The organism is Pseudolysinimonas kribbensis, assembly GCF_030161895.1.
Taxonomy (GTDB): Bacteria; Actinomycetota; Actinomycetes; order Actinomycetales; family Microbacteriaceae; genus Pseudolysinimonas; species Pseudolysinimonas kribbensis.
This window is the reverse complement of record NZ_BSVB01000001.1, coordinates 1,622,484-1,679,376: the sequence shown is the minus strand read 5'-3', so window position 1 is coordinate 1,679,376 and position 56,893 is coordinate 1,622,484. Positions and strand designations below refer to the sequence as shown.

Annotated in this window: 49 protein-coding genes and 9 pseudogenes (1 of these 58 running past the window's edge); 40 read left to right on the top strand and 18 right to left on the bottom strand. The window is 73.2% G+C overall.

Features of this window, described 5'->3' with window-relative positions; genetic code table 11:
- Positions 1-23 precede the first annotated feature (23 nt).
- From QQK35_RS09380 to QQK35_RS09355, 6 genes are all read left to right on the top strand, one after another.
- Complete coding sequence (locus QQK35_RS09380; RefSeq protein WP_284253939.1) at positions 24-1,196, top strand: hypothetical protein; 1,173 nt, start codon at positions 24-26, stop codon at positions 1,194-1,196.
- A complete protein-coding gene (locus QQK35_RS09375) occupies positions 1,157-2,074 on the top strand; it encodes a hypothetical protein (RefSeq protein ID WP_284253938.1) in 918 nt (305 codons plus the stop codon). The genes QQK35_RS09380 and QQK35_RS09375 overlap by 40 nt, the downstream gene beginning before the upstream one ends.
- Positions 2,071-2,295, top strand: coding sequence for a hypothetical protein (locus tag QQK35_RS09370; protein WP_284253937.1), 225 nt, complete (start codon positions 2,071-2,073; stop codon positions 2,293-2,295). Before QQK35_RS09375 ends, QQK35_RS09370 begins: the two co-directional genes overlap by 4 nt.
- 322 nt (positions 2,296-2,617) lie before the next feature.
- On the top strand, positions 2,618-5,296 hold the full coding sequence (locus QQK35_RS09365) for a hypothetical protein (RefSeq protein ID WP_284253936.1): 2,679 nt from the start codon (positions 2,618-2,620) through the stop codon (positions 5,294-5,296).
- Complete coding sequence (locus QQK35_RS09360; RefSeq protein ID WP_284253935.1) at positions 5,293-5,589, top strand: hypothetical protein; 297 nt, start codon at positions 5,293-5,295, stop codon at positions 5,587-5,589. The genes QQK35_RS09365 and QQK35_RS09360 overlap by 4 nt, the downstream gene beginning before the upstream one ends.
- Positions 5,590-6,655: 1,066 nt before the next feature.
- Entirely contained in the window at positions 6,656-8,116 is a 1,461-nt protein-coding gene (locus QQK35_RS09355; protein WP_284253934.1) for a hypothetical protein, read from the top strand.
- Here the strand turns inward: QQK35_RS09355 and QQK35_RS09350 are convergent.
- From QQK35_RS09350 to QQK35_RS09340, 3 genes and pseudogenes are all read right to left on the bottom strand, one after another.
- Positions 8,058-9,000 (bottom strand): annotated as a pseudogene (locus tag QQK35_RS09350) (IS481 family transposase). The gene QQK35_RS09355 and the pseudogene QQK35_RS09350 overlap by 59 nt on opposite strands.
- Positions 9,001-9,096: 96 nt before the next feature.
- The gene (locus QQK35_RS09345; RefSeq protein ID WP_284253933.1) at positions 9,097-9,480 is read right to left on the bottom strand and encodes a hypothetical protein; all 384 of its coding nucleotides are present in this window, start codon (positions 9,478-9,480) and stop codon (positions 9,097-9,099) included.
- Positions 9,481-9,925: 445 nt separating this feature from the next.
- A pseudogene (locus tag QQK35_RS09340) lies at positions 9,926-10,486 on the bottom strand (hypothetical protein); the annotation flags it as partial.
- Between QQK35_RS09340 and hemE the strand changes: the two are divergent.
- The 12 genes and pseudogenes from hemE (at position 10,380) to QQK35_RS09285 (ending at position 19,739) form a co-directional block, all read left to right on the top strand.
- A complete protein-coding gene (hemE, locus tag QQK35_RS09335) occupies positions 10,380-11,438 on the top strand; it encodes a uroporphyrinogen decarboxylase (protein WP_284253932.1) in 1,059 nt (352 codons plus the stop codon). The pseudogene QQK35_RS09340 and the gene hemE sit on opposite strands and share 107 nt — an antisense overlap.
- A 2-nt stretch (positions 11,439-11,440) precedes the next feature.
- A complete protein-coding gene (locus QQK35_RS09330) occupies positions 11,441-12,508 on the top strand; it encodes a protoporphyrinogen/coproporphyrinogen oxidase (RefSeq protein ID WP_348534920.1) in 1,068 nt (355 codons plus the stop codon).
- Entirely contained in the window at positions 12,505-12,705 is a 201-nt protein-coding gene (locus QQK35_RS19765; protein WP_348534919.1) for a hypothetical protein, read from the top strand. Before QQK35_RS09330 ends, QQK35_RS19765 begins: the two co-directional genes overlap by 4 nt.
- A 47-nt stretch (positions 12,706-12,752) precedes the next feature.
- The gene (locus tag QQK35_RS09325) at positions 12,753-13,103 is read left to right on the top strand and encodes a YtxH domain-containing protein (protein ID WP_284253931.1); all 351 of its coding nucleotides are present in this window, start codon (positions 12,753-12,755) and stop codon (positions 13,101-13,103) included.
- Between the two features lie 16 nt (positions 13,104-13,119).
- On the top strand, positions 13,120-13,551 hold the full coding sequence (locus tag QQK35_RS09320; RefSeq protein WP_284253930.1) for a phage holin family protein: 432 nt from the start codon (positions 13,120-13,122) through the stop codon (positions 13,549-13,551).
- Entirely contained in the window at positions 13,548-13,754 is a 207-nt protein-coding gene (locus QQK35_RS09315) for a hypothetical protein (protein ID WP_284253929.1), read from the top strand. The genes QQK35_RS09320 and QQK35_RS09315 overlap by 4 nt, the downstream gene beginning before the upstream one ends.
- Positions 13,755-13,923: 169 nt before the next feature.
- Positions 13,924-14,579: pseudogene (gene hemQ / locus QQK35_RS09310) on the top strand (hydrogen peroxide-dependent heme synthase).
- Positions 14,580-14,673: 94 nt separating this feature from the next.
- Positions 14,674-15,747: a ferrochelatase gene (locus tag QQK35_RS09305; protein WP_284255660.1), complete on the top strand. Its 1,074-nt coding sequence runs from the start codon at positions 14,674-14,676 to the stop codon at positions 15,745-15,747.
- Complete coding sequence (gene hemC / locus QQK35_RS09300) at positions 15,690-16,700, top strand: hydroxymethylbilane synthase (protein WP_425564930.1); 1,011 nt, start codon at positions 15,690-15,692, stop codon at positions 16,698-16,700. The genes QQK35_RS09305 and hemC overlap by 58 nt, the downstream gene beginning before the upstream one ends.
- Positions 16,697-17,458, top strand: a complete 762-nt coding sequence (locus QQK35_RS09295) for a uroporphyrinogen-III synthase (protein ID WP_284253927.1) — start codon at positions 16,697-16,699, stop codon at positions 17,456-17,458. Before hemC ends, QQK35_RS09295 begins: the two co-directional genes overlap by 4 nt.
- Positions 17,455-18,437, top strand: a pseudogene (hemB, locus tag QQK35_RS09290) (porphobilinogen synthase). Before QQK35_RS09295 ends, hemB begins: the two are co-directional and overlap by 4 nt.
- A pseudogene (locus tag QQK35_RS09285) lies at positions 18,434-19,739 on the top strand (glutamate-1-semialdehyde 2,1-aminomutase). The pseudogenes hemB and QQK35_RS09285 overlap by 4 nt, the downstream one beginning before the upstream one ends.
- Before the next feature lie 52 nt (positions 19,740-19,791).
- Here the strand turns inward: QQK35_RS09285 and QQK35_RS09280 are convergent.
- The 3 genes and pseudogenes from QQK35_RS09280 to QQK35_RS09270 all read right to left on the bottom strand — a co-directional run.
- Entirely contained in the window at positions 19,792-20,193 is a 402-nt protein-coding gene (locus QQK35_RS09280; protein ID WP_284253926.1) for a DUF1304 domain-containing protein, read from the bottom strand.
- A 35-nt stretch (positions 20,194-20,228) separates the two neighbouring features.
- A complete protein-coding gene (locus tag QQK35_RS09275; RefSeq protein WP_284253925.1) occupies positions 20,229-21,251 on the bottom strand; it encodes a 6-phosphofructokinase in 1,023 nt (340 codons plus the stop codon).
- 181 nt (positions 21,252-21,432) lie between these two features.
- Positions 21,433-21,768: pseudogene (locus QQK35_RS09270) on the bottom strand (GNAT family N-acetyltransferase); the annotation flags it as partial.
- Between the two features lie 148 nt (positions 21,769-21,916).
- Between QQK35_RS09270 and QQK35_RS09265 the strand changes: the two are divergent.
- From QQK35_RS09265 to QQK35_RS09255, 3 genes are all read left to right on the top strand, one after another.
- Positions 21,917-22,240 (top strand): hypothetical protein, encoded by a 324-nt coding sequence (locus QQK35_RS09265; protein WP_284253923.1) that lies wholly within the window; start codon positions 21,917-21,919, stop codon positions 22,238-22,240.
- On the top strand, positions 22,177-22,857 hold the full coding sequence (locus QQK35_RS09260) for a DNA-3-methyladenine glycosylase family protein (protein WP_284253922.1): 681 nt from the start codon (positions 22,177-22,179) through the stop codon (positions 22,855-22,857). The genes QQK35_RS09265 and QQK35_RS09260 overlap by 64 nt, the downstream gene beginning before the upstream one ends.
- Positions 22,858-22,919: 62 nt before the next feature.
- On the top strand, positions 22,920-23,951 hold the full coding sequence (locus QQK35_RS09255) for an NAD-dependent epimerase/dehydratase family protein (RefSeq protein ID WP_284253921.1): 1,032 nt from the start codon (positions 22,920-22,922) through the stop codon (positions 23,949-23,951).
- Here the strand turns inward: QQK35_RS09255 and QQK35_RS09250 are convergent.
- Entirely contained in the window at positions 23,843-25,282 is a 1,440-nt protein-coding gene (locus tag QQK35_RS09250) for an FAD-binding oxidoreductase (RefSeq protein WP_284253920.1), read from the bottom strand. The genes QQK35_RS09255 and QQK35_RS09250 overlap by 109 nt on opposite strands.
- Before the next feature lie 184 nt (positions 25,283-25,466).
- Here QQK35_RS09250 and QQK35_RS20770 point away from each other — a divergent pair, with 184 nt between their 5' ends.
- Positions 25,467-26,609: an SDR family NAD(P)-dependent oxidoreductase gene (locus tag QQK35_RS20770; RefSeq protein WP_284253919.1), complete on the top strand. Its 1,143-nt coding sequence runs from the start codon at positions 25,467-25,469 to the stop codon at positions 26,607-26,609.
- Here the strand turns inward: QQK35_RS20770 and QQK35_RS09240 are convergent.
- Positions 26,551-26,751 carry a hypothetical protein gene (locus QQK35_RS09240; protein ID WP_284253918.1) on the bottom strand — a complete coding sequence of 67 codons (201 nt, stop codon included), beginning with the start codon at positions 26,749-26,751 and terminating at the stop codon, positions 26,551-26,553. The two genes, QQK35_RS20770 and QQK35_RS09240, sit on opposite strands and share 59 nt — an antisense overlap.
- A gap of 147 nt (positions 26,752-26,898) precedes the next feature.
- Here QQK35_RS09240 and QQK35_RS09235 point away from each other — a divergent pair.
- Positions 26,899-30,315: pseudogene (locus QQK35_RS09235) on the top strand (bifunctional proline dehydrogenase/L-glutamate gamma-semialdehyde dehydrogenase); the annotation flags it as partial.
- Between the two features lie 164 nt (positions 30,316-30,479).
- The gene (locus QQK35_RS09230; protein ID WP_284253917.1) at positions 30,480-32,786 is read left to right on the top strand and encodes an FdhF/YdeP family oxidoreductase; all 2,307 of its coding nucleotides are present in this window, start codon (positions 30,480-30,482) and stop codon (positions 32,784-32,786) included.
- Between the two features lie 19 nt (positions 32,787-32,805).
- Here the strand turns inward: QQK35_RS09230 and QQK35_RS09225 are convergent, their stop codons facing one another.
- From QQK35_RS09225 to QQK35_RS09215, 3 genes are read right to left on the bottom strand one after another with little or no spacing between them, the layout of a single operon-like run.
- Positions 32,806-33,009 carry a DUF6457 domain-containing protein gene (locus tag QQK35_RS09225; protein ID WP_284255659.1) on the bottom strand — a complete coding sequence of 68 codons (204 nt, stop codon included), beginning with the start codon at positions 33,007-33,009 and terminating at the stop codon, positions 32,806-32,808.
- Positions 32,922-33,698, bottom strand: a complete 777-nt coding sequence (gene mobA, locus QQK35_RS09220) for a molybdenum cofactor guanylyltransferase (protein WP_284253916.1) — start codon at positions 33,696-33,698, stop codon at positions 32,922-32,924. The genes QQK35_RS09225 and mobA overlap by 88 nt, the downstream gene beginning before the upstream one ends.
- Complete coding sequence (locus QQK35_RS09215) at positions 33,695-34,945, bottom strand: molybdopterin molybdotransferase MoeA (protein WP_284253915.1); 1,251 nt, start codon at positions 34,943-34,945, stop codon at positions 33,695-33,697. Before QQK35_RS09215 ends, mobA begins: the two co-directional genes overlap by 4 nt.
- A gap of 59 nt (positions 34,946-35,004) precedes the next feature.
- Here QQK35_RS09215 and fdhD point away from each other — a divergent pair, with 59 nt between their 5' ends.
- The 9 genes and pseudogenes from fdhD to QQK35_RS09175 all read left to right on the top strand — a co-directional run bounded on the left by fdhD (position 35,005) and on the right by QQK35_RS09175 (position 43,353).
- Entirely contained in the window at positions 35,005-35,949 is a 945-nt protein-coding gene (gene fdhD, locus QQK35_RS09210; RefSeq protein WP_284253914.1) for a formate dehydrogenase accessory sulfurtransferase FdhD, read from the top strand.
- Positions 35,946-37,001, top strand: coding sequence for a GTP 3',8-cyclase MoaA (gene moaA, locus QQK35_RS09205; RefSeq protein WP_284253913.1), 1,056 nt, complete (start codon positions 35,946-35,948; stop codon positions 36,999-37,001). Before fdhD ends, moaA begins: the two co-directional genes overlap by 4 nt.
- Complete coding sequence (locus tag QQK35_RS09200) at positions 36,994-37,251, top strand: MoaD/ThiS family protein (protein ID WP_284253912.1); 258 nt, start codon at positions 36,994-36,996, stop codon at positions 37,249-37,251. Before moaA ends, QQK35_RS09200 begins: the two co-directional genes overlap by 8 nt.
- Positions 37,252-37,432: 181 nt before the next feature.
- The gene (locus QQK35_RS09195) at positions 37,433-38,248 is read left to right on the top strand and encodes an Ig-like domain-containing protein (RefSeq protein ID WP_284253911.1); all 816 of its coding nucleotides are present in this window, start codon (positions 37,433-37,435) and stop codon (positions 38,246-38,248) included.
- 134 nt (positions 38,249-38,382) lie between these two features.
- The gene (locus QQK35_RS09190) at positions 38,383-39,375 is read left to right on the top strand and encodes an SdrD B-like domain-containing protein (protein ID WP_348535008.1); all 993 of its coding nucleotides are present in this window, start codon (positions 38,383-38,385) and stop codon (positions 39,373-39,375) included.
- A 407-nt stretch (positions 39,376-39,782) separates the two neighbouring features.
- A complete protein-coding gene (locus tag QQK35_RS09185; RefSeq protein ID WP_284253910.1) occupies positions 39,783-40,130 on the top strand; it encodes an RNA polymerase sigma factor in 348 nt (115 codons plus the stop codon).
- A pseudogene (locus tag QQK35_RS20420) lies at positions 40,103-40,966 on the top strand (Ig-like domain-containing protein); the annotation flags it as partial. The gene QQK35_RS09185 and the pseudogene QQK35_RS20420, both read left to right, overlap by 28 nt.
- A gap of 71 nt (positions 40,967-41,037) precedes the next feature.
- Entirely contained in the window at positions 41,038-41,523 is a 486-nt protein-coding gene (locus QQK35_RS09180) for an Ig-like domain-containing protein (protein ID WP_284253909.1), read from the top strand.
- Between the two features lie 177 nt (positions 41,524-41,700).
- A complete protein-coding gene (locus tag QQK35_RS09175) occupies positions 41,701-43,353 on the top strand; it encodes a molybdopterin-dependent oxidoreductase (RefSeq protein ID WP_284253908.1) in 1,653 nt (550 codons plus the stop codon).
- 17 nt (positions 43,354-43,370) lie between these two features.
- Here QQK35_RS09175 and QQK35_RS09170 read toward each other — a convergent pair whose 3' ends face one another.
- The 3 genes from QQK35_RS09170 to QQK35_RS09160 form a co-directional block, all read right to left on the bottom strand.
- A complete protein-coding gene (locus QQK35_RS09170) occupies positions 43,371-43,730 on the bottom strand; it encodes a cupin domain-containing protein (RefSeq protein WP_284253907.1) in 360 nt (119 codons plus the stop codon).
- 256 nt (positions 43,731-43,986) lie between these two features.
- Positions 43,987-44,712, bottom strand: a complete 726-nt coding sequence (locus QQK35_RS09165; RefSeq protein ID WP_284253906.1) for a M56 family metallopeptidase — start codon at positions 44,710-44,712, stop codon at positions 43,987-43,989.
- Entirely contained in the window at positions 44,709-45,068 is a 360-nt protein-coding gene (locus QQK35_RS09160) for a BlaI/MecI/CopY family transcriptional regulator (RefSeq protein WP_284253904.1), read from the bottom strand. The genes QQK35_RS09165 and QQK35_RS09160 overlap by 4 nt, the downstream gene beginning before the upstream one ends.
- A gap of 87 nt (positions 45,069-45,155) precedes the next feature.
- Between QQK35_RS09160 and QQK35_RS09155 the strand changes: the two genes are divergently transcribed.
- Genes QQK35_RS09155 through QQK35_RS09140 form a run of 4 tightly spaced genes read left to right on the top strand, consistent with a single transcriptional unit; the run spans position 45,156 to position 51,072 of the window.
- Positions 45,156-46,748 carry a cytochrome ubiquinol oxidase subunit I gene (locus QQK35_RS09155; protein ID WP_284253903.1) on the top strand — a complete coding sequence of 531 codons (1,593 nt, stop codon included), beginning with the start codon at positions 45,156-45,158 and terminating at the stop codon, positions 46,746-46,748.
- An 18-nt stretch (positions 46,749-46,766) separates the two neighbouring features.
- Positions 46,767-47,795 (top strand): cytochrome d ubiquinol oxidase subunit II, encoded by a 1,029-nt coding sequence (gene cydB, locus QQK35_RS09150; protein ID WP_284253902.1) that lies wholly within the window; start codon positions 46,767-46,769, stop codon positions 47,793-47,795.
- Positions 47,796-47,806: 11 nt separating this feature from the next.
- Positions 47,807-49,858, top strand: a complete 2,052-nt coding sequence (locus QQK35_RS09145) for an ATP-binding cassette domain-containing protein (protein WP_284253900.1) — start codon at positions 47,807-47,809, stop codon at positions 49,856-49,858.
- On the top strand, positions 49,855-51,072 hold the full coding sequence (locus QQK35_RS09140) for an ATP-binding cassette domain-containing protein (RefSeq protein WP_284253899.1): 1,218 nt from the start codon (positions 49,855-49,857) through the stop codon (positions 51,070-51,072). Before QQK35_RS09145 ends, QQK35_RS09140 begins: the two co-directional genes overlap by 4 nt.
- 7 nt (positions 51,073-51,079) lie before the next feature.
- Here the strand turns inward: QQK35_RS09140 and QQK35_RS09135 are convergent, their stop codons facing one another.
- From QQK35_RS09135 to QQK35_RS09120, 4 genes are read right to left on the bottom strand one after another with little or no spacing between them, the layout of a single operon-like run.
- The gene (locus tag QQK35_RS09135) at positions 51,080-51,493 is read right to left on the bottom strand and encodes a molybdenum cofactor biosynthesis protein MoaE (protein ID WP_284253898.1); all 414 of its coding nucleotides are present in this window, start codon (positions 51,491-51,493) and stop codon (positions 51,080-51,082) included.
- On the bottom strand, positions 51,486-52,424 hold the full coding sequence (moaCB, locus tag QQK35_RS09130) for a bifunctional molybdenum cofactor biosynthesis protein MoaC/MoaB (protein WP_284253897.1): 939 nt from the start codon (positions 52,422-52,424) through the stop codon (positions 51,486-51,488). Before moaCB ends, QQK35_RS09135 begins: the two co-directional genes overlap by 8 nt.
- Positions 52,421-53,599, bottom strand: a complete 1,179-nt coding sequence (locus tag QQK35_RS09125) for a molybdopterin molybdotransferase MoeA (protein ID WP_284253896.1) — start codon at positions 53,597-53,599, stop codon at positions 52,421-52,423. The genes moaCB and QQK35_RS09125 overlap by 4 nt, the downstream gene beginning before the upstream one ends.
- A gap of 15 nt (positions 53,600-53,614) precedes the next feature.
- A complete protein-coding gene (locus tag QQK35_RS09120; RefSeq protein WP_284253895.1) occupies positions 53,615-54,691 on the bottom strand; it encodes a ThiF family adenylyltransferase in 1,077 nt (358 codons plus the stop codon).
- 238 nt (positions 54,692-54,929) lie between these two features.
- Between QQK35_RS09120 and QQK35_RS09115 the strand changes: the two genes are divergently transcribed.
- The 3 genes and pseudogenes from QQK35_RS09115 to QQK35_RS09105 all read left to right on the top strand — a co-directional run.
- On the top strand, positions 54,930-55,337 hold the full coding sequence (locus QQK35_RS09115) for a TOBE domain-containing protein (RefSeq protein ID WP_284253894.1): 408 nt from the start codon (positions 54,930-54,932) through the stop codon (positions 55,335-55,337).
- Positions 55,338-56,129 carry a molybdate ABC transporter substrate-binding protein gene (modA, locus tag QQK35_RS09110; RefSeq protein WP_284253893.1) on the top strand — a complete coding sequence of 264 codons (792 nt, stop codon included), beginning with the start codon at positions 55,338-55,340 and terminating at the stop codon, positions 56,127-56,129. It begins immediately after the preceding gene.
- Positions 56,101-56,893: pseudogene (locus tag QQK35_RS09105) on the top strand (ABC transporter permease) (it continues 49 nt past the right edge of the window). The gene modA and the pseudogene QQK35_RS09105 overlap by 29 nt, the downstream one beginning before the upstream one ends.

Genomic DNA, 56,893 nt, shown 5'->3' with positions numbered 1-56,893 from the left:
CTCCGCTAGGACATCCCCTGCCCATGTTGAAGAAGATCCTTGCCGGGATCGCCGCGGTCGCCCTGGGCGCCGGCATCTCGGTCGCCGCGGCCGCCACCGCGGCCCACGCCACCGAGCCCACGCAGTGCGTGGTCGGCACGACGCACGTCGACGAGGTGTCGCACCAGGAGTACCGGTACGACCAGGTCGTTCCGGCGAAGGCCGAGACGTTCCACACCGAGTACCGGTTCCACACCCGGGTGCACCGACCCGACAACACGGTGGAGCGCAAGTTCGTCAAGGGGTACGACTTCGTCGACGGCGGCACGGTGACCTTCCGCGACCAGAACAACCACTCGCAGACCGTCTCCGGGCACTGGGTGAAGTCGGACGGCTGGCACCAGATCCCCGACAGCGTGATCAACGCGTACTGGGGCGCCGGCGGCATCACGCAGAGCCTCCTGGGAGGCTCGGAGGATCACCCGAAGGGCATGGTGCCCTTGAGCGTGTACGGCGGCCCGAACGTCTCGGTGTCGTACTACGCGAGCGAGGAGACGATCACCGGCGGATACACCGACTACGGTCCGTGGTCCGACTGGTCGACGACCAACCCCGGGGCGTCGACCGACACCATGGAGGTCCAGTCCGAGCAGGTCTCGAACCACGACGGCACGACCGAGTACACGCTCTACTACGTGCACGGCCACTCGCCGAGCACCGACGTCGACGCGGCCACCTGGGAGACGGCCGCACCCGGCGCGCCGTGGGCCCAGTTCGACGAGCGCAAGGTCGTCGACACCGCCGCGCACGACACCGACAAGTACGCCGACTGCGTGCAGCCCTGCTCCGCGTTCGGCACCATCACAACGATGGCGAACCCGGATGGCACCCTCCCGTCGACGTGGAACACGTCCGACACCCGCAGCAAGGGCAGCAACACCGTGACGGGCGGCGTGCTGAACGTCGCGACGCAGGACAGCTCCGGGGAGTCGAAGGCCGCCGCGTACTACGCGGTCGACATCCCGCTCGCGAGCATCGGCAGCCCGCACCTGAACTACGCGTCGACGCCGGCCGGCGTGCTGCCGGGCTTCCAGCTCGTGCTCGACGACGGCCGCATCCTGGTCGGCGAGCCGGGGCCTACGGCGACCGCTGGTGGTCGAAGCCCGCGATCTCGGGCGTGCCCGCCGCCGACGGCTATCCGGCCAGCGCGAACCTGAACGTCTGGCTCGCCGCCCTGCCGACCGCGCACGTGAAGTCCATCGGATACAGCCTCGGCTCGGGCGTGCAGGGCACGGCTGCGATCTCCTCGCTCTCGCTGACCAGCGACAACTCGGCGTGCGTCCTCGACTTCAAGGACTACGTCACCGCCCTGTGCGTCTCGCAGGGGAACACCTGGTCCCAGGAGGCCGGTGACATCGCCCCGACGGCGATCCCCGCCGGCATGCTGTTCGCCGGTCCGAACACCGCGGCGGTGGACTACTACCACCCGGTGAGCGGCAATCTCGAGGGCGTCGTCGGCTCGTCGTACACGATCGCCGAAGCCAGCGGCTATCAGGCCGCACTGGTCTACGAGGTGAACCCCGATGCGGTGCTCAACACGGGCGGCCCCGTGGTCCACTATGCGACCATCTCGATCGAGCCCTACATGAACGGCTGGGCCCAGGGACAGACCGGCACCTTCACGGTGACGCACTCGACGCTCGTCTGGACCAGCAAGATCACCAGCGGGCCCGGATCGCAGTCGCAGCCGGTCTCGATCGACGCGATGACCGCGCTCATGCCCGGCAACACCCTGCTCTCGCAGGGCCTGCACCTGGGCACGAACTCGACCGCGGAGCAGAGCACCGTCGTGAGTGCGGTCACCGGCTGCGGCTCGTTCCCGCTCACCGATCTCGGCACCCTGGCCGACTTCCCGACGAACCTCACGTGGAGCGACCCGGTGTGCACGCAGGGCACGGTGACGGGCGGTTCCTTCACCGTGGGCATGGTGGACGGCGTCTCGTTCTTCACCGGCCAGGTGGATTACTTCCTGGACGGTTCGACGACCCCCTCACGCAGCAGACGGTCACGGTCGCACCCGGTCACCACACGGTGACCGCGGCGCCGCACGACCCGAGGGACGGTCTGGATGGTGAGTCGTCCTGGTCGTTCGACATCGCGCCGCCCGGGCTGTGCCCGACCGACCTGAAGACGCTCGCCATCACCGGCACGACGTCGCCGGCGCCGTGGATCGCGGCGGGCGTGCTCCTCTTCGGCGCCGGGATGGCGCTCACCGTGGCGCCCGCGCTGCGCCGGCGGACGCGAGGTCGGCACTAGAGCCACAGCACCAGCGGGAAACAAGGCGTCTACCCCCCTTCCTGGGGTAGACGCCTTGTCCGCAGAAAGGGGGACACGCTAGCTTTCGATCGACTGCCAGAACGTTCCGTCCCCCGCGGAACGCTCGCCCCCGACCCGGCAGTCACGAGGTGATACCCACATCAGCTGATCCGCCCCCACGAGATCGGCTCGAGCGCCACCCCCGAAGAGCGCGCTCGAGGCCTGCTTGCCCCTTCACCGGCCACCCCTGTGCCGGCATGACAGTTCCGCCTGTTCCCCCTTGCGCACGCCTGCGTGCGCCCTCTCAGCAAAGGGATCCCCCATGTTGAAGAAATTCCTGGCTGGTGCGACGACAGCGTTGCTCGCACTCGGCCTGGTGTCGCTGGTGGCCGCTCCGGCCTCCGCGCACACCGGTGACCTCGACGTCACCGCCGTCTGTAACACCCAGACCCACCAGTACGACTTCACCGCGAAGCTCAAGATCGCGCAGACGTCGCTGAACGGCTCGACCCACTACAAGGTCGGCACCTCGACGTTCGACCACACGCCGAAGCAGTCGGACCCGACGTTCTCGGGTGCCGCGATCGTCTCGACGAACAACCCGAGCACGATCACGCTGACGACCTTCTCCCTGCCGGGAAGCACCACCGGATACGGCCCCTGGGTCTACGCGCAGACGACCTTCACCGACAACTACTTCGTCGGTTCGGACGGTCAGCTGCTGCAGCCGCTCGACGGCACCTGCGGCGACGACACGACCAAGAAGATCACCATCTGCCATGCCACGGCGAGCGGGAGCAACCCGTGGGTCAAGCAGACCCCGAACGTGAGCTCGATCATCCAGGGGCTGGGTGGCCACGGGTCGTCCGGCGTGAACGTGGACGACATCATCCCGCCCTTCGACTACACCCAGAACGGCGTCGTGAAGCACTACGACGGCAACAACTGGAGCGCGGGTGGCCAGCAGATCTGGAACAACGACTGCACGCAGCCCGGCGCGCCCCGGGGCCCGACCTACACCGAAGCCGTGTGCACGGCGACCGGTCAGACCGGTGACGCCACCGTGACGATCCCCTCGGGCGTCACGGGCGCGCAGTACTGGATCAAGTCGAGCAACACCGGCAACACCTACGCGACCATCGCGCAAGGAACCACGGCCTCCTTCCCGGCCGGTACCACCGTGCGCGTCAAGGTGACGCCGCTTTCCGGCTACGAACTGTCGATCAAGCCGGTCGAGTTCGCTTCGCACCCCTTCACGAATGTGGCCAGCAAGTGCGTTCAGCCGGTGCAGCCCACGGTCGTTCAGTCGACGTGCACCGCCCCCGGTGAGCACGGTGTTCCGAGCTACACGATCATCGCGACCGACCACGTCACCTACAAGGTGGGGAACTCGACCGTCTCCGGCACCAAGCTCGTCTACGGCGCACTGCCGAAGACGGTGACCGTCACCGCGGTGGTCTCCTACGGCTACATCCTCGTCGGACCGTCGTCGTTCACCCTCACCTTCGCCGACCCCGGCGACTGCCTCCAGGACGTCTCGGTGACCGTGGGCTTCGAGAACGCGATCTGCACGGCTCCGAGCACCTCGACCGACGCGACCTACACGCTGCCGGATGTCAAGGGCGTCTCGTACTCCGTGACGATCAACGGCGTCGCGGCTGACAGCTCGGTGGGCACGCATGTGGTGGTCCCGAAGAACGCCTCGATCGTCGTGGACGTGACCGCCGACCCGGGCTACCGCCTGACGTCGCCGGGCCACAACACGTGGAGCTACACCGATCCGGGTGCCTGCCTCGTGGATGCCGGCGTGAGCACCGTGCCGACCTTCTCGCAGACGGCCTGCAACGTGTACGTGCCCGGCGGCATCACCCCCGCGGCCTACACGCTCTACGCCGCCGACCACATCTCGTATGAGGTCAGCACCGACAACGTGACGTTCGCGCCGAAGGCCGTCGGCACCTGGAACCTCGACCCGGGCCAGCACGTCTGGATCCACGCCCTGGCGGATCCCGGCTACATCCTGGTCGGGCCCGGAGAGTGGGACTTCACGTCCGCCGATCTCGGTGTCACGTGCGACTACGACGCGACTCCGGCGACCCCCGCCTGGGTCGACGCCGTCTGCCACGATGCGCGTCCCGGTCACACCCACGCGACCTACACGGTCATCGCGGCGGAGGGCGTTCACTACAAGGTGAGCACCGACCTCGGCGCGACCTGGACGGACGCCACTCCCGGCGTCGTCGTGAAGGTCGCTCCGGATGCGGTGGTGTGGGTCCAGCCGATCGCCGACCCCGGCTACCAGTTGACCGACTCGAGCATCCTGAAGCACGAGTTCGTCGACCCCGGCAACTGCGAGCTGACGATCGACTACGTGCAGCCCACCGCCACCGACGCGACCTGCACCGAGGGTGACGTGACGCCGGGCAGCTACACGCTGGCCGACGTCGAGCACGTCACCTACAACGTGCGCGTCAACGGCGTGCTCACGAAGAACGTCGCTCCCGGCACCTACACCGCGGACAACGGCGACCACGTCGTCGTGACCACGGTGGCCGACAAGGGCTGGAACTTCGGCGACGCCGGACGCACCGTGAAGTGGATCTTCGACTTCGTGTCCGACGGTCTGTGCGCGGTGAGCCCTGTCGAGGCGACGGTCACCGATCAGATCTGCACGGTGGGTGAGTTCAAGCAGGGCGTCTACACCGACGGCGTCGTCACCATCCCGAGCACGACGGGCGTGCAGTACACGCTCGACGGGGAGGACGTCGACGCCGGCCCGCACTCGGTCACGCCCGGCGATCACATCGTCGCCGCGATCGCGCTGGAGAACTACAAGCTGGCGGACTACACCGGCCCGTGGACCCTCACGAGCAAGCTGGCGCCGGTGTGCGGCGACCTCCCGTCGCACCCGATCGTGCTGCCGGAGATCGGTGACCCGCAGGGTGCGCCGCGACCGCCACCTTCACCCTCGGCAACAACCTGGACGTCGCGGACGCCGTGATCTGGACGATCGACGGCCAGCCCGCGAACGCCGGGTCGCACTCCATCGCGGTCGGCACCTCGGTGCACGTCCACGCGGAGCCGAACGGGCCGGTCTTCGGGTTCACCGAAGACCAGCAGAAGGACTGGACCGTGGCCTTCACCAACGCCGCCACCTGCGGTGACCTGAAGACCCTCGCCCTCACGGGAGGTTCTCTGCCCACCGGCCTGATCGGCGGCGGGGCCCTCCTGCTGGTGGCCGGGCTGTCGTTGCTCTCGGTGCAGATGCTGCGCCGGCGCCGCGACCAGGTGTAGTCACCGAAAAGCCGGATGCCCCGTCCCGGGCGCTGAGAACCGGGGCGGGGCATCCATCTGTCCGCGCGCGAGCGCCGGATGAATCACCCGGCGTTAACCCCCGCGCGAGTTGTCCCCCTTTGAGGGACCTGCTACGTTCGTGAGTGCTGCTCGTACCATGTCCTCCGCATGGTGGGAGCCATCCCCCGTATCCCCGTCCCCCTCGGCCGTCCCCCTGTGCCGTGAACCCCTGTGCGCCGACGCGCGCGGGCAGGCCCTTCCCGGGCCGCTCACCTCTCTCCCTCTCAGCAAGGAACCACCCCTCGATGTTCAAGAAGCTCATCGCTGCGGGCGCGACCCTCGCGGTCGCCCTCGGAATCGTCGCCCTCGCGACGGTCCCGGCGCAGGCGCACGATCACTCCGTCAACGCCACCTGTTCCGGCCTCACGGTCAATCTGACGAACTACGCCGACGACAGCCAGCCCGGTCATAAGAACTCCGTCGTCGTGACCATCAACGACGCGCCGGTCGCCAGCAACCCCGACTTCGGCTCGAGCTTCCACCTCTCGAAGACGTGGGACGACACGCGGGACAACACCTACCGCGTCGTCGTGAAGGCCTGGGACAGCGATGCGTACTCGTTCGACACGGGAACGCTGACCCAGAAGGCCTGCGAGAAGCCGAGCGCGACGCTCGGAGCGGTCACGCCGCACCAGGCCGCGTGCGACGCGCAGCACCCCGGAGCGACGACGAGCGCATCGTTCGTCATCATCGGCGGCGACCACGTGACCTACAGCTACACGCTCAACGGCGGCTCCGCGCAGGCTGCGACCGTCGGCAGCTCCGTGCCGGTGGATGTGAGCGGCGGCTCCGTCGCGGTCGTCATCACCCCGACGGCCACGAGCGGATACAAGCTCCCGTCGTACGACGCGACCGCATGGTCGTTCACCCTCGCCGCGGTCGCCGGTGACTGCCTGAGCCACATCACCGTGAGCGGCACCCCGACCGTCACGGAGGCCGTCTGCGACGCGGTCGGCACCGCCGGCACGGGCGCCGTGAGCTTCCCCGCCCTTCCGGCGGGAGCCAAGTGGCAATACAGCACCGACTCGTCGACCGGCCCCTGGAACGACGCATCGAGCACGCTCAGGGCCTCGCGGCCGGCAGCACCGTCTGGGCGCGGATCACCGTCACCGGCTCCGGGTACGTCATCACCAACCCGGGCGCGACCGGGCCCTTCACGCTGACCCTGAAGGTGCTGCACGGCTCCGACTGCGTGACCCCGCCGGCGCACCTCACCCAGACGCAGGCCGTCTGCGACGCGCAGAACCCGGGCCAGGTCCCGGAGGCCTCGTACACCGTCCCCGCGACGACCGGCGTCGTCTACAAGGACGCCTCGGGCAGCGTGCTCACGGGTAAGCAGGTCGCCCAGCCGGGAACGACCGTGAAGGTCTTCGCCACACCGGATGCCGCGAAGGGCTACCAGTTCCCGACCGGCACGAGCAATCCGACGGTCTACACCCTGCACTTCGACACGCTCTCGAGCGATGGCTGCGTGCTGAGCGCCGTGCACGGCGTGCCCACCTTCGAGGACTCGCGATGCGAACTGCCGACCCATCCGGGTCAGATCTTCAGCGGCGACTACATCCTCCCGGCGGCGACCGGCGTGGTCTACCAGGTGTCCCTGAACGGTGCGAAGCCCATCACGACCGACGCGGGCACCTATTCGACCGAGCCGGGTGACGTCGTGGTGGTGACCGAGACCGCGCAGCAGGGCTTCTCGCTCGACGCGGGCTACCCGGCTGAGGGCTACGCGCACACGTTCGGACCGGATGCGGGCTCCTGCCTGCTGGCCGTGGCCGCGGTGGCGCAGGGCGACCCGCAGACCTGCACCACCGACGCGGACGGCTTCGCGGTCGTCAGGGACGGTGCCATCGTCGTCACGGTGGAGCCGCACGTGGTCGGCTACACGATCAACGGCACGCCGGTCGACATGACGAAGGCGGTCAACGGCACGGTCACCGTGCCCGAGCAGCCCGGCAGCTACCTCGTGGCGGTGCAGACGGAGACCGGGTACGCGGTGGTCGACTTCCCGATCACGGTCGTGGTCGACGCGGTCGACGCCGACGCCCTGAAGGTGTGCGGGCCCCTGCCGTCGCATGCGCTCGTGACGCCGACGTTCCGCGACCAGCAGGCCGGCTGCTTCACCTCGGCGAGCTTCACGCTCGGTGAGCTGAACGGCGACACCGAGGACGTCATCTGGACCGTGAACGGCTCGACCGTCGCCGCGGGCACGTACCCGGCGAAGGTGGGCACCACCTACACCGCGGTCGCTGCGGCGACGAAGGGCAACGGCATCGACCCGAGCGTGACGACGACGACGTTCACCTTCACGCCGACGGCGAGCTCCAGCCCGTGCGACCTCAAGACGCTCGCGCTGACCGGGACGGGCAACCCGACCGGGTGGATCGGCCTCGGTTACCTCCTGCTGATCATCGGACTCGCGCTCGCCGCCGTGCCGCTGATCCGCCGTCGCCGCACGGCGGAGTGATAACCGACTGAACGGCGGCGCCCCGCCGGCCCTGTGTGCTGAGACACAGGCCGGCGGGGCGTCGCCTCGTGCGGACTCCGCATCGAGACCGGTGGTCCGGCCCGTTGGTTTGCGGTCGATAAGGGCGTGTCCGGCGATGTTTGATGCCGCCGAGCGCGGCAGCGAAGGCTCTGGACCGGTAGCAAGAGCCGTTGTCGGTCATCACTGCCTGGACGCGGATGCCGGCGGCGGCGAAGAAAGCGGCGGCTCGGATCCAGAAGCCGGCCGCTGTTTCTTTGCGTTCGTCGGTGTGGATCTCGGAGTAGGCCAGCCGGGAGTGGTCATCGACCGCGTGATGCAAGAACGAATAGCCGCGACCCCCTCGACCGTGCCCGTCGTTGTGTCGTCTGCCCTGCTGTCGACCGACGACTCGATGGCCGCCGCCGTCGGGGATGCGGCCGAGCTTCTTGATATCGACATGGACCAGCTCGCCGGGTGCGACCTTCTCATAGCGAATCAGACGCGGCCTGCGGACCGGGAGCCCTGTCGCCTGGTCGAGGTGCTGCAGCAGCGGCATCCGATAGCGCTCGAGCACCCGCCCGACCGTCGACCGGGGAAACACCGAGGTGATAGCCGATCCGGTGCGGACCCCACCGGCGCGTGAACCGCAACGCGATGATCCTGCGCTCTAAACGCATCGGACAGCGACCAGGCGACCGCAGCGGACGGGAACTGCGGTCCGTCATCGGCAACTGCCGTCGATAGCGACCCGCCCATTTCGACGCGGTCGCCGGCGAGCATTGGAACCGCTCCGCAGCACGCCGAGCCGACCATCCCTGCTCGACGATCAACCGAGCAAGCCGCAGCCTGCCCTCCGGCGTGAACGGCGCATTAGCGTGAGTCACGAAGGCCTCCGTTGTGGGACGTGAGTGTGGTAACCCACATCCTCCGCGGAGGCCTTCGCTCACGTCACGCGATCACAACGTCCCGAGGAACTACACCTAGGCGGTCGCGTCGCGCTGGTCGCCGAGGCGGTCTTCGGCCTCCACCCGGATGTCGAAGATCGCCTCGAGACCGGCCTCGAACTCGGCCGCGCGGCCGGATGCTGCGAGCTCCCGGGCGCGCACCGAGGGGCCGTGCACGAGCACACCGGTCAGGTGGCGCATCGCCGTCAGGGTCGCCTCGTCGGCACCGTGCGCCCGGGCGCGCTCGAGCTCGGCGCCGAGCACGCCGAGCACGTGCCGGCGGAACGCGACGATGCCGGGCGCCGCGGCGCGCTCGGCCGCGTATTCGGCGACCGCGTCGTCGACGATGCGGTGGGCGTCGCCACCCAGCTCGGGCAGCGGGGCGTGCAGGGCCAGCAGCTCGAGATCGAGCAGCTCCACCCCGGCACCCGCGCAACGGCCGGGTCGACATTGCGCGGCAGGCCCAGGTCGATGATGAGGCGCTCGCGTTCGTCGGGCACGTGCTCCGGCAGCACGGTGTAGCGCGCGGTGCAGGTGATGACGAGATCCGCACCGCCGATCGCGGTCGGCAGGTCGTGCTCGGCGCGCACGCCGAAGCGGGTCGCGAAACCGTCGGCGCGGCCCGTCGCCGAGAACACCCGGATGTCGGTCGCCCCCGGGCGCGCAGCCCGGCGATCGTCGTCGCCGCGTACTGGCCGGTGCCCACGACGAGCACCGCGGCGGCAGACCAGTCCGCGATCCGGCTCGACGCGAGGTCGAGGGCGAGGCGGGCGATGGAGCGGCCGGCGCCGCCGAGATCGACGGCCGAGCGCACGGTGCGCGACGTGCGGGCGGCGCGCTGGAAGGCGGCATCCAGGTGCGCGCTCACGGTGCCGTCGGCGCGCGCGGCGGCGAGGGCGCGCTGCACCTGGCCGCTGATCTCGTCCTCGCCGACGACCATCGACTCGAGACCCGCGGCGACCGCGAAGAGGTGCTGCAGGGCGGCGTCGCCCTCGAGAACGCGCGCGGTCGCACGGACGGCCCGCGCGTCGTCGCCCGTCGCGTCGCCGAGCGCGTCGAACACCGCGTCGGCCGCCGACGGCACGGCATCCGGCTCCACCTCGAGGTAGGCCTCGAAGCGATTGCAGGTGGCGAGCACGATCGCCCCCGGATCCCGGGGCGGCCGGTCAGCTCTCGCGCGGTGCGCTCGGTGCGCCGAGACACCCGGTCGAGCACGTCGAACTCGGTGTCGCGGTGACTCGCGGTCACGCAGAACAACACGTCCCCCAGGGTAAACCTGCGAGCCTGAATGCTCAGCCGCGCGACCGTACGCTGGGAGGGTGACCCTGCCCGCCGGCCATCCCCTCGTCGACGGGCGCACGAGCGCCTCCCTGCTCGTGCGCGCGATGCGCGGCGACCGACCGGCGACGCGCCCGGTCTGGTTCATGCGGCAGGCGGGCCGCTCGCTGCCCGAGTACCGCGCGGCACGCGAGGGCACCGAGATGCTCGAGGCCTGTCTGACGCCGGATCTCGCGGCCGAGATCACGCTGCAACCCGTGCGGCGGCTCGGCGTGGACGCCGCCGTGTACTTCAGCGACATCGTCGTGCCGGTGCTGCTCGCCGGCGTGGGGGTGCGGATCGTCTCCGGTCGCGGGCCGGTCGTCGACGAGCCCGTGCGATCGGCATCCGACGTGCTGAGGCTTCGCCCGCTCGACCCGGATGCCCTCGCCCCGATCCGCGAGGCGGTCGGCATCGTCGTCGACGGGCTCGGGTCGACGCCGCTGATCGCATTCGGCGGCGCTCCATATACTCTGGCGTCCTATCTGGTCGAGGGCGGACCGTCGAAGGACCAGCTGCGCACCCGGGCGCTCATGGTCTCCGATCCGCACACCTGGGCCGCCCTGCTCAACTGGTGCGCCGACGTGACGGGCGCGTTCCTGCGCGCGCAGGTCGAGGCGGGAGCGAGCGCGGCCCAGCTGTTCGACTCGTGGATGGGCACCCTGTCACGCGGCGACTACCAGAAGCGGGTCGCGCCGCACTCCCGTCGCGCGTTCGACGCGCTCCGGGGCACCGAGGTGCCGCGCGTGCACTTCGGGCTGGGGGCGGGCGAGGTGCTCGACCTGCTGCCCGCGATCGGCGCCGAGGTGATCGGCATCGACTGGCGCCTGCCGCTGGAGGCCGCGGCCGAGCGCATCGGCGCGCCGTTGCCCCTGCAGGGCAACATCGACCCGGCCTACCTCGGGGCTCCGTGGGATCTGCTCGCGGCCCACGCGCGCGACGTCATGCGCCGCGGCGACGCACTTCCCGGGCACATCGTCAACCTCGGTCACGGGGTGCCGCCCGAGACGGACCCCGACGTGCTCGCCCGGCTCGTCGAACTCGTGCACGCGGAGCCGTAGCCATGTCCCGCGTCGACGAGGTCGTGGTCGGCGGCGGGATCGCGGGCCTGGTGCTCGCCCGCCGCCTCGCGATGGCGGGCCGCAAGGTCGCGCTCCTCGAGGCGTCGGATCGGCTGGGCGGGCAGCTGCTGCGCATCGAGGTCGCCGGCATCACGGTGGATGCCGGGGCCGAGTCGTTCGCGACGCGCGGCGGCGTCGTCGCGCAGCTCGCGACCGAGATCGGCCTGGGCGCCGACCTCGTGAGCCCGCTCGACGCGCCCGCATGGCTGTACCGCGACGACGGCTCGGCGATCGCGCTGCCGGCGACGAGTCTGCTCGGCATCCCGGGGGTGCCGCTCGCGGCCGACGTGATCGCGGCGATCGGCACCCGCGCCGCGATGCGCGCGGAGCTCGACGTCGCCATGCCGCCGACCGTCGGCGCGAAGGCGGCGACCCTCGGTGAGCTGGTCCGCCGCCGGATGGGCTCGGCGGTGCTGCGCGGACTCGTCGACCCCGTCGTGCGCGGCGTCCACTCGACGAGCGCCGATCAGCTGCCGCTGGAGCGCGCGCACCCGGGACTGCGCACCGCCCTGCTGCGGGAGGGATCGCTCTCGCACGGCGTCCTGAGCCTGCGCGCGGGGGCCGCGGCCGGATCGCAGGTGGGCGGCATCCGGGGCGGGATGGCGCGGCTCGCTGACGAGCTCATCGCCGATCTCGAACTGTTCGGCGTCGACGTGCGGCTCGGCGCGCGGATCGCGTTCGACGAGCTCACCCGGCAGCGCGCGGGCGATGTCGAGGGCCGTGTCGTCCTCGCCGCGGCGCCGCCGACGGCGGGCGAGCACCGGGTCACGATCGTGCTCCTCGCGGTCGACCAGCCCGCGCTCGACGCCGCGCCGCGCGGCACGGGGATGCTCGTCGCGACGGACGCGCCGGGGTGCGCGCGCGGGCGCTCACCCACCTCACCGCCAAGTGGGCGTGGGTGGGCGAACAGGCTGCGGGGCGCCACGTTCTGCGCCTCTCGTACGACGGGCACGGCATCCCGGACCTGGCCGATGTCGCGCGCCGCGACGCCGCGACACTGCTCGGCGTGACCCTCGACGCGCCGCTCGACGTCGCGATCGTCCCCTGGGTGCGGGCTGCGCCGGCAACACATGCCGTTGACGGAATGCGTCGGATCGGGGAGGCTGAGAGCGGGACGGGCCTGGCCGCGGTGGTCGCCGCCGCCGAGCGCGAAGCCGGGAGGCTCCTGGACGAGCGCGCGGAGGAGGACGGGGTCGCGACAGACTGATCCGGTCCTCCGCCCCGGACTTCCCCTCGAGAAACAGGGAGCACGCCATGAAAGGCAAGATCCTCTTCGTCGCCGGCCTCGGCATCGGCTACGTGCTCGGCACCCGTGCCGGCCGCGAGCAGTACGAGCGGCTCAAGGCGCAGGCCGCCCGGCTGTGGAACGACCCGCGCGTGCAGAAGCAGGTCGACGCGGTCGAGGAGTTCGTGAAGGACAAGGCACCGGATGTCGCCGAGTTCGTGACCGACGGCGCCAAGAAGGTCGTCAGCCAGGTCTCGAACCGCAAGGCGCCGACGCGGTCGCGCTCGGCCGGCACCCGGTCGAGCACCACGCGCTCCGGAGGCACCCGATCGACGGGCTCGGGTTCGCGCGGCGGATCGACCTCCACCGCGAACGACTGACCGGAGGGCCGATCGCATGGCCACCGCATCCCCGCAGCAGCCGCGCCCGCGGCAGCGCACACCCTCGCTCGTCGAGCTCCTGACCGATCTGCCCAACCGGGTCACCGCGCTCGTCCACGCTGAGCTCGATCTCATCAAGACCGAGGTCATCGGCAAGGCGAAGGCGCTCGGGATCGGCGCAGGGCTGCTGCTGGCCGCCGTGATCATCCTGGGCTTCATGGTCGGGGTGCTGCTCACCGCGGCGGTGCTCGCACTCTCCCTCGTGCTGCCGGGCTGGCTCGCGGCGCTCATCGTCGCGGCGTTCCTGCTGATCGTCGCGGTCGTCGTGGGGCTCATCGGCTGGCGGGTGCTGAAGAAGGGTCTGCCGCCGGTGCCGCAGGAGTCGCTGCGCAGCCTGCGGAGCGATCTGCGCACCGTTCGCGGACTCGGAAAGCGAGGAGCAGCATGACGACGTTGGATGAGGCCCGCGACAACGCGGCCCGGGCCCGGGCTGCGCTCGAGGCGAATCTCAACGGGCTGGAAGACAAGCTGAACGTTCCGAAGCGCGTGGCGAACGCGTACCGGCGCAACCCGTTGATGGTGATCGGGGTCGGCATCGGCGTCGCGGCCGCGATCGCGGGCGTCATCGCGTGGCGCGTCGTGCGCGACTGACTCCGCGCCGTGGTGGCGCGGCCCGGTGCGCCACAACCGATCCACGGTTTGCCATCGGTCGCAGACCGCGCGGACTGAATCGGATGGCGAACACCGGATCGGATCGCGGGCCGCGAGCCTGAGTACGCGCTGATTAACCCCGGGCGCCGACCGGGGCTAGGATGGTCGGGTGACCGGCCCGACACCCGAGCCCGCCGCGTACGCGCTGTGGGCGGTCTTCCGGCGCGATCCGTCGTGGCGCGCCGAGCCCCAGCACGACCTCGCGGACGCCGTCGGCGACACCGTCGAGGTGCGCGGCTTCTACGACGTCTCCGGCCTGCGAGCCGACGCCGACGTGCTCGTCTGGCTCGTCGGGCGGCAGGCGGCCGACCTGCAGCAGGCGCTGCGGCGGCTGCGGCGCGCGGCGCCGTTCACGTCGATGGCGCCGGTGTGGAACGTCATGGGCGTGCACCGCGACGCCGAGTTCAGCCCGAACCACTCCCCGCCTACGCGCGCGGTCTCGCACCCAAGGACTGGATCACCGTCTACCCCTTCGTGCGCAGCTACGAGTGGTACCTGCTGCCCGACGAGCAGCGCCGCGCGATGCTCGCCGAGCACGGCGGCATGGGTGCCGAGCACCGCGCCGTGCAGGCCAACACCGTCGCGGCGTTCGCCCTGAACGACTACGAGTGGATCCTCGCGCTCGAGGCCGACGATCCGATCGAGCTCGTCGACCTCATGCGGCACCTGCGGCAGGCCGAGGCCCGTCGCCACGTGCGCGAGGAGGTGCCGTTCTTCACCGGCCGCCGGGTGGAGGCGGCCGAGCTCGCGGAGCTCATCGCGTGAGCAGCATCACGAACAACGGCGTCGTCGTGCCCGCGGCGACGCCGGGGCCGAGCGCGGTCCGGAGCACGTCGAGACGCCCGTCGCCTACGACGCGATCGTGCTCGCCGGCTTCGGCGGCCCGGAGGGGCAGGACGACGTCATCCCCTTCCTGCGGAACGTGACGCGCGGCCGCGGCATCCCCGACGAGCGGCTCGAGGAGGTCGCGCACCACTACCGGCACTTCGGCGGGGTGAGCCCGATCAACGAGCAGAACCGCCGGCTGAAGGCGGCGGTCGAGGCCGAGCTGGCATCCCGCGGCATCGACCTGCCGGTCGTCTGGGGCAACCGCAACTGGGGTCCCTATGTGGCCGACGCGCTGCGTGAGGCGAGCGAGCGCGGTCTCTCGACGCTCCTCGGCCTGGCCACCAGCGCCTACAGCTCCTACTCGAGCTGCCGGCAGTACCGCGAGGACTTCGCGGGCGCGCTCGCCGAGACCGGCCTGGGCGACGCGCTGCGCATCGACAAGGTGCGCCAGTACTTCGACCATCCGGGCTTCGTCGAGCCGTTCGTCGAGGGCCTGCGCGCCGCGCTCGCCGACCTCGCGGAGCGCGGGATCGCCGAGAGCGCGATCCGGGTGCTGTTCGCGACCCACAGCATCCCCACCGCCGACGCCGAGCGCTCCGGCCCGCGGGACCGCGACTTCGGCGACGGCGGCGCCTACGCCGCCCAGCACCGCGCGGTCGCCGAGGTCGTCATGCGCGACGCCGGCGCCGACGCCGCGTGGCAGCTCGTGTACCAGAGCCGCTCCGGGCCGGCGACCCAGCCGTGGCTCGAGCCCGACGTCAACGACGTGATCGCCGGATTGCCGGCGCAGGGCGTCGAGGCCGTCGTGATCGTGCCGCTCGGCTTCGTGAGCGACCACATGGAGGTGCTCTGGGACCTCGACACCGAGGCCACCGCGACGGCGGCGGAGCACGGTCTCGTGGTCATCCGGACCCCGACCCCCGGCACGCACCCGGCGTACGTGAGCGGGCTGGTCGACCTCGTCCTCGAACGGGTGAACGGCACGCCGACCGCCGAGCGCCCGGCCCTCACCGAGCTGGGGCCCTGGTACGACGTGTGCCGCCCGGGATGCTGCGAGAACGCGCGCCTGGGCTTCAAGCCCGCGATCGCGGGGGTGGCGCCGTGACCGCGGCGAGCGGGTCGGCGCTGCGCATCGGCACGCGCGGGTCCGCGCTGGCGCTGGCGCAGGCGACACCCGTCGCCGAGAAGCTCGGGGCCGAGCTCGTCGTGATCCAGTCCGGTGGCGACCGCGATCGCAGCACGCCGCTCGCCGACTTCGGCGGCACGGGCGTGTTCGTGACGGCCCTGCGCGAGGCGCTGCTGGCCGGCGAGGTGGATGCGCTCATCCACTCGTACAAGGACCTCCCGACCGCGCCCGCCGACGGCCTCGAGATCGCCGCGGTGCCCCGGCGCGCCGACGCCCGCGATGCTCTCGCCGCCCGCGACGGACTGACGCTCGAGCACCTGCCCCAGGGCGCGCGGATCGGCACCGGCTCGCCACGCCGCCGCGCGCAGCTGCTGGCCCGTCGCGCGGATCTCGACGTCGTCGGCCTGCGCGGCAACATCGACACCCGCCTCGGCCGCGTCGGCGGCGCGGATGCCGGGATCGATCCCGAACGCCGGCTCGACGCGATCGTGCTCGCGGCCGCGGGGCTCGACCGGCTCGGCCGCTCCGCCGAGGCGACCGAGCTCTTCCCGCTCGACCCGTGGCCGACCGCGCCGGCGCAGGGCGCGCTCGCCGTCGAGGCGCGCACCGGCGCCGTGCCGCGTGCGCTGCGCTCGGTCGACCACCAGCCGTCGCGCCTCACCGCCGAGGCCGAGCGCGCGGTGCTCGCGCGGCTCGAGGCGGGATGTGCCGCCCCGCTCGGCGTGCACGCACTGCTCGACGACGGCCTGCTGTTCGTGAGCGCCCGGGTCTACGCGCTCGACGGCAGTGCGCACCTCACGAGCTCCCACGCGATGTATGCGGCCGACGTGCGCGATCCGGCCGGTGAGCTGGCGGCCCGAGTCGCGGGCGAGCTGCTCGACCAGGGCGCCGCGGAGCTCGCGCCGCTCGGTCCCGGCGGAGCTGCGTCGTGACCGCGCCCAAGCCCCTCGCCGGGTGGCGCGTGCTCGTGCCGCGCGGTGGTAAGTGGGGCGACAACGTGTCGGCGTCGCTGCGCGGCTACGGCGCCGTGCCGGTGGTCGCGCCCCTCATCAACTTCGCGTCGCCGGAGGACCCGACCCGCCTCGGGCACGCCCTGCAGGAGCTGGGCGCCGGCGCCTACGACTGGCTCGTCGTCACGAGCGCCACGACGGTCGACGTGCTCGTGAGCCAGGGGACGACCGTGCCGGATGCGACCCGCATCGCCGCCGTCGGCGAGACCACCGGGGCGGCGCTCTCGCTCGCCGGCTACCGCGTCGACTACATGCCGAGCCGCGACAACTCGGCGCGCGGGCTCATCAAGGAGTGGCCGGCCAGCGACATCCGGGGCCGCGTGCTGATCCCGCAGTCCGACATCGCGGAGCCCACGCTCGTCGCCGGGCTCGAGGAGCTCGGCTTCGCGGTGGAGTACGTGACCGCATACCGCACCGTGGGCCTGCCGGTCGCGGACGACATCCGGAGCGATGTCGCCTCGGGCCGGATCGGCGCCGTGCTCGTGACCTCGGGCAGCGTCGCGCGCCAGATCGCGGCGCAGCTCGCGCCGCTGCCGGAGGCCACCGTCGTCGCCTGCATCGGGCCGCGCACCGCCGTCGATGCACGCGCGGCCGGGCTCACCGTGCACGTCATCCCGGAGGAGCGCACGGCCGAGGCGCTCGTCGCCGCGCTCGCCGAGCACGTGGAGGCGCTCGGATGAGCGGATTCCCGACCGTGCGACCGCGGCGGCTGCGGGCGACCCCGCGCTGCGGCGACTCGTGGCCGAGACGCGTCTGCATCCCGCGCAGCTGATCCTGCCGATGTTCGTGCGCGAGGGCGCGGCCGAGTCCGTGCCGATCGGGTCGATGCCCGGCGTCGTGCAGCACACCCTCGACTCGCTGCGGGCCGAGGTCGCGCGCGCGGCCGCGGCCGGCATCGGGGGCGTCATGCTCTTCGGCGTGCCGGAGCACAAGGACGCGATCGGATCGGGGGCGACCGATCCGGATGGCATCCTCAACGTCGCGACGCGGGTCGCGGTCGCCGAGGCGGGCGACGCGCTCGTCGTGCAGACCGACCTGTGCCTCGACGAATTCACCGACCACGGGCACTGCGGCGTGCTCGATGCGCGCGGTCGCGTCGACAACGACGCCTCGCTCGCGCGCTACCGCGACATGGGACTCGCCCAGGCCGAGGCCGGGTCGGCGGTGCTAGGACTCAGCGGGATGATGGACGGGCAGGTCGGCGCGGTACGGTCCGCGCTCGACTCGGCCGGGCATCCCGACACCGTCCTGCTCGGTTACGCCGCCAAATATGCCAGTACGTTCTACGGGCCGTTCCGCGAGGCGGTGCAGTCGTCGCTGCAGGGCGACCGGCGCAGCTACCAGCTCGACCCGGCGAACCGGCGCGAGGGCTTGCGCGAGGTGCTGCTCGACGTCGACGAGGGCGCCGACGTCGTCATGGTCAAACCGGCGATGTCGTATCTCGATGTGCTCGCCGACGCGGCGGCGGCGTCGCCCGTGCCGGTGTGGGCGTACCAGGTGAGCGGCGAGTACGCGATGGTCGAGGCCGCGGCGGCGCACGGCTGGATCGAGCGTGAGCGCGCGATCGACGAGTCGCTCGTCTCGATCGCGCGCGCGGGCGCCGAGGCGATCCTCACCTACTGGGCGATCGAGGCGGCCGAGCGCTGGGCGCGTTCGTGAGTCGCAACGACGACGTCGTCGCCCGCTCGCGAGCGGTGCTGCCGGGGAGTCAACTCGCCGGTGCGCGCGTTCGGCTCGGTCGGCGGGCTGCCCCGCACGATCGCGTCGGCGCGCGGCGCGTACGTGACCGACGTCGACGGGATCGAGTACGTGGACCTCGTCGGGTCGTGGGGTCCTGCGCTGCTCGGGCACGCCCATCCGGAGGTCGTCGAGGCGGTGCGGGAGGCCGCATCGCGCGGGCTGTCGTTCGGCGCCCCGACCGAGGGCGAGGCCGAGCTCGCCGAGCTGGTGATCGACCGGATGACGGTGGGCGCCACCCGCGCGGTCGAGAAGGTGCGCCTCGTGTCGACCGGCACCGAGGCGACCATGACGGCGATCCGGCTGGCCCGCGGCGCGACGGGGCGCGATCTGCTCATCAAGTTCGCGGGGCACTACCACGGGCACTCCGACGGCCTGCTCGCCGAGTCGGGCTCCGGCGTCGCGACGCTCGGGCTGCCGGGGTCGGCCGGCGTGCCGGAGCCGATCGCCGGGCTCACCCTCGTGCTGCCCTACAACGATCTCGACGCGGTGCGGGCGGCGTTCGCGGCGCATCCGGGGCGGATCGCCGCGATCATCGCGGAGGCCGCGGGCGCCAACGCCGGCGTTCTCGTGCCGGACTCCGGGTTCAACGCGGCGCTCGTCGACCTCGCCCACGCCGCGGGCGCGCTCGTGATCCTCGACGAGGTGCTCACCGGGTTCCGGGTCGGCCCGGCCGGCTGGTGGGGCCTCGACCCGAGCTACCTCCCCGACCTCGTCACCTGGGGCAAGGTGCTCGGCGGCGGCCTCCCGCTCGCCGGCCTCGGCGGTTGCGCCGAGCTCATGGATCGGCTCGCGCCGCTCGGCCCGGTGTACCAGGCGGGCACCCTCAGCGGGAACCCGCTCGCGGTCGCCGCCGGCATCGCCACGCTGCGCCTCGCCGACGCCGACGTGTACGCCCGGGTCGACGCGGCCGCCGCCCGCGTCTCCGGCGCGGTGGATGCCGCCCTCACCGCCGCCGGCATCCCGCATGTCATCTCCCGGGCCGGCTCGCTGTTCTCGATCGCGTTCCGCTCCGAGCCCGTGCGCGACTACACCGACGCCCGCGCGCAGGACGCGTTCCGGTATGCGGCCTTCTTCCACGCCCTCCTTGACGCGGGCGTCGCGCCTCCGCCGAGCGTCTTCGAGGCGTGGTTCCTCTCCGCCGCCCACGACGACGAATCCCTCGAGCGCATCGAAGCCGCGCTCCCCGCTGCCGCCGCCGCTGCCGCCGCATCCCGTCCCTAGCCGAAAACGCCCACTCGCGGCGCGCGACACTGGGCGTTTTTGGCCACGGGGGCTAGAGCACGACCCAGAGGACGCCGAAGATCAGCGCGATCAGCGGGGAGGCCCTGCGTGAGCGCCGCGCGGGCGAGCTTCGGGTTCGACGTGATGAGCACGATCGACGCGAGCAGCATGCTCGCGAGCGCGACCCCGCGATGCCGACGCCGACGTTGTGCACGGGCGCCGCGGCGATCAGCACGATGCCGAGGCCCGTCGCGATCGCGAGGAAGAGGTTGTAGAAGCCCTGGTTGTAGGCCATCGGCTGCAGCACGGCGGCGTCGTCCCGCGACGCGACACCGAACCGGCGCCAGATCGTCGGCTTCGACCAGAGCACGCTCTCGAGGAAGAAGATCACGACGTGGATGAGCGCGGCCAGCACGGCGAAGATCAGCGCGATGACGAGGAACGCGGTGTCCATCCCCTCAGTGTCGCACCGCGCGCTGGGGCTACGGCTCAGCCGAAGAGCACCGACGCCTCCTCGTACCGGCTCTCCGGCACGGTCTTGAGGCGCCCGAGCGCGTCCTCGAACGGCACGTGCACGATCTGCGTGCCGCGAAGGGCGACCATGCGACCCCAATGCCCCTCGAGGATCGAGGTGACCGACGCCATCCCGTAGCGCGTCGCCAGCACGCGGTCGTAGGCCGACGGCGTGCCGCCGCGCTGGATGTGGCCGAGCGTCGTCGCGCGGGTCTCGATGCCGGTGCGGTGCTCGATCTCGGGCGCCAGCTGGTCGCCGATGCCGCCGAGCCGCGGGCGCCCGAACGCGTCGAGGCCGCGCTCGGAGTGCGCGTCGTCCATGGTGTCGAGCTGGAATCCCTCGGCCACGCAGATGAGCGGCGCGCGGCCGCGATCCCGGGCCGACTCCACCCACTCGATGATCTGGTCCATGCTCGTCTTGCGTTCGGGGATCAGGATCGCGTGGGCGCCGGCCGCCATGCCCGAGTGCAGCGCGATCCACCCCACGTGCCGGCCCATGACCTCCGCCACCATGCAGCGGCCGTGCGAGTCGCCGGTGGTGCGCAGCCGGTCCATCGACTCGGTCGCGATCTGCACCGCGGTGTCGAAGCCGAACGTGTAATCGGTCGCCGAGAGGTCGTTGTCGATGGTCTTCGGCACCCCGACGATCCGGATGCCCTCATCGGTCAGCCGCTTCGCCGCGGCGAGCGTGCCCTCCCCGCCGATCGCGATGATCGAGTCGATCCCGTTCTCGTCCATGACCTGAGCGACCCGCGCCGCGCCGCCGCCGTCGAACGGGTTGGTGCGCGAGCTGCCGAGGATCGTGCCGCCCTGCTTCGAGATGCCCATGACCTCGGGCCGGCCGAGCGGCATGAGGTCGGCCTCGACGACGCCCCTCCACCCGTTGCGGAAGCCGACGAACTCCATGTCGTGCAGCTTCGAGCCGGTGAGGACGGCGGCGCGGATGACCGCGTTGAGGCCGGGGCAGTCGCCCCCGGAGGTCAGGATGCCGATGCTCATCGTCCTCCATCATGCCGCGCCGCGACACCGGCCTCCGACCGGCCGGGCTAGGGGCCGCCGGGCGGTCGATGCCGAAGAGTTCGCAGGTCGCGTTGTAGTACGCGTCGGTCGTGCCCAGGTGCGTCATCCCGATCCGCAGCGCGACCACCTGCGACGCGCGGTTGCCGGGGTTCGTCACGGCGAGCACGCGGGGCAGTCCGCCGGCGAACGCGTGGTCGAGCACGGCGCGCGCGGCCTCCGAGGCGTAGCCGTGGCCCCACGCGTCGGGATGCAGGTGCCATCCGATCTCGACGTCCCCCGACGGCAGGAGCGGGCTCTCGGGGCCGGAGGCCGGCAGCGGCTTGAGGAGCGCGACGCCGAGTCGCCCGCCCGTGACCCGGTCGGTGATCGCCCAGATGCCGTGGACGGGATGCTCGAGCGCGGCGTAGCGCTCGACCCGCTCGACGGCCTCGGCGCGATCGGTCATCACCCGGGGCACGAGGCCGATGAAGCGCTGGACCTCCCAGCGCGAGTACATGTCGAAGACGAAGTCGACGTCGTCGGGACCGAAGGAGCGGAGGCTGAGCCGCTCGGTCGTCAGATCGGCCATCCGTCGACCCTACGTCCGACGGCGACGGAACCTCGCGCTAGAGTCCGCGCATGAGCACGGCCACGTCGACCACCGGATGCGGCGCCTCGCCGGGTGCCGCTCCGGCCGGCTCGTGATGCTCACCGGGATCTACCGGCCCGCCCAGCGGGTCGCGGTGGACGCCACCCTCGCCCCGCTGGTCTTCGGCCCGCGCGACCCGGCCGCGCGCCGGGACGCGCGCGGCTGGTGGCTCGCGTTCCGCACGCCCGAGGGCGACGCGACGCTGCGGCTGACCGAGAGCGCCCACGGCATCGCCGGGAGCGCCTGGGGCCCGGGGCCGGCGCCGCCCTCGACGCGATGCCGCGGCTGCTCGGCGCCGATGACGACCCGACCGGATTCGACCCCTCGCGGCATCCGGTGATCCGCGACCTGCATCACCGGATGCCGGGGCTGCGGCTGGCGCGCACCGGCCGGCTCCTGCCGCACCTGGTGCCGACGATCATGGGGCAGAAGGTGACCTCCGTCGAGGCGATGCGCGCCTGGCGGGTGCTCGTGCACCGGCACGGCACGCCGGCGCCCGGACCCGCGCCGGAGGGCATGCGCATCCCGCCGGATGCGGCGACCTGGCGGCGTGTCCCGTCGTGGGAGTGGCACCGTGCCGGCGTCACGCCGCAGCGCGCCGACACGCTCATGCGGGTCATGGCCGTGGGCGACACGCTCGAGCGCTCCGCCGCGCTGCCGGCGGCGGCGGCGGTGCGCCGGATGCGGACGGTCACCGGCATCGGCGTCTGGACCGCGCACGAGACGGTGCAGCGCTCGCACGGCGACCCGGACTCGGTGAGCATCGGCGACCTGCACCTCGCGAAGCAGGTCGGCATGGCGCTCGCGGGGCAGCGCGTCGACGACGACGGGATGCTCGAACTGCTCGAGCCGTGGCGCGGCCACCGGCACCGGGTGGTGCGCTACCTCGAGGTGTCCGGGGTCGGGTACGAGCGGCGGGCGCCGCGGATGGCGATCCCCGCGCACCGCACCCGGTAGCCGGCTTCGCTCTCGGCAGAGCCGCGTTGACCTGCGCAGCGGATCCGTCGTTGCATGGGGCCATGCGGATCCTGGTGCTCGGTGGCACGGCGTGGGTGGGACGCGAGGTCGTCGGCGAGGCGCTGCGCCGCGGCCACGACGTGACCGCGCTGGCTCGGGGCGAGGCGGGTGCGCCGCCGGACGGCGCGAGGTTCGTGCGCGCCGACCGCGATGCGCCGGACGCCTACGCCGCGGTGACCGGCGAGGACTGGGATGCCGTCGTCGACCTCGCGACGCATCCCGGCCACGTGCGGGCAGCGGCGTCCGTGCTCGCCGGACGCGCGCGGCACGTCGTGTACGTCTCGACCTGCTCGGTCTACCTGCGCGCGAACGAGGGAGGCACGGGAGATCTGGGCGCCGACGAGTCGGCGCCGGTGCACCCCGCGCTCGCCGCCGACACGATGGCCTCGCTCGAGGAGTACGGAGCCGCGAAGGTCGCGTGCGAGGAGGCGGTGCGCTCCGCGTTCGGCGAGGCGCGCTCGTTCATCGCGCGGCCGAGCCTCATCGGCGGACCCGGCGATCCCTCGCAGCGCACGACCTACTGGCCGGCCCGCTTCGCGCATCCGTCGAATCCGGAGCGGCAGGTGCTCGTGCCCGACACCCCCGACCGGCCGACACAGGTCACCGACGTGCGCGACCTCGCCGCCTTCCTGGTGGAGGCCGCGGAGCGACGCTTCACCGGGATCGCGAACGTGACCGGCGAGACGCTGCCGTTCTCCGAGCACCTCTCGATCGCGCAGCGCGCGGTCGGCTGGAGCGGCACCCTGGTCGCGGCGGACGAGGCGTGGATCGCCGAGCGCGAGGTCGGGTACTGGGCCGGGCCGCGATCCCTGCCGCTGTGGCTGCCGACCGAGCTGGTCGCGCTCGCGGCGCACGACAGCTCGCGCGCGGTCGCCCTCGGGCTGCGCCGTCGCCCGCTCGAGCAGACCCTGCGCGATGGCGCAGATCAGGCCGCCGCGGATGCCGTCGCCGGCCCCACCACGGGAGAACGGCGCGCCGGGCTCACCGACGACGCCGAACGCGCGCTGCTCGCCGAACTCGCGGCCGACGCCTGAGCCTCACGCCTCCGTCGGCCCGAACGTGAACACCCCGAGGGGTCGTAACGCCGGCGCACCTCGGCCAGCCGCGCGAACGCCGCGGGCGACCATGCCGAGCGGTACTCGGTCGGGTCCTCCGACTCGCCGAGCCAGTTGATGGTCGTGGTCGGCGCGATCCACTCGCCGAGACGCGCGCGGAGCCCGGCGAACGCACCGGGCAGCACGGTCGCGAACAGGGCCGGGTTCGGCGCACCGATCACCGAGAGCGTGAACGGATTCTCGCGCCCGCCCATCGCGCTGTCGCCGGACGGGTCGGCGACGGCGCCGCCGAGCTGACGCACCTCGACGCCCAGGAACGGCGACTCGGTGCCCGCGCCGACGAGCCCGAGCAGGGCGTCGACGAAGCGCTCGTCGAGCTCTCCCAGCATGATGCCCCGCATCCAGCCGGGCAGCGGACCGTCGGGGTCACTGTGCACCTTGGCGATCTCGGCGATCGGCAGCGGGCCGAGCGCGTCGAGGTACACGGGCGCAAGGGCACGCAGCGGTGCCGCGAGCTGTTCGCCGGATGCCGCATCCACCGGGGCGGCGAACCGCACGCTCACGAGATGGCGGCCGCGCAGCGGCGGCGGCACCTCGTCGAGGTCGGGGAAGCGCATGACCGCGACGCTCGTCGTGATGCGCGCGTCGGCGTCGGCGCCCCACGCGAGCCAGCCGGTGAGCACGGCGCGGGCATCGTTCGCGTCGAACAGGAGCGCGCCTCCGTAGAGCTCGGCGACCTCGACGAGCCGCACCGTCGCGGAGGTGACGATGCCGAGGCCGCTCTTGCCGCCGCGCAGCGCCCAGAACAGGTCGGGGTTCTCGTCGGCGGAGGCCGTGACGACCTCGCCGGAGCCGGTGACGATCCGCGCCGAGACGAGCTGGTCGGAGCCGACGCCGAAGTGCCGCGAGAGCGGGCCGAGGCCGCCGCCCAACAGGAAGCCGACGGCGCCGACGCCGGCCGACGATCCGGTGATCGGAGCCAGACCGTGCGGTGCGGCCTGCGCGACGACCTCCCGCCACGGGGCGCCGCCGCCCACCGTCGCGGTGCGCGCGAACGGCTCGACGCTCACGGAATCCAGGCCGCTCACGTTGATGAGCAGGCCGCCGTCCGGCACCGGCGCGGCACCGTGCCCGGTGGCGATGACCCGGATCGCCAGCCCCGTGTCGCGCGCGAACCGCACGCCCGCCGCCACGTCGGCCTCGTCGCGCGCGACGAGCACGGCATCCGGGCGCGGCACGACGGCCAGGTTGAAGCCGGTGCAGGCGGCGGCGTACCCGTCGTCGGCGGGGACGAGGACGGATCCGGACACGGAGCGGGCGAGGGGGAGAGGTCGGGCATGCGCCGAGGTTACGGCGCACCGGTGACGCGGGACCAGTGCCGACGTGCGCGGGCTGTGAGCCGGCGTCGCATCCGGTCGGTACCGAGGATGCGCGCCTAGCCTGCCGCGTGGAGCGGTCGGGATCATCGAGACGACCGCGAGAGGAAGGGCGCACATGCTGCTGAGCGGCAAGACCATCGTCGTCACCGGCGGGAACAGCGGGATCGGGGAGCAGATCTGCGTGGCCGCCGCGGCCGAGGGGGCGAACGTCGTCGTCGACTACGTGGCGCACGCGGACGACGCCTCCGACCTGGTCGAGCGGATCGAGAAGGCGGGCGGCTCGGCCGTCGCGCTCGAGGCCGACATCACCCGCGCCGCCGACCTGGAGCGCCTGATCCGGGGCGCCGTCGACCGCTTCGGCCGCCTCGATGTGCTCGTCAACAACGCGGGCATCGAGGATCGCCACTCGCTGCTCGAGGAGACCGAGGAGGGCTACGACCGGGTCATGGCCGTCAACATGAAGAGCGCGTTCTTCGCGACGCAGGCGGCGGCGCGGCAGTTCCTGAAGCAGAAGACGCCGGGGCTGATCCTCAACATCTCGTCGGTGCACGAGGACTGGCCGATGCCCGGCAACATCGCCTACTGCGTCTCCAAGGGAGGGATGCGGATGCTGGCCCGGACCGCCGGCGTCGAGCTCGGCCCGTACGGCATCCGGGTCGTGAACATCGCGCCGGGCGCGGTCGAGACGCCGCTCAACGCGTCGACCATGAGCGACCCCGCGGAGCTGGAGAAGCTGAACGACGCGATCCCGCTGCACCGCATGGCCAAGCCGGAGGACATCGCCGATGTCGCGGTGTTCCTCGCATCCGGCAAGGCGTCGTACATGACCTCGACGACCGTCGTCATCGACGGGGGATCATGCAGGGCAGCGTCGGGTTGTGACGGCGCGAGCCGCTACGCCCCGACCTTCTCGCGCCCGAAGGCCTCCACGGCGGCCTCGCACCCGGGCAGGTTGATCTTCTCGAGCACGCGCGCCGCCCCCGAGCGGAAGGCGTCCTTCTCGTCGTCGTCCAGCACGTCGAAGAAGATCTCGCGCAGCTTCGCCGCGTGGTCGCGCATGGCGCCGAGGGTCGCGCGGCGTCCGTCGGTCGTCAGGATGATCCAGGTGCCGCGGCCGTCCTCGGCGCACTCCGCGCGCGCGACGAGGCCGCGGGCCTCCATGCGCGAGATCTGGTGCGAGACGCGGCTCTTCTCCCAGGTCAGCAGCTCGGCGAGCTCCCCGTGCGCAGCCGGCGATCCGGCGCCTCGAAGAGGGTGATGAGCACCGAGTAATCGGCGCTGGAGATGCCGGCATCCCGTTGCAGCTGGCGGTCGATCTCCCGCGCCAGCGCGCGATTCATCGACGAGAACGCCCGCCAGAGGCGCCAGTCCTCCTCGCTTATGCGGTCGGCTGCGGGCATACCACGAGCCTATCGTCCGAATCAAGTTGACGTGTCATCGTTCGTCCCGCCCCGGGAGCCGAATCGCTGTCCGGGCGCCGGGACGGCCGCTCCCGCACCCTGGACACGCAGGGGCCGTCGCCTAGCATTCATTCCGTGCTTCCCGGGATGCCGTCGGTCGATGAGACCGTCGCCCTGGTCCGTCGCTGGCTCGCACAGAGCGCGGATGCCCCGCGCGACGCCGGCGCGACGCGGCTCGCCGGCGTGCTGAAGGACCCGCACGGCCTCGAGTTCACCCTCGGCTTCATCGACCGCGTCGTGCGCCCCGAGGATCTGCGGGTCGCCGGCCGGAGCCTCGAGCAGGTCTCGCGGCTGACCCCCGGTTCCTGCCGTGGCACCTGCGCACGCTCGTGCGCCTCGGCGGCGCCTTCGCCCCGCTGCTGCCATGGCCGATCGTGCCGATCGCGCGCCGGGTGCTGCGCCGGATGGTCGCCCACCTCGTCATCGACGCCTCCCCGAAGCGGCTCACCCGCTCGCTCGCGCACCTGCGTCGCGACGGCGTGCGGCTCAACATCAACCTGCTCGGCGAGGCGGTGCTGGGCGAGCGCGAGGCCGCGCGTCGGCTCGCCGGCACGCGCGAGCTGCTCTCCCGGCCCGACGTCGACTACGTCTCGGTCAAGGTGTCGTCGGTCGCGAGCCAGCTGAACCTCTGGGGCTTCGACGAGACGGTCGAGCGGGTCGTCGAGCGGCTGCTGCCGATCTACCTGCGGGCGGCGCGCGCGTCGGGCACCAAGTTCATCAACCTCGACATGGAGGAGTACCGCGACCTGCACCTGACGATCGCGGTCTTCGTCAAGCTGCTCGAGAACCCCGACCTGCAGAACCTCGAGGCGGGCATCGTGCTCCAGGCCTACCTGCCCGACTCGGTCGTCGCCCTCGACCGGCTGACCGAGTGGGCCCGGCGCCGGGTGGCGGCCGGCGGTGCCGGCATCAAGGTGCGCATCGTCAAGGGGGCCAACCTCTCGATGGAGCGCGTCGACGCGGCCGTGCACGACTGGCCGCTCGCGACCTGGGGCAGCAAGGCCGCGACCGACGCCAACTACCTGCGGCTGCTCGAGCGGGCGTTCGCGCCCGAGCGCACCGACGCCGTGCGCATCGGCGTCGCGGGGCACAACCTGTTCGACCTCGCGTTCGCGTGGCTGCTCGCCGAGCAGCGCGGCGTCAGCCGGCGTGTCGACGTCGAGATGCTGCTCGGGATGACGCCCGGCCAGGCGAGCGCGGTGCGGCAGACCGTGGGCGGCCTGCTCCTCTACACCCCGGTCGTGCATCCGGACGACTTCGAGGCCGCGATCAGCTACCTCGCTCGGCGGCTCGAGGAGAACGGCTCGAGCGAGAACTTCCTCTCCAGCGCGTTCGAGCTGGAGGACGACGCGGTCTTCGCCCGGGAGCGCGAGCGGTTCGAGGCCTCCCTCGCGCTGCTCGACGACGCGGTGCCCGCCCCCAACCGCATCCAGAACCGGCTGCACCCGCCGGTGCCGCGGGCTCCCGAGCCGTTCGAGAACACCGCCGACACCGACCCGTCGATCGCGGTCAACCGCGAGTGGGCGCGGGGGCTGCTGGATCGCGCCAAGAACTCCGCCATCGGCGAGGCGACGCTGCACGAGGCCCGGGTCGCCGACCCGGCGACGCTGCAGCAGCGGCTCGCCGCGGCATCCGCCGCGGGCGCCACGTGGGGGCGCGGACGGGCGCCGAGCGCGGGGAGCTGCTCGACCGCATCGGCGAGGTGCTCGCCGCCCTGCGCGGGCGGCTCATCGAGGTCATGGTCGCCGAGACCGGCAAGACGCTCGCCGAGGCGGATGTCGAGGTCAGCGAGGCGGTCGACTTCGCCCACTACTACGCGGGACTCGCCCGCGAGCTCGCCGGCATCGAGGGCGCCGCGTTCGCGCCCGTGCCGGTGGTGCTCGTCGCGCCGCCGTGGAACTTCCCGGTCTCGATCCCCGCGGGTGGAGTGCTGCAGGCGCTCGCCGCGGGCTCGGCCGTCATCCTCAAGCCGGCCCCGCAGGCGGGGCGCTGCGGCGCGATCCTCGCGGAGGCGTTCCGCGAGGCGGGGCGCCGCGCGAGCTCGTGACGCTCGTCGACATCGACGAGGGCGAGCTCGGCCGGGCGCTCATCACGGCGCCGGAGGTCGGCCGCGTCGTGCTCACCGGCAGCACCGAGACGGCGGCCCTGTTCCGCGGCTGGAAGCCCGAGCTGCGGCTGCTCGCCGAGACCAGCGGCAAGAACTCGATCATCGTCACGCCGAGTGCCGACCTCGATCTCGCGGTCTCGGACATCGTGAAGAGCGCCTTCGGCAACGCCGGCCAGAAGTGCTCGGCCGCGTCGCTCGCGATCCTGGTCGGCTCGGTCGCGACCTCGGAGCGCTTCCGCCGTCAGCTCGCCGACGCCGTCACGAGCCTCGCGGTCGGGCAGCCGACCGATCCGGCCGTGCAGATGGGGCCGCTCGTCGAGCCCCCGGGCGACAAGCTCACCGCGGGCCTCACCCGGCTCGGCCCGGGCGAGAGCTGGCTCGTCGAGCCGCGCCGCCTCGACGACGACGGCCGGCTGTGGTCGCCCGGGGTGCGCGACGGCGTCGTCGCCGGCAGCGCGTTCCACCGCATCGAGTACTTCGGGCCGGTGCTGGGACTCATGTCGGCCGCGACGCTCGAGGAGGCCGTGGCGCTGCAGAACGCGGTCGAGTACGGGCTGACGGCCGGCATCCACTCGCTCGACGCCGGTGAGGTCGCGCAGTGGCTCGACACCGTGCAGGCCGGCAACCTCTACGTGAACCGGCCGATCACCGGCGCCATCGTGCGGCGGCAGCCGTTCGGCGGCTGGAAGGCGTCGTCGGTCGGACCCGGATACAAGGCCGGCGGGCCGAACGCGCTGCTCGCGCACGGCAGCTGGCGGCCGGTGCCCGCGGCGGCATCCGGTGACCTGCGACTGGACGGGCTCGAGGCCCGCGTCGCGAGCGTGATCGAGGCCAGCCAGCCCGCGCTCGGCTACGAGGAGTTCGACCTCGTGCGCCGCGGGGCGCTGAGCGACGCGGCCGCGTGGGCCGCCGAGTTCGCGACCGCGCGCGACGTGTCGGGGCTCGAGGTGGAGCGCAACGTCTTCCGGTACCGCCCCGCCGACGTGGTCGTGCGCCTCGCGGAGGGCGCGTCGATGGCCGAGCTCGTGCGCGTCGTCGCGGCCGGCGTGCTCGCCCGGGCGAGCATCCGGATCAGCTCGTCGGTCCCGCTTCCCGCGGGCCTCCTGCCGCTCGTGCAGGCCACCGACCTCGGCGGCGCGCCGCTGCTGTCGATCACCGGCATCGACGTCGAGCCGGATGCCGCGTTCGCATCGCGCGTGGTCGCCAACCATCCGGACCGCATCCGGCTCGTGAGCGCCGACCCGGAGGCCGGTGACGCACTCGCGCGGGCGACCGGCGGCTCGCCGGACGTCGCGATCTGGGCCGACCCGGTGACCGCGGCCGGGCGCATCGAGCTACTGCCGTTCCTGCTCGAGCAGGCCGTGTCGATCACCGCGCACCGCTTCGGCGCGATCGACCCCCGCTCGCGACGCTCGAGCTCTGAACAGCGCGGGCCGGCGCACGGGCGCGCACCCCGCTCCAACCGATCGCGGTTCCGCCATCCGATCGCGCCCGCGCGCCGCGCATCGGATGGCACAGTGTCGATCGGATGTCCGGGCGGCGCGCGCGTAGAGTCGGGCGCATGGCCCGGCGCGCACCGAAGAGCGACATCGACGAGTCGGAACTCGCGGTCCGCGCCCCGAAGAAGCGGGCCGTCGGGGTGCCCGCGATCGTGCACGCGCTGCAGATCGCGCAGGAGCAGATGGGCGTCGTGCGCAGCGCCGAGACGCTGCTGCGGATGAACCAGAAGCAGGGCTTCGACTGCCCCGGATGCGCGTGGCCCGAGACCGACAAGCGCCACATCGCCGAGTTCTGCGAGAACGGCGCGAAGGCCGTCGCGGAGGAGGCGACGATCCGCCGGATCGGGCCGGAGTTCTTCGCCGAGCATTCCGTCGCCGACCTCCAGCGCCACGACGACTGGTGGCTCGGGCAGCAGGGCCGGTTGACGCATCCGATGATCAAGGAGGCCGGCGCCACCCACTACACGCCGATCTCGTGGGATGACGCCCTCGACGCCGTCGCGACCGCCCTGCGCGGGCTCGACGACCCGAACGAGGCCGTGTTCTACACGTCGGGGCGGGCGTCGAACGAGTCGGCGTTCCTCTACCAGCTGCTCGTGCGCGGGCTCGGCACCAACAACCTCCCCGACTGCTCGAACATGTGCCACGAGTCGTCGGGCTCGGCGCTCGGCGAGACCCTCGGCGTCGGCAAGGGCACGGTCTCCATCGAGGACGTGCACGACGCCGACCTGCTCATCGTCGCCGGGCAGAACCCCGGCACCAACCATCCCCGGATGCTGTCGGCGCTCGAGAAGGCCAAGCAGCGCGGCGCGCGCATCGTCGCGGTCAACCCGCTGCCCGAGGCCGGCCTGCAGCGGTTCGAGAACCCGCAGACCGTCAAGGGCCTCATCGGCGGCGGCACGGCGATGGCCGACCGCTTCCTGCAGATCCGGCTCGGCGGCGACCAGGCGCTGTTCCAGGCGCTCGCCAAGCACCTGCTCGAGGCGGAGGACCGCACGGGCGGGGTGCTCGATCACGACTTCATCGCCGAGCACACCAGCGGCGTCGACGAGTTCACCGCCGGCGTGCGCGCCCTCAGCTGGGCCGAGATCGAGACCGCGACCGGCCTCGCCGAGGACGACATCCGGGCCGTCGGCGACGAGCTGCTCGCCTCGAAATCCACGATCGTGTGCTGGGCGATGGGCCTGACCCAGCATCCGCACGCGGTCGCCACGCTGCGGGATGTCGTCAACCTGCTGCTCCTGCAGGGCAACGTCGGGCGCCCCGGCGCGGGCGTGTGCCCGGTGCGCGGCCACTCCAACGTGCAGGGCGACCGCACGATGGGCATCTGGGAGAAGCCGCCGGCCGCGTTCCTCGACGCGCTCGACGCCGAGTTCGGTTTCTCCGCGCCGCGCGAGCCGGGGCACGACGTGGTCGACGCCATCCGCGCCATGCGCGACGGCCGCACCAAGGTCTTCATGGCGCTCGGCGGCAACTTCGTGAGCGCGACGCCCGACACCGAGGTCGTCGAGGCCGGCATCCGGAGCACCGAGCTCACGGTGCAGGTGTCGACCAAGCTCAACCGCTCGCACGTCGTCACCGGGCGGCGGGCGATCATCCTGCCCGTGCTCGGCCGCACCGACCGCGACCGCCGCGGCGGACGCGAGCAGCGCGTGACCGTCGAGGACTCGATGAGCGCCGTGCACGCGTCGCGCGGCCGGCTCGCGCCGCCCTCGGACGACCTGCTGAGCGAGGTCGCCATCCTGGCCCGGATCGCGCAGCGCACCTTCCGCGACCGCCCGGGGTCGCCGCGCGCCGACTGGGCGGGCCTCGAGGAGGACTACGCGCGGATCCGTGGCCACATCGAGCGCGTCGTGCCCGGCTTCGACGACTTCGAGGAACGCATCGCGGGCGGCCGCACGTTCGTGCTGCCGAACGGGCCGCGCGACGCCCGAAGCTTCGCGACGTCGACGGGCAGGGCGCGGTTCACCGCGAACCCGGTCGAGTACCCGCGCATCCCCGAGGGCCGGCTGCTGCTGCAGACCCTGCGCAGCCACGACCAGTACAACACCACGATCTACGGCAAGGACGACCGGTACCGCGGCATCCACGGCGGGCGCCGCGTGGTGCTGGTGAACCCCGACGACGTGATCGCGCTCGGGTTCGCCGAGGGCGACATCGTCGACCTGGTGTCGGAGTGGACGGGTCCGGATGGCGTGCTGCAGCTGCGCCGCGCGCCCGAGTTCCGGGTCGTCGGCTACTCGACCCCGCGCGGCAACGCGGCCGCCTACTACCCGGAGACGAACGTGCTCGTGCCGCTCGACTCGGTCGCCGCCGTGAGCAACACCCCGACGTCGAAGTCGGTGATCGTGCGGCTCGAGCGCCGCTGAGCCGGGTCGCCCGCGCGGCTCAGGATTGCGGGGTCGGCCAGGCGGCGGCCGCCCGCGTGACGGCCGCGATCGCCTCGCGCACCGCGGCCTCCCCGCCACCGGCACGCCCCGCGGCGAGGCCCGCCATGAAGGCGCTCAGCGGCGCCGCCGGTCGCGCGACCGCGTTCGACACGTCGCGCGCGAGGTCGAGGATCGCCGGGATCGGCGACTCGGCCGCGTCGATGCCGAGCTCGGCGCGCAGGGCGTCGGCCCAGTCGTCGAGCGCCTCGGGGGCAGGTGCTGGGGCATGGTGTCCTCCGTCCGTCGGGCCCGACCGGGTGCGCCGCCGTGGGCGCGCAGGTCGTCCCAGGTGTCGATGTCGGCCGCGGCATCCGCCGCATCCGGCACCTCCTCGATCATCGACCCGGCCAGCAGGGCGCGCAACGAGGCGTCGCGGCCGCCGTCCGGGAGCGGCGTCGCGCGCAGCACCGTCGTGCGGTACCAGCCGACGAGCCACTGACGGCGGCCGTCCGCGTCGACGAGGCAGCGGCCGTCGACGTCGGGCGCCAGCGGGCCGGGCGCGAGCAGGGTCCGGATGGCACCCCCGGCATCCGCGAGATCGCCCGCCAGCAGCAGCACGGTCTCCGCATCGCCGACCCGACGGAGCGCCGCGAGCGTCGCTGCCGCGGGGCCGCCGAACGGCGGGTCCTCGCGCACCCACGTCACGTCGAGCGCCGGATCGAGCTCGGGCCCCGCGACGAGGACCGGGTCCGCTCCGGCCGCGCGGGCCGCGGCGACGGTGCGCGCCAGGAGGCTGGCACCGCCGATCTCGAACAGCGGCTTCGCCGCGCCGCCGACGCGGGCGGCCCGACCGCCGGCGAGCACGATCGCGGCCGGCGTCGCGGTCACGGAGGCGGCATCCGGCGTCGTCATCCGAGCAGCACCACCTCGACGGCGTCGCCCGGCTCGATCGCTCCCTCGCCCGCCGGGATCACCGCGAGCCCGTCGGCGGAGCCCAGCCCGGTCACCGAGTGCGGGCCCGAGCGGGAGACGGCGCTCGCGGTGTCGCGGGCGATCCACGCCGCCGGGTCGTCGCGATCGATCGCGACCGGACGGTAGCCCGTGCGTCCCGGGCGGCGCCGGTACCGGGCGTCGACGGGCATCCGGAGTCGAGGGCGGTGCAGCGCCGCGCGCCCCTGCAGCGCCAGCAGCGCGGGCCGGACGACGAGCTCGAACACGACCGCAGCCGCGGTCGGCGTGCCCGGAAGCGAGACGACCAGCGGGCCGCCCGGCAGCCGCCCGGAGGCCTGCGGGCGCCCGGGCTGCATCGCCACCTCGACGAATTCGAGCTCGGCGGCGAGGGCGTCGCGCACCACCTCGTAGGCGCCCGCGCTCACGCCCCCGGTCGTCACGACGAGGTCGGCACCGGCCGCTCGGGCGTCGGCGAGGGTCCGCTGCAGCCCCTCGACCCGGTCGGCGACCGTCGCCACGAGAACGGGGTGCGCCCCCGCCTCGCGCACCAGACCGGCGATCAGCAGCGAGTTGGACTCCGGGACGCGCCCGCGGCCGAGCGCGGCGCCAGGCGCGGCGAGCTCGCTGCCCGTCGAGATGACGGCGACCCGCGGCGCCGGGCGCACGTCGACCTCGGCGATGCCCGCCGCGGCGGCCGTCGACAGCCGACGCGCGCCGAGCTCGACGCCGGCCGGCAGCACCGAATCGCCCGGCCGCACGTCCTCGCCGCGGTGGCGGACGTGCGCGCCCGCCGTCGCCGCGAGCACCGTGACCGATGCGGGCAGCGACCCGCGCCCCGCCGCGCGTCCGCCCTCGGTCTGCTCGAACGGCACGACGGTGTCGGCCCCGCCCGGCACGGCCGCGCCGGTCATGATGCGGACGGCGCACCGCGGCGGCAGCTCGGGGTCGAGCGCCGAGCCGGCCGGGATGTCGGCCACGACGCGCAGGGTGACCGGCGTAATGCTCACGTCGGCGGCGCGGACCGCATACCCGTCCATCGCCGCGCTGTCGAAGAGCGGAAGGTCGACGGCCGCCACCGCCGGTGCCGCGAGGGTGCGGCCCGCGGCCTCGGCGAGCGGCATCCGGACGATCGGCAGCGGGGTCGCCAGCCCGAGCACGCGCGCGATCTGGTCGTCGAGCGGGCGCAGGGGCGCGCTGTCCTGCGGCATGCCCCCACGCTAACGACCGCGCCCGGCGAGCGCGGAGGACGCGGGGCTAGGCTCGGAAAATGGGCCGGATCACCGCGCGACGCTCCGTCGTGCGCCTCACGGTCGCCGCGGACGAGGGCACGGACGAGGGCGATCGCGAGCAGCGACGCGCCGACACGCTCGCGGTCGAGGAGCCCCTCGAGATCCGGATCGCGGGCGAACCGCTCGCGGTGACCATGCGCACGCCGGGCAACGACGTCGAGCTGGCCGCCGGGTTCCTCGTGTCGGAGGGCGTCATCCACCACGGCGCGCAGTTCCGCTCGGCGATCCACTGCGGCGGGCCGGGGATGGGCGGATCGGGCACCGGCGGGCCGCTCGCCGGCGCCACGGAGAACACCTACAACGTGCTCGACGTCGCGCTCGCACCCGGCGTCGCCGGCCCCGAACCCGACCGGTCGCGCAACTTCTACACGACGAGCTCGTGCGGCATCTGCGGCACCGCGTCGATCGACGCGGTCGAGACGGTGTCGGCCTACGACGTCGCCGCCGACCCCATGACGGTCGACGCCGCCGCGATCCTCCGGCTGCCGGAGCGTCTGCGCGAGCACCAGGCCGTGTTCGAGAAGACCGGCGGCCTGCACGCCGCCGCCCTGTTCGATGCCGCGACGGGCGAGCTGCTCGTCGTGCGCGAGGACGTCGGCCGGCACAACGCCGTCGACAAGGTCGTCGGCTGGGCCGTGCTGAACGACCGGCTGCCGCTGCGCGGAACCGTGCTGCAGGTGTCGGGCCGGGCGAGCTTCGAGCTCGTGCAGAAGGCGGTCATGGCGGGCATCCCGATGCTCAGCGCCGTCTCGGCGCCGTCGTCGCTCGCCGTCGAGCTGGCCGCCCGCTCCGGGCTGACGCTCGTCGGGTTCGTGCGGGGCACGAGCATGAACGTGTACACGCGCGACGACCGGATCCGCCGCGCCGCCGCACCGATCGAGCGGGCCGGGATGCGGCATCCCGAGCCGGTGGGGTCGGCATGACGATCGCGCTCGGCATCCCCGCGGTGCGCCGGACCGCACCGGACGTCAGCGGTCGGCCGGACACGTCGGAGCTCGTCGACCGGTTCGGCCGCATCGCCCGCGATCTGCGCATCTCGCTCACCACCGCGTGCTCGCTGCGCTGCGTCTACTGCATGCCGGCGGAGGGCCTGCCGGTCGTGCCCCGCAACGAGCTGCTGAGCCCCGTGGAGATCGCCCGGCTCGTCGGCATCGCCGTGCACCGCCTCGGCGTGCACGAGGTGCGCTTCACCGGCGGCGAGCCCCTCACGCGCCCCGACCTGGTCGAGATCGTGCGCCGATCGTCCGAGGTCGCGCCCGGCATCCCGCTCGCCATGACGACCAACGGCATCGGACTCGACCGGCACGCCGTCGCGCTGCGGGATGCCGGCCTCACCCGCGTCAACGTCTCGCTCGACACGGTCGACCGGCACCGGTTCGCCGAGCTGACCCGGCGCGACCGGCTGCCCGCGGTGCTGCGCGGCGTCGACGCGGCCGTCGCGGCCGGCCTCGCCCCGCTCAAGGTCAACGCCGTGCTCATGCGCGCCACTCTCGACGACGCGCCCGACCTGCTGGCGTGGGCGGTCGACCGGGGTGCCCGGCTGCGGTTCATCGAGGAGATGCCGCTGGATGCCGACGCCGCCTGGGCCCGCGACGCCATGGTGTCGGCGTCGGAGCTTCTCGGCGTGCTGAGCACCCGCTTCCGGCTGGAGCCGATCGGCCGCGACGACCCCGCCGCGCCGGCGGAGGAGTGGCTCGTCGACGGCGGTCCCGCGACGGTGGGCATCATCGCCTCCGTCACGCGCACCTTCTGCGGCGCCTGCGATCGCACCCGGCTCACCGCCGAGGGTCGCGTGCGCTCGTGCCTGTTCGGCGACGACGAGACCGACCTGCGCGCGCTGCTGCGCGGCGGCGCCGACGACGAGCAGATCGCCGACCTCTGGCGCGGCGCGATGTGGATGAAGAAGGCCGGGCACGGGATCGACGATCCCGGATTCCTGCGGCCGGTGCGCTCGATGGGCGGCATCGGTGGCTGAGGTGCTCGTGCGGTACTTCGCCGCCGCCGAGGACGCCGCCGGCCGGGCGGAGGAGATCCTCGACGCGGCGACCGCCGGAGAACTCCGGACCCTGCTCGCCGACCGCTACGGCGGCGCGATGGAGCGCGTGCTGGCATCCGGATCGTTCCTGGTCGACGGGGTCGTCACCCGCGACCCGGAGCGCGCGCTCGGCGCTCGGGTCGACGTGCTGCCCCCTTCAGCGGCGGGTAGGCGACGCCTGTCCGCATAATGGCGGACATTTTTTTGAGAACCGCGTCATAACCGGCCCGCGTTCCCCATGTCATCCAGTGGGTTCGCAATGTCGGCGTCCCCCGGTCGCCGGCATGGTGTCGTTCGGCCGCGCCTCAGCACTCAGGAAGCTCACCCATGACACTCCCCTCTCGGGCGCTCGACGCGTCCGTTCCCGCTCCGTGCGCCTCGCCGCCGCCCTTCTCGCGGCCGCCGTCGCCGTGCTCGCCGGCCTGGTGCTCCCGACCTCCGCGGCGCACGCCGCAGAGGTCCCGTCCGCGATCACCGGCGTCACGCTCGACAAGACCTCGTACGGCTACAACGAGCGGCAGAAGCTCGCCTTCACCTGGTCGGTGCCGGACTCCGCCTCCGTCGGCGACACCTTCACCCTCGCGCTCCCGCCGGAGCTCACCGTGGTCAGTCAGGCGCCGTTCGTGCTGCGGGATGCCGCGGGCGCCGCGGTCGCGGACGCGGTCTGGCAGAAGCAGGCCGACGGCAGCTACGACATCGTCTTCACGCTCACCGGCTACGCCGACACCCACGACCACGTGGGCGGCACCGGCTTCGTCTCGACGCAGTGGAATCACAGCGTCGTCACGACCACCGGTGGCCCGGTGAACCTCGACTTCGACGGGATCGCCGTGCCGGTGACGATCGACCCGAAGCCCGCCCCGACCCCGCCGTGCACCGAGAACTGCCCCCGCCCCCGCCCGTGGCGACCTCCCGCTCGCTCGGCAAGAGCGGCGGCTGGGCCGACGGTTCGTTCGAGGGCACCCGTGACGCGAACGACAACATCAACTGGTCCGTCGCGCTCCCGGGGAACACCACCGGGTACGCGGGACCCATCGACGTCGCCGACGCCCCCGCCGCCGGCAGCACCATCGATTGCGGCACCGTCAAGATCACCACTCAGGACGGCCTCGCCTCCGGCGCGATCAAGAGCGCCCTCGACCCGAGCCGCTACACGCTCGACTGCGACGCCGCGGGCTTCGACCTGACCCTCGACCGGATCGCCGCCGACGAGTTCGTCACCGTCACGTACAAGGGCACCATCACCGATCAGGATGCCGGCCGATTCGGCAACCACGTCGCGTTCACCGCCGCCGGCGTCACCAGCACGAAGGACACGACCATGGTCCGCACGTCCCAGGGCGGTGACGGCGCGGGCATGCAGAGCGTGTCCGTCGGCGACTACGTGTGGCTCGACACCGATCACGACGGCGTCCAGGACGGCGCCGAGCGCGGCATCCGGGGCGTCACGCTGGTTCTGACCGGCCCCGACGGTGCACCCGTCACCTCCGTCTCCGGCGCTGTGGTCGGCCCCACCACGACCGACGCGAGCGGCCACTACTCGTTCGCGGGCCTGCCGGTGCTCGCCGCGGGGCAGCACTACACGGTCACGATCGATGCGTCCGCCTCGGCCCAGGCTCTCGCCGGCCTGACCCCGACCGTCGCCGCAGCGGGCGCCGATCGCGGCAGGGACTCCTCGACCGGATCGGCGACGTCGATCGACCTCACCACCAACGGCGCCAGCGACCCCACCCTCGACTTCGGCTTCGTGGGCAAGGTGTCGGTCGGGGATTACGTATGGTTCGACGCTGACAAGGACGGCGTGCAGGGCACGGACGAGCGCGGGATCGCGGGCGTCACCCTCGACCTCACCGGTCCCGACGGCGAGCCGGTCGCCACGGTCGGCGGCACCCCCGTCGCTCCCGCCGTCACCGATGCGCAGGGTCACTACCTCTTCGAGGACCTTCCCACCCTGCCCGCCGGTCAGCACTACACCGTGACGATCGACGGGGCGGCGTCCGCCGCCGCGCTCGCCGGCATGGTCACCTCTCCCGAGCATGCCGGCGCCGACACGGCGGCGGACTCCTCCACCGCATCGGCCGAGTCCGGTGACCTGCCGGGCAATGGTGACGAAAACCTGACGCTCGACTTCGGGTTCTACCTGCCCGACCTTCCGACGGACGCTCTCCCGGTGTCGTCGGAGCCCGCTCAGCTCGCCCACACCGGTGTCGACGGGGTGGCCCCCGCGGCGGCGCTGGCCGGCGGGCTGATCGTCCTCGGCATGGCTGGGTTCGCGCTCAGCCGCCGCCGCACCGCCCCCGAGCGACGGCACTGAGGACATCCGGCGCCTTCTGACTGAGCAGGAGGCCGAGGGGCCGCCCGCCCCCTGACGGGCGGCCCCTCATCCACGAACTTCGCGATGTGGCGTCATCACCGGCGCACCCGGGGTGTGTAATCAATGCGGCGACAGCGACCGCACCCGCCGACCGGGGGACGAATGAGCGACGAGGAGCTCGCCGAGCGCGCACGCGCCGGCGACACGGGAGCGTTCGCCGAGCTCTGGACCCGGCACGCGAAGGCCGGGCTGGCCGCGGCGCGGCAGTTCCGGTCCATCGCCGACCCCGACGACATCGTGTCGGAGGCGTACCTGCAGATCCTCCGCGCGGTGCAGCGCGGCGGGGTCCCCGGGAGGCGTTCCGCCCGTACCTCTACCGCACCATCCGCAACGTCGCCCTCGGCTGGGTGCCGAAGAGCCAGACCGTCGACATCGACGACGTCGCCGAGCGCATTCCCAGCGACCTGCCCGACATCGAGACCGCGACCCTCGAGAACACGATCACCGTGCGTGCCTTCCGCACCCTGCCGGAGCGCTGGCAGACCATCCTCTGGTACACGGAGGTGGAGGGGATGGAGCCCGCCGAGGCGGCCCCCTACCTCGGCCTCACCGCCAACGGCGCGGCCGCCCTCGCGTACCGCGCGCGCGACGGACTCAAGAAGGCGTGGCTGCAGGCCCACGTGAGCGACGTGCGCGTGCCCCCGAGTGCCGATGGACCACCGAGCGGATGGCCGACTACAACCGCGGCGCACTGACGCCTCGCGCTCGCGCGCGCTTCGACCAGCACCTCGACACCTGTACCCGCTGCTCGATCCTCCTCGAGGAGATCGACGACGTCTCCGGCCGGCTCGCCGCGATCCTGCTCCCCGTGACACTCGGTGCCGGCGGGGCCGCCCTGCTCGCGGAGAAGCTGGCCGCCGGCTCCGGATCGAACCCGCCGGGCGGCGCGCATCCGACGGCCTCCTCACCCTCCGGGGTCGTCGTGCCGATGATGCTGCGAGCCCCGACGCGCCTGGTCGCGACGATCGCCGCCGCCGCCGTGGTCATCGTCGCGGGCGCGATCACCGCCGTCGCCGCGGCGGGCGGTGTGGGAGGGGCGCCCCGGTCGCGGCGCCATCCGGCGCGACCGCGACGCGGCATCCGGCTCCCGCGACCCGTGCGCCCCGGCCGGACCAGACGTCCGTCCCCCTCGCGAGTCCGGCTCCGGCCGTGCCGCGCGTCGCCGCGCCGCCCGCCCGCCCGGCGGCGCCTCGCGCGGTTCCCCCACCGGCTCCGTCGCGTCCCCGCCGCCGAACCCTCCCGATGTCGTGGCGCCCCTCGCCCCGGTGCTCTCCGTGCCGGCGGAGGCCGCGCTGCTGAACACCGCCCGGCCCCCTTGGCGGGCAGCGGTGAGCCGGGAGCGACCGTTGAGGTCGAGCGGCTCAGTCCGGATGGCGTGAACGATCTCGGGCCGCTCGGCACCGCGGTGGTCGGCCCCGCCGGCTCCTGGACGATGACACCGGACGTCGTGGTACCGGACGGCACGTGGCGCCTGCGGATCCTGCAGCTCGACCGGGCCGGCAATGCCTCCCCACCCACGACCCGCACGCTGACGGTCGACACGGTGGCGCTGCCCCCGTCCTCGACGCGCTCCCCGCGAGCCCGCTGGAATACCTGCCGCTCGTGCAGGGCAGCGCCGAACCGGCGGCCACGGTCACGCTGCGTGACGACACCGGCGCGACCATCGGCACGGCGACGGGCGACAACGCCGGGCGCTGGAGCATCCCGCTGCCGGACCTCGGCCGTGACGGCGCGACGCTCACCGCCGTGCAGCGCGACCCGGCGGGCAACGTGTCGGCACCCTCCGACGCCACCGCGCCGCTGTCGTTCCAGCGGCCGACGATCGACGCGCCGGCGGATGGCGCGGCCGTGCCCTCCGCGGGCGCCGAGACGGTCGTCACGCTGCAGGTCTCCGGCACCCCGGGTGAGCGGATCCAGATCCTCATCGACGGCGTATGGACGGGCAACGTCCACACCCTCGGTACCTCGCCCATCCAGCGCGTCACACCGGGGCTGCCGGACGGGCCGCACACGATCGGCGTGCGCTACTTCGATCCCGCCACCGGGCGCCTGGGGTCGGTGCGCACCGTGGCGTTCACGATCGGCTGAGATCGCGTCCGCGGCGTCGGTTCCGGTCGGAACGGATGAGGGCTAGGTTTCGGCCATGGATACGGATCCGAATCCCGTTCCCGCGGACGACATCGGGGCGGGGGCTCGACGAAGAGTTTCCGCGAAGAACTGGACGCCCGGCGATACACGGTCGTCGACGAGGACTGGGCCGGCGGCGTGCCCGCGCAGTACGGCGTCGCCCCGCGCGTGCGCATCGGGCAGGGCAAGTGGTTCAACCTGCTGTGGCTGCTCCCGATCGGCTTCGCGCTGGCGCTCATCGCGATCGCGGTCGCGAAGGGGCTGCGCGACCTGCCGGCGGTCGAGTCGTTCATCCGCACCTACCCCGGGATGTCGGAGCTGCCCGCCGGCGCGCCGGTCGGCTTCCCGGCCTGGCTGGCCTGGCAGCACGTGCTCAACGCCTTCCTCATGATCTTCCTCATCCGGGCCGGGGTGACGATCCTCGCCGACCATCCGCGGCTGTACTGGACCCGCCACTCGACGCCCGGTAGGGACTGGTTCCGCATTCAGAAGCCGGTGCCCACCGACCCGCTGTACACGGCGAAGCAGGACTCGATCACCCTCCCCGACGGCGTCGGCCTGCCGGGTCGCCGGCACTCGATCGGCCTCGCCCGCTGGTGGCACCTGGGGGTCGACACCCTGTGGCTCGTCAACGGGATCGTCTTCTACGTGCTGATCTTCTCGACGGGGCAGTGGATGCGGCTGGTCCCGATCCACTGGGACGTCATCCCGAACGCGATCTCGGTCGCGATCCAGTACGCGTCGCTCGACTGGCCGGCGGAGAGCGGCTGGACGAACTACAACAGCCTGCAGCTGATCGCGTACTTCATCACGGTGTTCATCGCCGCCCCGCTCGCGCTCATCACGGGGCTCGGCATGTCGCCCGCGCTCTCGACCCGGTTCCGGCGGATCAGCTCGATCTTCAGCATCCAGGTCGCCCGGTCGCTGCACTTCCTCGTGCTGTGCTGGTTCGTGGCGTTCATCGTCGTGCACGTGGCGCTCGTGGTCACCACCGGCGCGCTGCGCAACCTGAACCACATGTACGCCGCGCGCGACGACGAGTCGTGGGTCGGGTTCGGATTCTTCGCGATCTCGCTCGTGGTGATGATCGTCGGCTGGGTGGCGGCGACGCCGTTCACGTACCGGCATCCCCGCATCGTGCAGCGGGTCGGCTTCGCGCTGATCGGCCCGGCCCAGCGCCTGTTCGAGCACATCGACTCGAAGCCGGGGCAGTACACCGACAAGGACATCTCGCCGTACTTCTGGCACAACGGCAACTACCCCGACACGGAGGAGTTCCAGAGGCTGCAGGCCGATGACTTCGCCGCCTATCGGCTGACGATCGGCGGGCTGGTCGAGAATCCGGTCACCCTGAGCCTGGCCGAGGTGCGCGCGCTGCCGTATCACGAGCAGATCACCCAGCACTTCTGCATCCAGGGCTGGTCGGGCGTGGCCAAGTGGGGCGGGGTCTCGATGCGGACGATCCTCGACCTCGTGCAGCCCAAGCCCGAGGCGAAGTGGGTGGTCTTCTACTCCTACGCGGTCGGTCCGGAGGGCGGGCTCTACTACGACGCCCAGGCGATCGAGCAGATGAGCTACAAGCTGACGATGCTCGCCTACGACATGAACGGCGAGCCGGTCTCGTTCGGGCACGGGGCGCCGCTGCGGCTGCGCAACGAGACCCAGCTCGGTTTCAAGATGGTCAAGTGGATCAAGGGCATCGAGTTCGTCGAGCAGTTCGCCGACGTCGGCGGCGGTCTCGGTGGCTACAACAACGACCACGAGTTCTTCGGCTACCGGCAGTCCATCTGAGCCACGCCGTTCGCGCGTTACGCCTCGGGTGAGCCCGGCGGTGACGCCTGCGCAACGACGGTCGTCAGCAGGATGACCGAGTCCTCGGTCGCGTCGACGGTGTGCAGACCCGGAGGGACGGTCAGCAGATCACCCGGCGAACCGTTCCAGCTGGTGGTCCCGGATCGCAGGAGCACCCGGCCGGACAGCACCTGCACGGTCGCCTCGCCCGGGTTCTCGTGCTCGGACAGCGACTGGCCTGCCCGCAGGGCGATGAGGGTCTGGCGCAGGCGATGCTCGTGGCCGCCGAAGATCGTCTCTGCGCTGCGTCCGCTCGAGGCGCGCTGCGCATGCTCCAGGTGATGTCGGCCCGAGGCGATCAACGACACCTTCTGCATCTGGCCACCGTAGACCCCCGGATCGGCGGCGCGGCAGGGGTTCAGGCGGCGGCGAGGCGTCGGGCGTCCGCGAGGCGGGTGCTCGAGGAGAGCGTCGACGAATGCGCCGCGATCGGTAGTTCGTTCCGGTCGGCGGCGCCAGCTACCGATCGCGGCGAATTCCTCAACGCCCGCCGACCGCTCGACTCCCGCGACGCCCACCTCGGCGTCGACGCGCTGCCACCATTCGGCCGGATGGGCCCCGTGGTCCTCCGCGTCAGGCGGCGGCGAGGCGCATGATGCGCTCGTGCTCGCGGTGCGCGTGCGCGGGCGCGATCCGCGCGATCGCGCGCGCGAGATCCGGGGATCCGACCTTGCGCCGCGCGCGGTCGTCGGCCGCCAGCTCGACGAGTCGCGCCACCTGGTCGCTCGCGATGCGCGCGACCGGGAAGCCGGGGAGCGCCGCGCGCCAGGCCTCGAAGGCGAGCAGCAGCACGTCGTGCCGCTGCCGGGCGTGGGCTCGCTCGTGTGCGACGACGGCCGCGACCTCGCGTTCGTCGAGCCGTTCGAGCAGACCGGTGGAGATCACGATGACGGCGCCGCGGGGGCGGGGCACGCAGTAGGCGAGCGGCTCGTCCTGCTCGATGAGGCGGGCCTCGAGCGGCGCCGGCGCGGGTGTGCTCAGCAGGTCGAGCAGCGCGAGGTGCCGTCGCCGGCGTGCCTCGCGCCGCACGATCGTGCGGAGCAGGTGGATGCCCAGGTAGGCGGCGACCGCGACCGCGACCGGGATGCCGACGAGCAGCCCGACGCGACCGATCGCCTCGCCGAGCAGCAGCGGCACGCTCACGGTGGCGAGACCGCCGACGACGGCGATCAGCTGCCAGACCACGAGAGAGAGCACCGGGTGGCGCAGCGGCCAGCCCGCGCGCGAGAAGAGCAGCGGCGCCGGCACCGCCAGCACGACCGCGACCGCGGCCAGGACGATCGCGGCGATGAGGCTCATCGCGCCGCGCCGCCCTGGAGGATCCGGCGGAGCATCGCCGCGTCGTCGGCGCTGACGCTGCCGACGAAGCGCTCGAGCACGGCCTGCCGGTCGTCGGCCTCGCCGAGCGCGTCGTGCATGAGCTCCGCGACGTGCGCCGAGCGCTCCGCCGCCGCGGTGTAGCGGTGCGGCCGGGCGCTGCGGTCCGCGATCGCGAAGCCCTTCTTCTCGAGCCGGCTGAGCACGGTGAGGAGGGTCGTGGCGGCGAGCTGCCGGCCGCCCGCCGCGAGCTCGTCCTGCAGCTCGTACGCGGTCGCGCCGGCGCGCGAGCGCCACAGCAGGTCCATCACCCCGCGTTCGAGATCGCCCAGCGCCATGCCGTCATTCTACAGCGCGTCGAAATACTTCTACCTGTTGTCGAAATCAGTTCTACGATGTGTAGAAGACAGATCGGAAGGATCCCGATGGACGCGCTCGACATCGCCCGCTGGCAGTTCGGCATCACGACCGTGTACCACTTCCTGCTCGTGCCGCTCACCCTCGGGCTCGGTCCTGCCGTCGCCGTGTTCCACGGCCTCTGGGTGCGCACGGGCGACGAGCGGTGGCTTCGCATGACGAAGTTCTGGGGCAAGCTCTACCTCGTCAACTTCATCCTCGGTGTCGCGACCGGGCTCGTGCAGGAGTTCCAGTTCGGGATGGCGTGGAGCGAGTACTCGCGCTTCGTCGGCGACGTCTTCGGCGCCCCGCTCGCACTCGAGGGACTGCTCGCCTTCTTCGTCGAGTCGACGTTCCTCGGTCTCTGGATCTTCGGCTGGGGCCGCCTGCCCCAGCGCGTGCACCTCGTGACGCTGTGGCTGGCGATCCTCGGATCGTGGCTGTCAGCGTTCTTCATCATCGCTGCGAACTCGTGGATGCAGCATCCGGTCGGCATCACGCTCGTCGACGGGCGCCCGCGGCTGAACGACCTCGGCGCCGTGCTCACCAACAACACGGCCGTGGCCGCGTACATCCACACGCTGTTCGGTGCGATCTCGGTCGGCGGCGCCTTCCTGCTCGGCATCGCGTGGTACCACCTGTGGCGCCGGCGGCACGACGGGATCGACACAGTGGATGCGCGGGGCCGCGTCGTCGTGGGCGACGCCCCCGAGATCCCGGGTCGCGACCGCGCCGACCACGGCGTCTGGCTGCGCTCGCTGCGGATCGGCGCCCTCGTGGCGATCGTCGGCTTCGCCGGCGTCGCGATCAGCGGCGACCAGCAGGCGAAGCTCATGTTCCAGCAGCAGCCCATGAAGATGGCCTCGGCCGAGGCCGCGTGTCAGACCGGCTCGAGCTTCTCGGTGCTCTCGATCGGCGATCCCGGCGCGAAGGACTGCTCGAGCGTCGTCGGCCTGGTCGAGATCCCGGGGGTGCTGGGCTTCCTCGCCAACGGCGACGTCAACACGACCGTGAAGGGCGTCGACGACCTCATTCCGGAGTACCAGGCGAAGTACGGCGCGACGATCCCCGACAAGGCCGGGTACGGCGCGGCGGCGGGCACGACGATCCAGTACGCGCCGCTCATGGTGGTCACCTACTGGGGATTCCGGCTCATGATCCTGTTCGGGGCGCTCGCCGCCTTCGCCGCGGCCGTCGCGCTGTGGCTCACCCGCAAGGGCACGGTGCCGCGCTCGACCTGGCTGGCCCGGCTCGCGGTGCTCGGCATCCTTTCTCCTTTCGCCGCCAGCACCGCGGGCTGGGTCTTCACCGAGATGGGCCGCCAGCCCTTCGTGGTCGCGCCCAATCCGACGCCGGGCGGTGTCGACGGGGTCTGGATGTTCACGGCCGCCGCGGTGTCGCCGGGCGTCACCGCGGGCGAGCTGCTGTTCTCGCTCATCGCGCTCGGCAGCGTCTACGCCGTGCTGCTGGTCGTCGAGGTCGTGCTGCTGTTCCGCTACGTGCGGGGCGGGGTGGTCGCCGCGATGCCGGAGCTCGCGCACGGCCCGGACGACGAGGCCGGGTCCGGCGAGAACGGACCCGGCGACGGGGCCCGCGACGACGTGCTCGCGTTCGCGTACTGATCGGAATCGGAGAAGCCCATGGACGTCCTGCCCACCGTCTGGTTCGTCGCCATCGCGATCCTGTGGATCGGCTACCTGCTGCTGGAGGGATTCGACCTCGGCGTCGGGATGCATCTGCTGGTGCGCTCGCGGAGCGAGAACGACCGCCGCGTGATGCTCAACACGATCGGCCCGATCTGGGACGGCAACGAGGTCTGGCTCATCGTCGCCGGCGCCGCGACCTTCGCCGCGTTCCCGCTCTGGTACGCGGCCCTGTTCTCCACCCTCTACGTGCCGCTCGTGTTCCTGCTGCTGGGCCTGATCTTCCGGGCCGTCGCGATCGAGTACCGCGGCAAGATGCACAGCGCCCGGGCCACCCGCGCGTGGGACTGGGCGATCGGCCTCGGGTCGTTCGTCGCGGCCTTCGGCGTGGGCGCCGCCCTCGCGCTCACCACCACCGGCCTCCCGATCGACGCGAACGGCGACCGGGTCGGCGGGCCGCTGGCGTGGTTCAGCCCCGCGGCGGTGCTGGGCGGGCTCGCGGTCGTGGGATTCTGCCTCGTCCATGCCGCGAACTTCCTCGCGCTGAAGACCGACGGGCCGGTGCGCGAGCGGGCGGGGCGAGACGCCGCGCGGATGGCGCCGGTCGCGCTGCTGCCCCTGATCGGCTGGGTGCTGCTCGTGCAGGTGCAGCACGGCGGCCCCGCCTCCTGGACGCTCGTGGGCGTCGCGGTCCTCGCGGTCGTGCTCGGCTGGCTCGCCGCGCGGGCCCGGCGGGAGGGGTGGGCGTTCATCGGTCTCGCGATCTTCCTCGCCGCGGGGGCGGCATCCATCTTCACCGCCGTGTACCCGGTGGTGCTGCCCTCGACGATCGACCCCGCCTTCGATCTCACGATCTCCAACGCCGCGAGCGGCGACTACACGCTCGGGGTGATGAGCGTCATCACGGCGTGCGCGCTGCCGTTCGTGATCGCGTACCAGGCGTGGAGCGTGTGGGTGTTCCGGCGGCGGGTGCGGCCGGAGCACATCCCGGCGGCGCATCCGGTCGTGGCCGCGGTGCGGCGATGACAGGGGCGCGGGTGGGGCGCACGCGCATCACCGCCGACATCGGACCCGGCGCCCGCGCGGGCATCGCCGCGCTGACGGCGCTCGCCGGCCTGCGCGCGGTGGCGCTCGTGCTCATCGCGGGGTCGATCGCGGCCGCTGTGACGGGTATCGCCGCCGGCCACGCGCCGACGATCGCCGAGGTGCTGCCGGGCGTCGCCGGGGTGCTGCTGCGCGCCGTCGCGTCCTGGGCATCCGGGGCGCTCGCCGGCCGGATCGCCGCCGCGACCAAGCGCCGCTGGCGCGAGCGGCTCGTGCGGCACGTGGCCGCGGAGGGCGGGCGCGGTGCGGAGGAGGCGCTGCTCGCCGGGCACGGGCTCGACGACCTCGACGCCTACCTCGGAACGGTGCTGCCGGCCGCGGTGTCGGCGCTCGTGATCCCCGCGGCGCTCGGGCTGCGCATCCTGATCTCCGACCCGCTCAGCGCCCTCATCGTCGCCGTGACGCTGCCGCTCGTGCCGGTGTTCATGGTGCTCATCGGTCTGCACAGCCGCGAGCGGGCCGACGCGGCGGCCTCGGCCCTGACCCGGCTCGCCGAGCATCTGGTCGAGCTCGCGGAGGGGCTTCCGGTGCTGGTCGGGCTCGGCCGCGCCGCCGAGCAGACCGGGGCGCTCGCCGCGGTGCAGGACGGCTACCGCCGCCGGCTGCAGCGCACCCTGCGCAGCGCGCTGCTGTCGGCGCTCGCGCTCGAACTGGTCGGGATGCTGTCGGTCGCGGTCGTCGCGGTCACCCTGGGGCTTCGGCTGCTCTCCGGTTCGGTGGGGCTCGACGCGGCGCTCCTGGTGCTGCTGCTCGCCCCGGACTGCTTCTCGGCGCTGCGCGAGGTCGGCGCGGCGTACCACCAGGCGCAGGACGGCCTCGCGGCGCTGCGCCGGGTGCGGGCCGTGCTCGATCGGACGCGCGCCGTGGCCGAGCGCCGCCTCGGCCGGCCGGGACTCGTCGGGCTCACGGTGCGGCATCCGGGGCGCGCGACGGTCGGACCGGTGAACGCGCGACTGCCGCGCCGGGGCGTCGTCGCGGTGACCGGGCCGAGCGGCGCGGGCAAGTCGACGCTGCTCGACGCGATCGCGGGGATCGCCGGAGCGGGCGCCGAGGTCGACGGCGCCGTCGTCGGCATCCCGCGCGACGGGATCGCCATGGTGCGGCAGACGCCGCGGTTCGCGGCCGCGACCCCGCTCGCCGAACTCGCGCTCGTGGGCCCGGGGCACGGGCAGGTGCTCGCCGAGCTCGATCTCGCGGGGCTCGGCGACGCGCCCATCGGGCGGCTGAGCCCCGGCGAGCAGCGGCGGCTCGCCGTCGCGCGGGCGCTCGCCCGGGCCGACGCCGGCGCGCGCGTTCTGGTGCTGGACGAGCCGACGGCGCACCTCGACGCCGTCAACGCGGAGCGGGTGCTCGCGGCGGTCCGGCGGCGGGCGGCGCCGCTGCTCGTGCTGGTCTCCAGCCACGATCCCCGGATGCGCGCCGATGCGGGGCTCGTCATCGACCTCGGCGGTGCGGCGACGGCGGGCGAGGCCGCGTGGATGCCGCCCGCGATCAGCGCGGAGCCCGCGGGTGGCACCGTGGCGGCTCCGGCCGTCGCCCCGGTTGAGCCCTCGCCCGCCGCGCCTGCCGCGACCCGAACGCCTCGCGCGCCCCACGCGGTCGCGCGCTGGCTGCTCGCGATCCTCCTCGGAGCGATCGCAAGCGGAATGTCTCTCGCCCTCACGGCCGTTTCGGGATGGCTCATCGTGCGCGCGGCCGCCGAGCCCGCGATCATGTACCTCCTCGTCGCGATCGTCGGCGTGCGGTTCTTCGGACTCGGTCGCGCCGTCGCCCGGTACGCCGAGCGGCTCGTCGGTCACGCCGCCGCGCTCGCGCTCGTCGACCGGCTGCGGCTGCGGCTCTGGACCGGTCTCGCCGAGCGCGGCGCGGCCGCCCGGGGCGCGCGCGACGCGGGCCGCGCGCTCGACCTGCTCGTGAACCTGCCGGCGCAGCTTCGCGACCTGCTGCCGCGGGTGCTGACCCCGCTCGCGGGGGCGTGCTCGTGACGCTCGCGTCCGCGGCGGTCGTCACCGCGGTCGCGCCCACCGCCTGGCCGGTGGCCGTCGCGCTCGCGGTCACCGGCGTCGTCGCGCCGCTGCTGGCCTGGCTCGCCGGCCGCCGTGACCAGCGCGCGCTCGTCGCGGGCGCGACCGCGCTGACCACTCGCGTCGCCGCGCTCGCCGACGCGGCCGACGACCTGCGCGCCGTCGGAGCCGACGCCGCCGCGGTCGACGTCGTGGACCGCCTGGGCCGGATGCAGGAGCGCCGCGAACGCCGGCAGGCGTCGGTCGCCGCCGCGGCATCCCTCGTCGCCGGGATCGGCACCGGGACCGCCGCCGTGCTCGCCCCACTCCTCGCGCCGACCGCCGAGGCGGCCGCGGTCGCCGCGCTCCTCGTGCTCGCCTGCCTCGAGCCGGTCGCGTCCGCCGCGGTGGCGGCGCAGCGGATCCCGGCGCTGCGGGCGGTGCTGTCGCGGCTCGCCGCGGGAGGGGCATCCGGAACCGCCGGGGCTGCCGTCGCGGCAGCCGGTGCCGACCTGCCACCGGTGGTGCGCCGACTCGCCTTGCGCGACCTCGCCCTCGCCTGGGACGACGGTCGACCCGTCGTCACCGGTCTCGACGCCGAGGTCGTGGCCCCGGGCTGGCTCGTGGTGGACGGCGCGTCCGGCGCGGGCAAGACCACGCTCGTCACCGCGCTGCTGGGCGACCTCCGGCCCGCGCACGGCGCCGTGCTGGCCGGCGGCAGCGACCTGCGCGACGTCGACCGTGACGCCTGGCGCGCCCGGGTCGCGTGGTGCCCGCAGGAGGCGCACGTCTTCGACTCGACCGTGCGCGCCAACCTGCTCGTCGCGCGCCCGCGCACCGACCCAGTGACGGAGGACGAGATGCACGCGGTGCTCGCCTCGGTCGGCCTCGACCGTGTGGTCGCCGACGCCGCCGAGGGCCTGGACCTCCGCGTCGGCCGGCACGGATCGGCGCTCTCGGGCGGTGAACGCCAGCGTCTCGCGGTCGCCCGCGCGATCCTGCGCCGCTGCGACGTGCTCGTGCTCGACGAGCCGACCGCGCACCTCGACGACGCCACCGCGGATGCCGTCATGCGCGACGTGCGGCGCGCCGCCGGCGACCGCATCGTGGTGCTCGTCTCGCACCGCGCGGCAGACCGGCTGCCCGAGGATCGGGTGCTGACGCTGGGGCGCTCCCGCCTGCCGGTGGCCGAGTAGTCGGCGCCTACAGGCCGACCCACTCCGTCTCGCCGTCGGCGAGTTGCTGCTTCTTCCAGATCGGCACGCCGGCCTTGATCTCGTCGACGAGTCGGGAGCACGCGGCGAACGCTTCCGCGCGATGCGGCGCGGCGACGACCGCGACGAGGGCGACGTCGCCGATCGTGAGCCGCCCGATGCGGTGCGCCGCCGCGATGCGCAGACCGGTCGACTCCGCGACCTCGGTGCAGATCCGCTCGAGGAAGGCGGCGGCATCGGGATGCGCGCGGTAGTCGAGCGCCGACACCGCGTCGCCGTGGTCGTGATTCCGGATGACGCCCTCGAACGCGACCACCGCCCCGTCGCGATCGGTGCGGGCGAACGTCTCGAGCTCGGCGCGGTCGATCGGGCCGTCGACGATCCGGCTGAGCACGTCAGGCATGGTCGCCTCCGGCCAGCTGGTCGCGCAGGTGCGGCAGCAGCGCGTCGAGCACGCCGAGGCCGTCGCGCACGCCGCCCGTCGACCCGGGCAGGTTGACGACGATCGTGCCGCCCGCCAGTCCCGCCACGCCGCGGGACAGCGCGGCGGTCGGCACCTTCGCGAGGCCGGCCGCACGGATCGCCTCGGCGACCCCCGGCAGCTCGCGCTCGATCACGGCGAGGGTGGCCTCCGGCGTGCGATCGCTCGGGGACGCCCCGGTGCCGCCGGTCGTCACGACGAGGGCCGGACGTTCGGACACCGCCGCGCGCAGCGCCGACGCGATCTCCTTGTCGGCGACGACGCGCACCTCGGGAGCGAGTCCCTGGGCCGACGCCCATTCCGCGATCGCCGGGCCGGTCGCGTCCTCCCGCTCGCCCGCCGCGGCGCGCGTCGACGACACCAGCACGATCGCCGCGTCGCTCACATTCGCGACCCCGATGTCCGATTTGCCGCCCGTCTTCGAAACGAGCCGGATGTCGCCGAGCACGCACCCGGGATCGACCGCTTTGACCATGTCGTGCAGCGTGAGTCCCGCGACCGCGACCGCGGTCAGCGCCTCCATCTCGACCCCGGTGCGGCCGGTGACGACCGCGGTGGCCGAGATCGCCATCCACGTGTCGTGCAGCTCGACCTCGACCTCGACCGTGTCGAGCGGCAGCGGATGGGCGAGCGGGATCAGCTCGCTCGTGCGCTTGGCGCCCTGGATGCCGGCGAGCCGCGCCGTCGCGAGCACGTCGCGCTTGGGCATCCGCTCGTCGCGCACGAGGCCGATCACCTCCGCGGTCGTGTCGAGCCGGCCGCTCGCGACCGCGGTGCGCCGGGTCACCGGCTTGCCGCCGACATCGACCATGCGCGCCCGCCCCTCGTCGTCGACGTGACTCAATCCGCTCACAGCGCCCGCACCTCCACCATGTCGCCCGCCGCGAGGGCGGTCACTTCCTCGGGCACGACCAGCAGCAGCTCGGCGGCGGCGAGGCCCGCCACGAGATGCGAGCCCGGGCCCGACACCGTCTCGACCGCGCCGTCGTCTCGACGCCGCCCGCGCAGGTACTGCCGCTTGCCGGGCGGCGATGTGAGCGCCGCCGCCAGCGGCGCGTGTGAGGCCGCGGCCGCGGGCAGCCCCGCGACCTCGCGCAGCATCGGCGCCACGAACAGCTCGAAACTCACCTGGCTTGAGACCGGGTTGCCCGGGAAGCACACGACCGGCACGCCCCGCCAGGATGCCGTCGCCTGCGGACCACCCGGCTGCATCGCGAGCACGTCGACGTGCGCGCCGAGCGGCTCGAGCAGGTCGCGCACGACCTCGTGCGCCCCCATCGAGACGCCGCCGCTCGTCAGCACGAGTTCCGCGCCCGCGGCGAGGGCGGCGTCGAGCTCTGCCGCGAGCCGATCGGGGGCGTCGGCGACGCGACCGCGGTGCACGACCGTGGCCCCGGAGGCGCGGGACGCGGCGTCGAGCGCGACGCCGTTGGCATCCGGGATCTGCCCGAACGCGAGCGGCGCGCCCGGCTCGGCCAGCTCGCTGCCCGTGCTGATGATCGCGATGCGCGGCTGGGTCGTGACGTCAACGTCGGTCAGGCCGGCGGCGGCGAGCGCCGCGAGGTGCCGCGACGCGAGCCGAATGCCGCCCGGCACGACGACGTCGCCCGCGGCCAGGTCCGACCCGGCCTCGCGCACGTACGCGCCGGCCGCCGTCGCGGGAAGGCGCACCGCATCGCCCACCATCGCGGCGGCCTCGACCGGAACGATCGCATCCGCGCCCACCGGCACCGGGGCGCCGGTCATGATCCGCACGGTCGATCCGGGCGCGAGGGCGGCGGGCTCGCCCGGGGATGCCGCGACCTCCCCGCGGATCGGCAGCGTCGCCGGCAGGTCCGCGGCCCGCACGGCGAACCCGTCCATCTGCGAATTGCGGAACGGAGGCAGCGCGATCGGCGAGCGCGCCGCCTCGGCGAGCACCCGCCCCAGCGCATCGGGCAGCCCGACCGTCTCGGTGCCGCGCTCCCGCAACGGCGCGAGCAGCTCCCGCACGCGCGCGGCGTGGGTCTCGACGGGGGTGCGCGCCATGTCCGTGCCGCGCCCTCAGTACCGTGCGAGGGCGGGGTCGACCTGCGCGGCGTACGCGTCGATGCCGCCGGCGAGATGCCGCGCGCGGCGGAACCCGGCCGCGGCGAGCACGTCGAGCGCGTGGGCGGAGCGTACGCCGAGGTGGCAGTAGACGACGGTGGCGGCATCCGGGTCGAGCTCGCCGACCCGGCGCTCGAGGTCGCCGAGCGGGATGTGCCGGGCGCCCGGCAGCGTCACGCGCGCGACCTCCTCGTCTTCGCGAACGTCGAGTAGCACCGGGGCGCCGGCGGGCGTGCCGAGCAGCGCGGCGAGCTCGGCGGGGCTGACCGTCTCGTGCGGGACGGGCGCCGCCGGCATCCGGCGCACCGGCTCGCCCTCGCGACGGTAGGCGATCTCGCGCAGGTCGCCGCGGCGCGCGTCGTACACGATCGCGCGGCCGAGGAGCGGATCGCCGGAGCCGCTGAGCAGCTTGAGCGCCTCCGACGCCATGAGGCCCCCGATGACCGTGCACACCGACGGCAGCACGCCGACCGTCGAGCAGGTGTCGCCGGCGAGGTCGTCGGCGGGCTCCGGGTAGAGGTCGCGGTAGCCGACGCCGTACCGTTCCCAGGCGACCCCGACCTGGCCGGCCCAGCCGAGCGCCGACCCCCACACGAGCGGGATGTCGCGCTCGGCCGCCGCGTCGTCCGCGAGGTAGCGGGTGGCGAGGGCATCGCTCCCGTCGACGACGAGGTCGACGTCGTCGAGGAGCGAGGCCGTGTCGGGCGTGAACCGCACGGCGAGCGGAGTGATCTCGGCATCCGGGGCCATCCGGGCGAGAGCAACTGCCGCCGCCTCGGCCTTGCCGCGCCCCACGTCGGCCGCGGTGTACAGGGTCTGCCGGTGCAGGTTCGCGAGGTCGACGGTGTCGTCGTCGACGATGGCGATCGCGCCGACGCCGGCGCCCGCGAGCACCGGGAGCACGGCGCTGCCGAGTCCCCCGGCGCCGATCACCGCGATCCGGGCGGCGGCGAGGCGCTCCTGCGCCGGGCGGCCGAACCCGAGGAGGGCGCGCTGGCGCAGGAACCGGTCACCGCCCGCGTCCACCGCCATCCCCCGATTCTCGCAACTTCGGCCGGACACCGCTGACGCCCCCGTGCGCCGGATGCCGAGCGCCGGGTGCCAGATGCCGAGCGCCCATGTCTGCATCACCTGGGCACGGGTGTGCTGGCCAAAATGGTGCAAACGTGGGCGCTCCGCTGGCGCGGCTCCCGGGGTGCCGAGGCCGCTCGAGCGTCCTCCCGCAGGTGCGGCTAACGTGGGGTCATACACCCGCGGATGCGGAGGGACCATGACGCGATTCCGGATCGCCGAGGCAGCCGCGCTGCTCGGCGTCAGCGACGACACGGTGCGGCGCTGGGGCGAGTCGGGCCGGCTGCCGATCCGGCACGACGGCACACGGCAGACCGTCGAGGGCTCCGACCTCGTGCCGCTGCTCACCGAGCATCCCGCCCGCGCGGCGATGGCCGAGGCGTTCCCGGTCGCGGCGACATCGGCCCGCAACCGGTTCGTCGGCCTCGTGACGCACGTCGTCAAGGACGGCGTCATGGCGCAGGTCGACCTGCAGGCGGGCCCCTTCCGCGTGGTGTCGCTCATGACCCGGGAGGCGGCCGACGAGCTCGGCCTCGAGCCCGGGATGCTCGCCTCGGCGAGCGTGAAGGCCACCAACGTCGTCGTCGAGCTGCTCCCGGAGGGCTGAGTGCGCCATCCGCTCGCCGTCGCCGCGACCGCGACCGCGCTCGCCGTCGCCCTCGCCGGGTGCACCGGCGGCGCCTCGTCGAGCCCGGCGCCCCATCCCCCGACGCACACGCTCGCCGGCGGCGTCACGGTGCTCGCCGCGGCATCGCTCACCGAGTCGTTCGACGCGCTCGCGGCAGGCTTCGAGAAGCGGCACCCCGGTGTCACCGTGCAGACCGCCTACGGCGGCAGTGGCGCCCTCGCCCAGCAGATCGTGCAGGGGGCACCGGCCGACGTGTTCGCCTCGGCCGCGGACGAGCCCATGACGACGGTGACACGGGCCGGTCTCGCCAGCCACCCCACCGAGTTCGCGACGAACGTGCTCGAGCTGATCGTGCCGAAGGGCAACCCGGCGCACATCACGTCGCTCGCCGACCTCGCGAAGCCCGGGGTGACGACCATCCTGTGCGACGTCACCGTGCCGTGCGGCGCGGCCGCGAAGGCCCTGCTGCAGAAGACCGGCGTGCACGTCACACCGGTGAGCCTCGAGCAGGACGTCAAGCAGGTGCTCACCAAGGTCGAGCTCGATGAGGCCGATGCCGGGCTCGTCTACGTCACCGACGCCAAGGCGGCCGCGGGCGACGTGCAGACGGTCGCCGTGCCCGAGGCGGCGACGGTGATCAACCGCTACCCGATCGTCGTGCTGAGTCACGCACCGCATCCGGCGGCGGCGGCCGCGTTCGTGCGCTACGTGCTCGGCCCCGAGGGCAGGAAGGTGCTGCGGGATGCCGGCTTCGGTCCGCCGTCCGCGTAGGGACACGCCCCGCGCGGCGCGGCGGCGCGGACCCTCGGTCGTCGTCTGGATCGTGGCGGCGCTCGGTCTCGCGCTGCTCGTGCTGCCGCTCGTGGCCGTGCTCATCCGGACGCCCTGGGCCGCGCTCGGCGGTCTCGTCGCCCGCGGCGACGTGCTGCAGGCGCTCGGCCTGTCGCTGCTCACCGCCGCGATCTCGACGGCGCTGTGCCTCGTGCTCGGGGTGCCGCTGGCGATCGTGCTCGCGCGCGCCGAGTCGTGGCCGGCGGTGCCGCGGCGACTGCTGCGCGCGGCGGTGACGATCCCGATGGTGCTGCCGCCGGTCGTCGGCGGCATCGCCCTCCTCATGCTTCTGGGCCGCAGCGGCGTGCTCGGCGGCGCTCTCGCGGCTGTCGGCGTCACGATCCCGTTCACGACCGGCGCCGTCGTCATCGCGCAGACCTTCGTCGCGATGCCGTTCCTGGTCTTCGCGGTCGAGGGGCGCTGCGCGCGAGCGACCGGCGCGCGGAGGCCGCGGCCGCCACCCTCGGTGCCCGACCGTTGCAGGTCTTCCGCTTCGTCACGGTGCCGTCGGTCGCCCCCGGCATCGCGGCGGGTGCGGTGCTGTGCTTCGCCCGGGCACTCGGCGAGTTCGGCGCGACGATCACGTTCGCCGGCAGCTTCCCCGGCACGACACGCACCCTGCCGATCGCGAGCTACCTCGCGCTGGAGTCCGACCCCGACGAGGCCATCGCGATCGCGCTCGTGCTCATCGCGGTGTCGGTGGC

Excerpts from the sequence above, each read along its gene's own strand:
- QQK35_RS09165 (WP_284253906.1), bottom strand. The coding sequence starts at position 44,712 with ATGAGCCTCATCGCCGCGATCGTCCTGGCCGCGGTCGCGGTCGTGCTG.
- QQK35_RS09240 (WP_284253918.1), bottom strand. The coding sequence starts at position 26,751 with ATGCCCGCAGCCGACCGCATAAGCGAGGAGGACTGGCGCCTCTGGCGG.
- QQK35_RS09120 (WP_284253895.1), bottom strand. The coding sequence starts at position 54,691 with ATGGCGGTGGACGCGGGCGGTGACCGGTTCCTGCGCCAGCGCGCCCTC.
- fdhD (WP_284253914.1), top strand. The coding sequence starts at position 35,005 with ATGGGCCGGATCACCGCGCGACGCTCCGTCGTGCGCCTCACGGTCGCC.
- QQK35_RS09280 (WP_284253926.1), bottom strand. The coding sequence starts at position 20,193 with ATGGACACCGCGTTCCTCGTCATCGCGCTGATCTTCGCCGTGCTGGCC.
- hemC (WP_425564930.1), top strand. The coding sequence starts at position 15,690 with ATGCTGCGAGAACGCGCGCCTGGGCTTCAAGCCCGCGATCGCGGGGGT.
- QQK35_RS09365 (WP_284253936.1), top strand. The coding sequence starts at position 2,618 with ATGTTGAAGAAATTCCTGGCTGGTGCGACGACAGCGTTGCTCGCACTC.
- QQK35_RS09125 (WP_284253896.1), bottom strand. The coding sequence starts at position 53,599 with ATGGCGCGCACCCCCGTCGAGACCCACGCCGCGCGCGTGCGGGAGCTG.
- QQK35_RS20770 (WP_284253919.1), top strand. The coding sequence starts at position 25,467 with ATGCTGCTGAGCGGCAAGACCATCGTCGTCACCGGCGGGAACAGCGGG.
- QQK35_RS09380 (WP_284253939.1), top strand. The coding sequence starts at position 24 with ATGTTGAAGAAGATCCTTGCCGGGATCGCCGCGGTCGCCCTGGGCGCC.
- QQK35_RS09275 (WP_284253925.1), bottom strand. The coding sequence starts at position 21,251 with ATGAGCATCGGCATCCTGACCTCCGGGGGCGACTGCCCCGGCCTCAAC.
- mobA (WP_284253916.1), bottom strand. The coding sequence starts at position 33,698 with ATGACGACGCCGGATGCCGCCTCCGTGACCGCGACGCCGGCCGCGATC.
- QQK35_RS09255 (WP_284253921.1), top strand. The coding sequence starts at position 22,920 with ATGCGGATCCTGGTGCTCGGTGGCACGGCGTGGGTGGGACGCGAGGTC.
- QQK35_RS09170 (WP_284253907.1), bottom strand. The coding sequence starts at position 43,730 with ATGCAGAAGGTGTCGTTGATCGCCTCGGGCCGACATCACCTGGAGCAT.
- QQK35_RS09215 (WP_284253915.1), bottom strand. The coding sequence starts at position 34,945 with ATGCCGCAGGACAGCGCGCCCCTGCGCCCGCTCGACGACCAGATCGCG.
- QQK35_RS09265 (WP_284253923.1), top strand. The coding sequence starts at position 21,917 with ATGCGGCGCCTCGCCGGGTGCCGCTCCGGCCGGCTCGTGATGCTCACC.
- QQK35_RS09260 (WP_284253922.1), top strand. The coding sequence starts at position 22,177 with ATGCCGCGGCTGCTCGGCGCCGATGACGACCCGACCGGATTCGACCCC.
- cydB (WP_284253902.1), top strand. The coding sequence starts at position 46,767 with ATGGACGTCCTGCCCACCGTCTGGTTCGTCGCCATCGCGATCCTGTGG.
- QQK35_RS09190 (WP_348535008.1), top strand. The coding sequence starts at position 38,383 with ATGGTCCGCACGTCCCAGGGCGGTGACGGCGCGGGCATGCAGAGCGTG.
- QQK35_RS09330 (WP_348534920.1), top strand. The coding sequence starts at position 11,441 with ATGTCCCGCGTCGACGAGGTCGTGGTCGGCGGCGGGATCGCGGGCCTG.
- QQK35_RS09135 (WP_284253898.1), bottom strand. The coding sequence starts at position 51,493 with ATGCCTGACGTGCTCAGCCGGATCGTCGACGGCCCGATCGACCGCGCC.
- QQK35_RS09230 (WP_284253917.1), top strand. The coding sequence starts at position 30,480 with ATGGCCCGGCGCGCACCGAAGAGCGACATCGACGAGTCGGAACTCGCG.
- QQK35_RS09325 (WP_284253931.1), top strand. The coding sequence starts at position 12,753 with ATGAAAGGCAAGATCCTCTTCGTCGCCGGCCTCGGCATCGGCTACGTG.
- QQK35_RS09160 (WP_284253904.1), bottom strand. The coding sequence starts at position 45,068 with ATGGCGCTGGGCGATCTCGAACGCGGGGTGATGGACCTGCTGTGGCGC.
- QQK35_RS09155 (WP_284253903.1), top strand. The coding sequence starts at position 45,156 with ATGGACGCGCTCGACATCGCCCGCTGGCAGTTCGGCATCACGACCGTG.
- QQK35_RS09315 (WP_284253929.1), top strand. The coding sequence starts at position 13,548 with ATGACGACGTTGGATGAGGCCCGCGACAACGCGGCCCGGGCCCGGGCT.
- moaA (WP_284253913.1), top strand. The coding sequence starts at position 35,946 with ATGACGATCGCGCTCGGCATCCCCGCGGTGCGCCGGACCGCACCGGAC.
- QQK35_RS09320 (WP_284253930.1), top strand. The coding sequence starts at position 13,120 with ATGGCCACCGCATCCCCGCAGCAGCCGCGCCCGCGGCAGCGCACACCC.
- QQK35_RS09115 (WP_284253894.1), top strand. The coding sequence starts at position 54,930 with ATGACGCGATTCCGGATCGCCGAGGCAGCCGCGCTGCTCGGCGTCAGC.